This is a genomic window from Bacillus sp. 2CMS4F, from assembly GCF_023161785.1.
Classification (GTDB): Bacteria; Bacillota; Bacilli; order Bacillales; family Bacillaceae; genus Bacillus; species Bacillus halotolerans.
On sequence record NZ_JALNTO010000022.1, the window covers coordinates 1 to 49,546 of the forward strand.

A 49,546-nucleotide genomic window follows, 5' to 3' on the forward strand; every position below is an offset into this window, starting at 1 on the left:
CTGTATCTAAAATACAATAAGCATCTAAAGAAACAAAAAAAGCTTGTAGAAAAAACATCGTTTTCTCTACAAGCTGAAGACCTTTGTCCTGTACAAAGGTCTTTTTTGTTACAGATTTATAGTACTTTTATTTCAATTTCGTAAAATGTAACAAAATTACTTGACGTAAACAAGTTATGTATATATACTAGCTTACATTAAGTAAGTGATAACATTTATCAAGGAGGATAAAAATGAATAAATCATTTGAAATTGGCACATTACTTTTAAGAGTCATCACAGGTATTATCTTTTTTGTTCACGGTTTATCAAAGTTTCAGGCAATGGAGGGCACGATCCAATTTTTCGGCAGCATAGGCCTTCCAAGCTTTATGGCGTATGTCATCGCAGCGATTGAACTCGTTGGCGGAGTGCTCGTCTTTTTCGGATTGGCTACACGTATTGTAGGTGTTCTGTTTGCTCTTACGCTGATCGGCGCCATCATCACAGTGAAGCTGAAAGCGCCATTCATGGGCAATGCAGAATTTGATTACCTTCTGCTTTTGACATCCATTCACCTGGCGCTTACTGGAAGCAGATTCCTGGCACTGGACCCATTTGTGTTTAAAGCAAAAAAGAACGAAAACGTATCAGCATAAGAAAAGAGGCATACAGCATGACCAGCATTCATGAGGATACAACCATTGGCTATGTCAAACTCACAATCCGCAGTCTGGAGCGTTCCCTTCAGTTCTACTGCAACGTGATCGGCTTTCAAGTCTTGAATAAGACGGACCGCCAAGCTGAATTAACGGCTGACGGAAAACGCCCCCTGCTTATTCTGGAAGAAAATCCAAGCGCTGTCGTCTTGCCTGAACGCACGGTAACGGGCCTCTATCACTTTGCGATTCTGCTTCCCAACAGAAAGGAACTTGGTATCGCGCTCGCCCGCTTGATTGAAAACGGGATTGCCCTAGGACAGGGAGACCACGCTGTCAGCGAGGCGCTCTATCTCTCTGATCCTGACGGAAACGGAATTGAAATGTACGCTGACCGCCCCCGCAGCACTTGGCAGCGGGATCGTGAAGGAAACTACGTCATGACAACAACAGCTGTCGACATCGAGGGCCTTTTGGAAGAGGCCGGAGAAGAGCGGAAAACAACACTTCCAAACGGTACGGTCATCGGGCACATTCATCTGCATGTCAGCGATCTGAAAGAAGCAAAAGCGTTTTACACAGATGTGCTGGGCTTTGACCTTGTCGGAGACTATGCGGGCATGTCTGCTCTCTTCGTTTCAGCCGGAGGCTACCACCACCATATCGGCTTAAACATCTGGGCTGGGAAACATGCGCCGCCTAAGCCGGCAAATGCGAGCGGGCTCGACTATTACACCGTTGTCCTGCCTCATCAGGAGGAACTCAAACGTGTGGCGGACCGAGTCAAAAACGCTGGATATTCGCTTGAAGAAACGGAAAACCATTTTCTTGTGAAAGATCCTGTCTCCGGAGCACATATCAAATTTGTGATTTAACTGTCATCCCTTTGCCGTAAAAAATGGCAGGGGGTTTTTTTATTTCTGTCCGCCTTGTTATGATGGGAGAACCAACTTGTTAGGAGGCGTTTACATGGAACTCAACCACCTTGTGACGGGCAAAATAGCATTAAATCAATATGTGCATCGCTTAGAGCAAAAGGATGTTTCATTTTACGTCCACTATTGGGGAGCGATGACGAACCACTATAACACACTGCTTCATAAGCATTCCTTTTATGAAATTTGTTACGTCGTAAGAGGTGAAGGATATTACCTTGAAGGCGATCGTACATATCCGCTTCGTGAACAGACGATTTTTTTGTCAAAGCCGGAGCATTTGCACCAAATCAAAAGTGAAACAGGGCTGTTCCTTTTTTACGTCGCTTTCGAGCTGAGCGAGGATCAGTCAAGCGCCGAGTGGATCAAAGTGATGGAAGAAGTGAAACAAAGCCCCTTTATCACAATGCAATTGAAAGATGGCGAACCGCCGGGCCTGCTTTGGAAAACGTTAATGCTGCAAGCAGCGCAGCCTGTCAATGCTTTTGACAAAGAGATCCTATCTCATTTGTCGCATGCATTGATCCTGTCATTAATCCAAACCTTTCTCCCGTCCGCCCATCGCCCGAAACAAAAGCAGCCCATTCACACATCTTCTGCTTTGCTGACAGAGGTGAAACTGCACATAAAAGACAATCTGTCACAGCCGTTAAAGCTGACGGATGTCGCCAGCCACTTTCATATCTCAGGGAGGCACTTATCACGTTTATTTGCAGCAGAACTGGGCGTCAGCTACTCAGAATTTGTCCAAAATGAAAAAATAAACAAAGCTGCCGAGCTGCTGAAATCAACGAATCTATCGATTAAAGAAGTAGCGGAAGAAATCGGTTTCTCAGTACATTATTTCACTCGCATATTTTCCGCCAAAATCGGCAGCTCACCAGGGCTTTTCCGCTCCCTTTATAAAGATTCAAAAATGACCGCATTTCAAATCAATAAACCTTTTCAAAAAATCGTACAGGCCAAGCCGCACGAATAAGATGTCCTGAAATGACAAAACAATGTCTTCATATGATAAAGACGCGAGAAATCTCGTTGTCTTATAATCATTTTAGAAAGCGGTTACAACAATGGGTGTTGCTGAAGGAGGGATGCATTGGCTTATGCTTGGTGTCGGGTGCTCTGCCATTCTTGAAAGAAGGGGAAGAAAGCCGTGAGTACAAAAAAGAAAGAGGCTGTAAAAGCAAAAGAAAGCTTAGCTCATAAAGGGCTTTTACGAACGATTACATTGGTATCTACATTCGACGGCCTGTTGTTCGGTTATGATACGGGTGTCATTAATGGGGCACTTCCTTTTATGGCAACTGCAGGTCAACTCAATCTTACACCTGTTACAGAAGGACTGGTTGCGAGTTCCCTGCTTCTCGGGGCAGCCTTCGGGGCGATGTTTGGAGGACGTCTGTCCGATCGGCACGGCCGCCGAAAAACGATCCTTTATTTAGTCTTACTCTAGCGATTCTATTTGTGAAAAAATATGTGCCTAGACAAAAGGGCGGTCACTTGAACAGCTTGAGCATTCCTTTCGCCAGTATGGCCGCCGCGCTGATCAGGAAATCCAAAATCAAACGACTCACTTATCGTAATCTGCAGATATGAGGAGGAATCTATCAATGAAACTATCTTATGTAACAGACAGCTTAGGACATTTGCCTTTTGAAGAAATGCTCGATTTTGCCGCGGAGCTTGGCATTGATACGCTTGAAATGACAACCGGAGGCTGGTCGCCTGCGCCTCACTTGAATCTTGATGAACTGCTGCAAAGCAGCCACAAAAGAGAAGAGTTTTCAGCAGCGCTGGAAAAGCGGAATATGGCACTTTGCGCTTTAAACTGCTCGGGGAATCCTTTGGATCCAGGCGAACTGGGCAAATTGCACAGAGAAGTAACGGACAAAACGCTGGAGCTGGCTGGATTATTAGGCGTCAAAAAAGTGATCATGATGAGCGGCCTGCCAGCCGGCGGCCCGGACGACAAAGTGCCGAACTGGATCACATACACAGTGAGCTGGCCTCCCGTTTTAAAAGATATCCTCAACTATCAATGGGAGGAGGTTGCGATTCCTTATTGGAAGGAGCTTGTCCAAAAAGCGGAAGCCTGCGGTGTTGAAAAAATCGCGCTTGAAAATTTCAGCTCTCAATTAGTCTATAATCCTGAGACTCTCTTTCGGCTCAGAAATGCAGTCGGCCCGATGGTCGGTTTGAATCTTGATCCGAGCCATTTATTATGGATGGGCGCAGACCCGATCATCGCAGCAAGGGAGCTCGGAGAAGCCATTCACCATGTTCATGGGAAAGATGTCAGAATTGAAAGACATTTAGCTGCGGTTAACGGGCTGTTAGAAACAAAAGAAGTGACAGATCCTGCAAACCGGGCATGGAATTATGTAGCTGTCGGCTGCGGACAGGATTTACAGTGGTGGAAGGAATTTTTTTCAGTCATAAAAATGATGGGGTATGACGGTGAGGTTTCCTTAGAAATGGAGGACTTAACGATGTCACCGGAAGCGGGCATCCGCACATCGATAGAAGCTTTAAAACAAACCATCAGCCAATAGGAGGTTTTCATAATGCTAAATGGAGAAAGAATCATTTCAAAACCGCTGCGCTGGGCAATGGTAGGCGGCGGGCGGCTCAGCCAGGTTGGATATAAACATCGTATTGGAGCGCTGAGAGACAATACTGCCTTTCAATTAACCGCAGGCGCCTTTGATATCAATGCCGAAAGAGGAAAAGACTTCGGGGTGAACCTCGGAGTGGATGCGGAACGCTGTTATCCTGACTATCAAACAATGTTTGCGGAGGAAGCGAAAAGAGAGGATGGCATAGAGGTTGTATCGATTGCTACGCCGAACGGCACTCATTATGAGATCTGTAAGGCGGCGCTTGAAGCAGATCTGCATGTCATTTGTGAAAAACCGCTGTTCTTCACTTCAGAAGAGGGCTATGAAATCAAAGCGCTCGCAGAGAAAAAAGGGAGAATTGTCGGCGTGACATACGGTTTTTCCGGCAATCAAATGCTCCTTCAAATGCGTGCGATGATTGAGCAGGGCAAGATCGGCGATATTCGTGTGGTTGACTTGCAGTACACACACGGTTTTTGTGCGGCAGATGAAGGCGAAAACATAAGCGCTGCACAGAAATGGCGTGTCGACCCTGCGATCGCCGGGCCAAGCTTTGTGCTGGGCGATTTATCTACCCACACGTATTATATGTCGCAGCTCATTATGCCGCAGATGAAAATCAAAGAACTGCTGTGTGACCGCCAAAGCTTCGTCGGCAGCCGAGCGCCGCTGGAGGACAACGCACATGTGCTCATGCATTATGAAAACGGAGCGGTCGGAACGATGTGGACATCATCAATCAATGCCGGGTGTATGGATGGCCATAGAATCCGGATTGTCGGCTCAAAAGCAAGCATCGAATGGTGGGACAGCAAGCCAAACGAACTAACGTATGAAGTGCAGGGAGAGCCGATTCAGACACTCGTTCGCGGCATGCCGTATTTGGACGGTGCGTGCAGTGCTGATGAACGTCTGGGCGCCTTGCACAGCGAAGGGCTGTCAGACGCGTGGGCCAATATTTATCTTAAGTTTGCCGTTGCGATTGAAGCGAAAAACCGCGAAGATCAAGAAACCTTGAACAACTTGGTGTATCCTGACATTGATGCAGGAATCGAGGGCATCCGCTGGATTGAGAATTGCGTGCGTTCAGCAGACCAAGGATCAGTCTGGGTTGAATTTAAATAAATAAACGAAAGCGCCGCATATGACATTAAGTTCATATGCGGTTTTTATTTTCCAGAAACTCCTGTCAAAAATGACCTGAGGCAGGTATGATAAGAAAGGAATTGGGTAACGGGAGTGATGAGCGTGAAGGCTCTTATATTTACTAGGATTTTCACCTTAATGGTAAGTTGTTCGGTTTACTTTTTTCTTGTAAAAGATGACCGCTGGTTTGAGTATTTGTTCATAGCTGCGGGTGCGGGTGTTTTCTTAGCAAATCATCTTATATTAAGAGTAGAGAAATATGGCATCTTGTTTTGCCTGATTGATATTGCAGTTGGCTTTTCGTTCGGTTTCATGTTTCCGGGTACAGGTTTATATATCACATTGCTCAGCCCGGTTGCTGTTACCTTTTTTTTGAAAGGGTTTGACCGGAAAACAGTATGGTCTGTCCTTTGTTTTTGTTTTATCATGTGGCTGATTGTGCTCATTCGTACATATCGTATGTTCGGCGATGAATATGTGATGGATCATTGTATCAGCATGACATTCGTTGTCTTTTGCGGAGTTGTCGGTAAATTAATCCGCAAGCTGTTGGATACGCAGGAAACGGCAAAACAGCAGTTTCAGGAACTGACGGAGTCACACTTGGCGCTGTCTGCTGCGCACCAGGAGCTGCATTTATATGCGAAGCAGGTTGAAGAACTGACTGCCATTCATGAGCGGAACAGAATGGCAAGGGACATCCATGATACAGTCGGGCATAAAATGACGGCGCTCCTCGTCCAGCTGCAGCTTCTGCGTGAATGGCAAAAAAGAGACAGCCAAAAAGCGGAGGAGACAGTCGGCGTCTGTGAAACGCTCGCCCGTGAAGCGCTTGATGATGTCCGCTTATCAGTGCGCACCCTGCAAACGGAAAACGATCCTTCATTAATCGAAACGCTGAAACAGCTGACAGAAGACTTTTACAAGAATGCGGGAATCACAACCGATTTTGCGGTCAGCGGTGATCCGGCGATGATCCCGCTGTCTCTTCATCCGACTCTGGTCAGAACAGTGCAGGAAGCGCTGACCAATGCTAAACGGCACGGCGGCGCCACAGCCTGTTCGATACAGCTTGCCTGCACAACGGACAGCATCAGCCTTGTCATTAAGGATGACGGCAAAGGAAATCCCGACGCGGCACTTGGTTTTGGTCTCTTGAATATGAAAAAGCGGGCGGCCGAACATGGCGGGATGATCCGTTTTGAAAGCGAGCGGGATCAAGGATTTACCGTGATTGCCGAATTTTCTTTGGCCAATAAAAAATGGAGCTTCGGACCCGCGCAGCAAAAGGAGAGTTTATCATGATTAAAATCATCATTACCGACGATCAGGATATCGTCAGAGAAGGGCTGGCGTCTCTGCTTCAGCTCCGGGAAGAGCTCGATGTCATCGCCACGGCGCGAAACGGACAGGAAGCCTTTGAAAAGGCGAAAGAGCTGGAGCCGGATATCGTATTGATGGACATCCGCATGCCGGTGTCCAACGGGGTGGAGGGAACAAAATTGATCACCAGCTCGCTGCCGGGCGTAAAGGTGCTGATGCTGACGACCTTTAAAGATTCAGAGCTGATTGCCGAAGCGCTTGAAGAAGGGGCAAGCGGGTACCTGTTAAAGGACATGTCAGCCGATACGATTGTGAAAGCGGTGATGACTGTTCAATCAGGAGGAATGGTGCTGCCGCCGGAACTCACAGCCCAAATGCTGAATGAATGGAAACGGGAAAAACAGCTGAAAGGAACGGAAGAGAAAGAACAACCGAAGGAGCTGCTCGACCTGACTGAGCGTGAGATGGAAGTGCTGGCTGAGCTCGGGTACGGGCTGAACAATAAAGAAATTGCCGAAAAGCTGTACATTACAGAAGGCACAGTGAAAAATCACGTGTCAAACATTATCAGCAAACTGTCAGTCAGAGACAGAACCCAAGCCGCCATTTATTCCGTCAGACATGGCGTATCTGTCTTTTGATAGATGACGTTTGGCATATGCGTTGCCCTGAAAAGGCCTGTCACAGGCCTTTTTTTTATGCCCGATGTTCTATCCGGCGCCACATGTTTCACGCCTCAATCTCTTCTACAATGGCAATGGGATAAAAAAAGGAGTGAAACGGCGTGCTTCAAGCAGAAAATATCAAAAAGGCATACGGAAAAAAAACAATTGTCAAAGGAATCTCTTTTTCCTTGAGAAAGGGTGAGTCGTTCGGACTTCTCGGACCGAACGGAGCGGGGAAGTCCACAACCATTTCTATGATTTCCGGACTTGTGCCGCTTGACGGAGGGGAGATTACAGTCGGCGGGTATGTCATCGGCAAAGACACGAACAAAGCCAAACAAAAAATCGGCATCGTCCCGCAGGAAATCGCCCTGTACCCGACACTGACGGCTCAAGAAAATCTCGTATTCTGGGGGAAAATGTATGGACTCACGCATGGAGAGGCCAAAAAAAGATCAGCAGAAGTCCTTGAATATGTAGGGCTTACTGAGCGGGCTAAAGATAAAATCGAAACATTCTCCGGCGGAATGAAACGGAGAATTAACATCGGCGCCGCCCTTATGCATAAGCCTGAGCTGCTTATCATGGATGAACCGACCGTCGGCATCGACCCTCAATCGAGAAATCATATTTTAGAAACGGTCAAACAGCTCAACGAAACAGGCATGACCGTGATCTATACGAGTCACTACATGGAAGAGGTCGAGTATTTATGTGACCGGATCGGCATTATTGATCAGGGAGAAATGATTGCGATCGGCACAAAAAACGACTTGTGCAGCCGTCTTGGAGGAGACACGATCATCCAGATGACTGTCAGCGGGGCAGATGAAGGATTTCTTTCAGCTGTCCGCTCGCTTGCCTATGTGAATGATGTAACAGTGAATGAATCAGAGCTCAAAATTGAGGTTGCTGCGGCGCACCATGAGAAAGTAGTCACCGGCCTGCTCACGGAAGCCCCTGCCCATCAAACGAATCTCCTGTCTCTTCAGGTTCAGGAACCAAATCTGGAACGGCTGTTTCTGAATCTGACAGGCCGCACATTGCGGGATTAGGAGGGGCGACGATGAAAAAAGCAATATGGATTGCATGGAAAGATGTCAAAATCAGAATCACGGACAAAAAAGGGTTTATGATGCTTATCCTAATGCCGCTGATCTTAACAGCCATATTAGGGACCGCTCTTGGATCAATCCTTGGCGGAGGCAGCGAGATTGATGAAATCAAAGTCGGCTATGTCCAGTCTGATCAGTCAGGCGCGTCGAAGATGTTTAAAACAGATGTACTTGAAAAAATGAAGATGATCAAGGTCACAGAAGCCGGCAGTAAAAAGGAAATGAAAAAGCTGCTGGCGGAAAAGAAAATGGATGTCGGAATTGCCGTCCCGGCACATTGGGGATCCGGCAAGAAACCGGCCGCTGTTTATGCTGTCACTGATCAGGAATTAAAAAGCTCTATCATAGAAACGGCTGCAGTGTCTTTTATAGACCAATACAAGGCGGTACGAGAAGCGGCATCCGCCTCGATGGAATATGTCACCAAGACGGAAGCTGTAAAACAAGGAAAGCTCAATCCTTCCCTCATAGCAGAAAATCTTGCTAAGACGCTTGAAAAAGAAGCGGGTGCCAGGCTTGCTGTTACTGAGAAATCAGTCGGCGTAAAAGAAGTTACCAGTTTTCAATACTATTCGGCGGCAATGCTTTGCATGTTTATGCTGTTTCATATGACGGTCGGCGCGAAATCATTTTTGCTGGAAAAGGAAACAGAAACCCTTGCCAGACTGCTAATGACGCCTGCACAAAAATACGCCATTCTCTTCGGGAAGTGGCTCGGAACCTATTTGTTTGCCATTATACAATTTTTCATTTTTCTTATTGTGACCATCAATATATTTGATGTGGACTGGGGAGACAATCTCTTGTTTGTGTGCGTGCTGGGGCTTTCCTTCGCAGCAGCTGTATCCGGCATTTCAATGCTTCTTGCTTCGTGCATCAGCGATATAAAGTCAGCAGATGTTTTAGGAGGTTTTGGAATTCAGGTGCTTGCTGTTCTCGGCGGTTCTATGCTTCCGTTTTATCAATTTCCGAATTTTCTGCAATCTGTTTCAAAGGCGGTGCCAAATCGATGGGCGCTCGAGGGCTTTCTTTCCTTAATGGAGGGGGGAGGCTGGGCTGAACTTCAAACGCCGGTCCTTCTTTTTGCGGCAATCAGTCTTTGTTCACTGGCTGTTGGCATCAGAAGGCTTCACACAAGATAAGGAGGTAAAACACGGTGAAAAAAATCATAGCCATTTGCGGCGTTGAGCTTTCTCTCATTTTTAAGAAGCCGCAGAACTATTTAATGATGTTCGCTGCCCCGCTGCTGCTGACCTTTGTATTCGGCGGTCTGCTCGGCGGAAATGATGATAAGGTGCGGCTTGCGATCGTCGATCAGGATGACACGCTTCTTTCACAGCATTATATCCGGGAGCTCAAGCAACATGATGATATGTATACATTTCAAACGATGACTAAAAGCAAAGCTTCAGAAAAACTGAAACAAAAGAAAATTGCCGGAGTCATCACCCTTTCCCGCTCTTTCCAAGAGAAGCTGGAAAAAGGAGAGAAGCCGGAGCTGGTCTTCAGCCACGGTCCAGAGCTGACAGAAGCGCCAGTCGCTAAACAGTATGCCGAAAGCAAGCTGGCAAAGCTCAACATTCAGGTAACCGCGGCAAAAACAGCTGCCGAGGCGGCGGGGGAAAGCTGGAAATCGGCTTATAAAACGGTAATCGCCAAAGACTATGAAGATAGCGCCCCAGCTGTAGAACGGGAATCTCTCAATGATAAAAAAGAAGGCAAGGGCGTAAGTGACACAGCTTCGCGAGCTGCAGGCTTTTCCATTCTGTTTGTGATGCTGACAATGATGGGGGCAGCGGGCACGATATTAGAAGCGCGAAAAAGCGGCGTCTGGCCGAGACTGCTCACCGCGTCTGTCAGCCGCGCGGAAATCGGAGCGGGGTATGTGCTGTCGTTCTTTGTGATAGGCTGGATTCAATTTGGAATGCTGCTTCTCGCATCCCATTGGCTGTTCGGAATCAGCTGGGGCAATCCGGCTGCACTGATCGTGTTAGTATCCTTTTTTCTGTTAGCAGTCGTGGGCATCGGGCTGATGATTGCTGCCAATGTCAGAACACCAGAACAGCAGCTTGCTTTCGGCAACTTGTTCGTTATTGCGACGTGTATGGTGAGCGGAATGTATTGGCCGATAGAAATTGAGCCGAAGCTGATGCAGTCCATTGCTGACTTTCTCCCGCAAAAGTGGGCGATGAGCGGACTGACTGTAATTATCGCTAACGGGGCAACCATTACGGATATACTCGGCATTTGCGGCATCTTGCTTGCTTTTGCCGCCGTCACCTTCACAGCGGGGCTGAAAGCGCTCCGAACGTAAAAGCATCTGCCTTCAGGCAGATGCTTTTTATTATTATAATATCGTGTGTTCTGTCAGGTTCAGTCTATGTTCCAATTGTTGTTTGGCGGACGGCCGATAATGCTGTAACAGCCTTAAGGCCGCTCCTGGGTATCCTCTTGTATCATGGCTAAAATATGCTCCAGCCAGGATACGTAATTCTTTTCCCGTTCCAGCGCTTTTGTCAGTACCAGATAGTGGCCGAAATCCGGTGAAGAAAACGACATCGGCTCCGCTGAGGCCATTAGCTTTTCATAACTTCCTTGCAGATCAGCGAGCTTCTCCTTGCGCTTCAGCAGCTGGTCTGTAAACAAGTCGGCTGCCTCCTGGCGTGACAGAGAAGAAATGAAATAAGCCTTCAGCATAAATTCATCCTTCACTGTTTCCGGAATAGGGTGGTGGCGGGTCAGCCACACGTGAAGCTCCTGTTTTCCGCTGTCTGTTAGGGTATACATTTTTTTCTCAAGTTTTGTGCCCTGAATCGTTGTCCGGAATGTGATAAAACCTTCATCTGTCAGCTTTTTGAGCTCCGGATAAATCTGGCTGTGCTTGGCGCTCCAAAACTGGCCGAGCTCCGCTTTGAAATAACTTGTAATATCATATCCGCTCAATTCGCCTTTTCGTAAAAGCCCTAATATGGCATATTTTAATACTCTCATGCTGTCCTCCGTGTCTATGGCTGTTTTTGCAAAAAAGAAACTTTTTAAATTTCCTGCCGCCGCAAAATCGTATCGTTCTTTTCTCTTATACCGGCAAAACAAATGTGAATTCTTGTATAAAATAGTGAATGCCATCTATTCTCATGCCTAGCTTTCATCTGTTCCCTATATTATAGGAAAGGGAGACTGGGAACACAACCGTATGTCTCCTTACGCTTATAGTCCTTTCAAGTTTCTTTCGAGTGTATGGAAGACAACTGCCAATAGACAAATTTATGCTTTCATCAAAATAATAATGAAATTGAATATTCTGATAAGTTTATATTTACCAAGTTTAAATTTAACTGTATAATCATTTTGGTAAATACATGATTGAGGAGAAACGGAAAATGAAAAGATTACTTATTGCATCATCTATTTGTCTATCAATGATTTTGTCTATTCTAGCAGCTCCGCCTTCAAGTGCAAAGGCGGAAACAGCACATAACCCTGTTGTTCTTGTTCATGGGATTAGCGGTGCATCATACAATTTTTTTGCTATTAAACATTACTTAATCTCTCAGGGCTGGCAAAGCAATAAACTGTATGCAATTGATTTTTATGATAAAACAGGGAATAACCTAAATAACGGGCCGCAGCTTGCAGCATATATTGATCGCGTGTTAAAAGAAACAGGAGCTAAAAAAGTAGATATCGTGGCTCATAGTATGGGAGGAGCCAATACGCTGTATGCTATAAAATATTTAGGCGGGGGCAATAAGATTCAAAATGTTGTCACGCTCGGAGGGGCTAATGGTTTAGTGTCATCTGTTGCGCTGCCGGGTACAGATCCTAATCAAAAGATCCTCTATACATCGATCTACAGTCTGAATGATGAAATTGTAATCAATAGCTTGTCTCGATTACAAGGAGCCAGAAACATCCAGCTGTATGGCATTGGACATATTGGATTGCTTTCTAATAGCCAAGTCAACGCCTATATCAAAGAAGGATTGAATGGCGGGGGACTAAATACGAACTGATGCTTCAAGATATGCGGCTATGTTAAAACCTGCTGTTCAGTTACAGCAGGTTTTTTGTATTCTGACAGGTTGAAAAGAGCAGAAAGTCAGAATGAAAACTGACCTTTTTGTAAGTTCTAATCCAGTTATTCAGCACTTCCCGAATGAATACTTCATATAACGGATAATCCTGCTCAAACACTTCTGCTGAAGCTTTTCGCAAATGCGGGAGCCGCCACCTTCATGACAAATGGTCCCTTCCGCAACGCCGGCTTTTTTTGGTAATTTCACTCGTGGATGCCGACAAATCGCGGATTGGATTACTATCAAAAAAGTGAACAGGACACTGTTCCCGCGCCTCAAGCATAGCAGACCGGCTGTACGGGACAAAGGGCTGATGGCGGTATGCCAAAAAGTTATGGGTCTTTATGGGTCTTAGTCGTTCATGCATACTGAAAGATAAGAAATCAGGCACTTTTTTCAATTGAAGCAGGTGTGTTAAGGTACAACCATCGATTTCTAAAAATTTGAAATAAAGGAGCGCTGTTATGCAAATCAAAGAAATTTTTGTGATCCGCTGCATTTCGTGCTTAAGTGTCGTTCTGCTCCATATCATTTCAATGGTCCTGATGCTTCAGGCGGAAGCACTTGCTGATATTTCTCACACGGTTGATTCTTTGCGCACACTCCTGATGTTCAGCACGCCTGCTTTCATTTTCATCTCTGAGTTTTTGCTGGCGCGTTCTTATCCTGACGGGGTGCCGGAGGGGTTTTTGAAGAAGAGAGGAAAAGTGATTTTTATTCCCTTTTTGTTTATCGCAGCCATTGATGCCTTGCTGATGGCCAGTGCAATGGGGGGAAAGCTGACTTTTCTGGCGTTTGTGCAGAAATATCTGGAAAACGTATTTTTAGGAAACTTTATCGGATATTTCATTCTTGTCATCTTCCAATTTTATATCCTGCACATGCTCTTTCATGAGTATTTGAAAAAAGCATCGCCAAAATGGGTGCTGTCTGTTTCGTTTGTGGTGACAGCCGCTTATTTGGGCTATTTCTCAGCAGTCAGTCCGGCACCCGCTTCTGAACAAGGCGGTTCATTTCCGTTCTTCTGGGTTCCGTTTGCAGGCTGGCTTTTCTACTTTTGTCTCGCTTATTACTGCGGAAAAGAGTACAAGCGGTTTTTAGCGCTGCTGAATCAATACCGCTGGGTGGTATACGGCGCTGCGGTCGGGTCCGCCGCGTTGGTTGTGGCTGTTTCTTATTTCGGAGAGGTCGGCATGATCAGCTCAAAGCGGCCTGACATCATGCTTTATTCAACAAGTATGATTTTCCTGTGCTTTCACCTGTTTTCTAACATAAAGCAGGTGCCGAAAATCATTATGTTTATCAGTAACTATTCCTTTTCGATTTATCTGCTGCACGCTTATTTTATGATCATTGGCTATGTTTTGCTGTTAAATATGCCAGACATTCCCGCCGTGCCGGCCGTTTTCTTGCTGTTTGCCGTCTGCACAGCGGGCCCGATCCTGACATCCTGGGCACTGAACAAGTTTAAATATGGATATTTGTTTGTAGGGAAAATCTATCAGCCGAAGAGGCGAAAAGTAAAAATGGAAGTGCGAGACCACGCAGGCTGAAAAATCACGGCAGGAGAAACGTTCCTGCCGTGATTTTTATGTTTCATTCACTTGCAATACTGTTTTTAAATACAGTTTAGCTGCTTCTGCCATTCCTGATACATCAGCTTTATCTTCATTGAAATAAAGCGCGTTCTGGATTATGCCATCGTTCACATTAAGAAAAAACTTAGTAATCGTCGCCAGAGGCTGCAGCGGCTGAAATTCCCCTTGATCGATTCCTTTTTGCAAAAGCTTCGAAAACCTTGTCACAAAAAGATCATAACGCTTCTCCAAATACTCGCGCCGTTCTTCATTGCGCCAAGCCGTCACCAAATATTCAAATTGTACCGGCGCCAATGTATCCGCCGCTTCACGCAGGCCTTCAGTCAGTCCATCGAGGTAGCTGGTAATAGTCTCCCAGACACTTCGGTTTTCAGCTGATTCATCCAGCTTTCGGAGCCCTTCATCGAGGTTGGCCTCAATGATGCGGCGAAACATCTCTTCTGTACTGGAAAAATAAAGATAGACGCCGCCTCTGCTGAAGCCCGATTCTTCCACAACGTCCTTCATTGTCGTTAATTCAAATCCTTTTCGTTTAAAAACGGTTTTGGCGGCTTCTAAAATCTCCGCTTGCCGTTTATCTTTGTGCTCCTTTGTTACTTTCGGTGACAAAATATCGCCTGCTTTCTGCCATTTTCTTACCTATAAGTGTAGTCAACCCGGCCGCAATCAGCAAGCAGCCACAGATCAGAAAAGCAAGAGATACGCCGATCAATTCGGCCAGCACGCCCCCGCCCGCTATGCCGAGAATGGAGGCGAGAGTCGTCATGCTCTGAATAGCGCCAAACACTCTGCCGCTATAATCAACAGGCACGGACGTCTGAACAAGAATTTGAAACGGGATATGAACGAGCCCGAAAGCTGCTCCCATGATGAAAAAAGCGAAGATAAAAAGTGCTGTGCCAACAATTCCGAGGCCTCCCAGAAATGGCACACATCCAGTTGCTATTCCAAGCAGACATGCCCCCAGTGTGAAATAAAGCAGATAAGAGGAAATTCGCCTTTTCCCTACAATGGCCGCCGTCAGCAACATGCCGGCCCCGCTTACGGCCATGCACCATCCTGCAAGTTCGGGCGGCGCACCGGGAAAAGAGCGGATGAGAATAATAGCCTGTGAATCGCCTATCTGCAATATGAAGAGAACAAAGCAAGCCGTGAACAAGCCCGTCAATAGAAGAGGTGTCTGTTTCATAAATAGAAAACCTTCTTTTATAGAAGCAAGTGCTGATGTTTTGTCTTGAGGTGTATTGGATGTTTGCTGAAATGCATCTCTCGGAAGCAAAAACAAAATGACAGCAGATAGAAGAAAAGCGCCCGCGTTGATGAAGAAAACGGAATGAATGGAGACTGCGGCGACCATTATGCCGCCAAGCGCGGGACCGAAAATTTTTGCAGTGTTATCGATGATGCTGCTGATAGAAACGGCCTGCTGAAGGAAAGCTTCTGATGTCAATTCCTTAAGCTTACCGTTTTTAGAAGGTGAAAACAATGAAGAAAAACAGCTCTGAAGGCTGAGCAATACGTAAAGCTGCCAAAGCTCACTGACATAAACACAGCTGATAACGGTGAGGGTGCGGCCGATTTCAGACAGAAACATGATCATTTTTCTGTCAAATCGATCTGCAAGCACACCCGATACGGGGCCGAGAACAATGACAGGCAGTGCAAATGACATCATTAAAAAAGACATATCCAGTGAAGAAGCATCCAGCTGAAAGGCGGCTAATGTTAAGACGGCCAAAATGTGCAGCCAGTCGCCAAGGGAAGAAATCGTTTGCGAGGCTAACAGCGTCATCAGCCCTTTATTTCTCCAAAACAATGATTGACCCATAGTTTTCTCCTCCTGTTCATAAAAGTGACACTAGTGTCGTTTTTTATTGTATGGGAAAATAACACAATAAACAATCGTTTTCTTGTAAAATAATAAAGATTGAATAAAGCATTCAGGAGGGAGATGCGCATGTCAACAGCCAATTTAAGCTATCCAATAGGAGAGTACAAACCTAGTAAATTCATATCAAACGAGCAGAAAGAAGAATGGATTCAAGTGCTGGAGGAAGTGCCGGCTAAGCTGAAGCAAGCCGTTGAGGGAATGACGGACAGCCAGCTTGATACACCGTACCGAGACGGCGGATGGACCGTCCGGCAAGTTGTTCATCATCTGGCTGACAGTCATATGAATAGCTATATCCGTTTTAAATTAAGTTTGACAGATGAGACGCCGGCCATCCGTCCGTATGATGAAAAAGCATGGTCGGAGCTTGAAGACTCCAAAACAGCGGAGCCGAGCGGTTCACTCGCGCTTTTGCAGGAGCTTCACGGAAGATGGACGGCTCTTCTCCGCACTCTGACGGATCAGCAATTTCAGCGCGGATTTTACCATCCCGATACAAAAGAGATCATTACCCTAGAGAACGCGCTTGGGCTGTATGTCTGGCACTCACATCACCATATCGCTCATATTACGGAGCTTTCCAAACGGATGGGGTGGTCTTAACGCTTTTGCCGGCGGAAAGCCGGGAGACTGATTGCTGCAATCACCAGCAGAGAAATCACAGCCGCCGCCGCATATAAATGATCATAGCCGCTGGCAACACTGGCATGAATGGCATCGCTTATCGCAGTTTTGACTTCAGGCACAGGAATGCGTTCGATTTGTTCTTGTAAAGAAGAAACATCTGAACTGTCGATCTCGGGAATCATTTGCATAGCCTTCCCTGACTGTCCGCTGTCCGATAAGCGGCTGCTGATTTCATCGCCGATTTGGTCAAACCCTGCTGTGATAAAACCTGCATAAAGAGTAGGCGCCAATGTCAGTCCGATTTGCCTTACTAATGAAAGCGTGCCGAGCGCCGTGCCCTTATTCGCTTTAGCTGCTTCTGATACAAGAACATTCAGCGGAGCGCCTAGCAGAAAGCCAAAACCTATGCCGGCCGCCACGCTTGCAATGACAAACTCCCATTTTTCCGTCACCCAAAGCGGAAATAAAGCAAATCCCGCACATGAAATAATTCCTGAAAGCACAACAGTTTTCACCGGCCCTTTTTTGTCGGTGAGCGCTCCGCCAAGCCAAGCGCCGATTCCGGAAGCTAAGGCAAGAGGTGTCATCCAATAGCCCGCTTTTGCGGCAGGAACGCCTAAATATTGCTCAACATATGACGGAATAAAAATAACCGCCGCCAAGAGGCCCCCGGATAATAAACCGATGATAAGCGTTCGCTGAAACATGTGATTCCGAAGTAAAGAATACGCCAGAATGGGATCGCCCCCGCGCATTTCCATCCGCTTCTCAAACCATACGAGCGCCGCAAAACAAAAAATACCGAAAACAATACATCCATAAACCTCAGGGTCTCCCAGGCTTTTTAAGAGATTTGCCCCGTCCAGGTTCGTCATGCCGTACATGACAGCCAAAATTGACAAGGACAGAAGAAAAATTCCGGCCGTGTCGAGACGTTTGGCCTCCGGCGCTTTGGTTTCCACAATAAAAAATGCACCGAAAACAACCAGCAGCACTGCAATCGGCAGGTTAATCAAAAACAGCCAATGCCATGACCCGGTCCAATCAAGCAGAAAGCTTCCGATATTGGGTCCGAGCACAGCAGCCATCCCGTTCATCGCCCCTAGCAAACCAAGGGCCTTCCCTTGCTTTTCCTTTGGAAGTGTAGCAAGGACATGAGAACTTCCGATGATGAAAATCCCGCCGCCTCCAAGCGCCTGAATCAGCCGTGAGATAAGAAAAAGCGGAAAGCTTTGGCTTAAAGCGACAAGCAAAGAACCAAGCCCGAAAAGGCCGACTTCAATAAGAAACAGCTTTTTTCTGCCGTAGCGGTCGGAAAGCTTTCCGACGATCGGCACACTGACGCTGAGACCGAGCGTATAAAGCGTAATGCCCCATGAACCCCAAGACGGAGAAACGGCAAACGATTCGTTTATCGTGGTCAGCGCAGCGGAGATGATCCCGTTATCCAGCGCAGCCATAAACACACCGATGGTAAACAGGCTGATCGCCCACTTTTGGCTTTTTTGATCTGCCAATGCCTTATGCATATTCATCAGCTCCTTTTACTTCACTCGGAATATATTATTCATTTAAAATGAACCAAATGTCAAATAAAAAAAAGTCTGCCTCCGCAGTTTGCGTGAGGACAGACTTCGCTGACATTATTCTTTTTTAGCTTGCTCCAGCGCTCTGGAAAGAATAGAAAGCCCTTTGGAAACAGCTTGCTTTTCATCAGGAGACAGCATTTCCAAGGAACGCTTCAATTTCATATGGCCCTTTTGATAAAGCCCGCGAAAAATATTTTTCGCATCCTCCGTTAAATGAACAACCACTGAACGGCGGTCCTCTTCAGAGTGTGAGCGTTTAACAAAGCCGGATTTCTCAAGGCGGTCAAGCAGCCCGGTTGTATTTGACAGGGAAGCCCCCATTTTCTCTGCAATTTCACTGACCTTCAGCGTTCCGTGATTGTTTAAAAGCATGAGCACTTTCATTTGCGGCATGCTCATATCCAGCTTCATCCACTCAGACACATCACCGAGCCCGGCAGATGTTAAGACTTTCATATAAAGCACCCAAATTTCACGTTCCTCAGATGAAAGAATATTTTCGTTTAATACTGTTGTATCATGTAAGTTATATTCCATTTGATCACTTCCTCGTCATTCGCTCCTCTTACCATATTACTCGATTTTAACCGCTGAAAGAAAGTCAGCATAAACCGCAGATGAGACTTTGTCCGAAAAATAGCGGTAGTGTATAATGAGTTGGAGATTATTGGGGAAAGAAATATCGAACTGTATATGATTGGAGAGACCATTGCTGATTAAAAAGAATGCTTTATCAATTTTAAAAATCGTTTTTCCTGTTGCTGTTTTACTATTTGTGTTTTATCAGTCGAAAAAAGAATTGACAAACCTGTCATTCAAACGAACGCTTATGGTTATCAACGGGCTGGAGCGGACCGACTTATTCATTCTTGTGCTCATCGGCCTGCTTGCTGTTGCGGCCATGTCACTATATGATTACGTTCTTAAATATTCGCTGCGCCTTTCGATCACAAACGGAAAGGTGTTCAGAGTATCCTGGATTGCCAATTCATTTAATAATGTCCTTGGCTTCGGAGGGTTAGCCGGAGTCGGGTTAAGAATGATGTTTTATAAGGAGCATACAAAAGACCATAAAGCGCTGGTGAAAGGAATTGCCTGGCTTACATCCTCTATGCTGCTCGGCCTTTCAGTTTTCAGCATTTTCGTTGTCGCAAGACTGCTGCCCGTGGATGAAGTCATCAATGAAAAACCATGGCTGTGGGCGGTTGTTATCGGCTTCGCGCTGATTGTGCCGGTCTCTTTGGCGGCGGCTAAACGAAAAGGCCGCAAAGCAGGGGATGAAGAGGGCGCAGACAAAGTGAAAAATCCGATTTTCGCTTATATGGGCGCTTCCGTTGCAGAATGGCTTATGGCTGGAATCGTAATCTATCTGTCTCTGTTCGCCATGGGAATTCATGCTGACATCAGGTATGTGTTCGGGGTATTCGTGATTGCGGCAATCGGGGGCATGATCAGTCTTGTTCCGGGCGGCTTCGGCTCGTTTGACCTTTTGTTTTTGCTCGGAATGGAGCAGCTTGGCTACCATCAGGAAGCCATTGTGACGTCGATTGTGCTGTACCGGCTCGTCTATTCATTTATCCCGTTCGTTTTGGGACTGTTCTTTGCTGCCGGCGACCTGACCGAAAGTACGATGAAACGGCTTGAAACGAACCCGCGAATTGCACCGGCTATCGAAACGACAAACGTGCTGCTTGTCGTACAGCGGGCCATGTTAGTGAGGATTTTGCAGGGATCGCTTTCACTCATTGTGTTCGTAGCCGGTCTCATTGTCCTTGCGTCGGTGTCACTGCCGATTGATAGGCTGACAGTCATTCCGCACATTCCCCGTCCGGTCCTTTTGCTGTTCAACGGGCTGTCCTTAAGCTCAGCGCTCATTTTGCTGATATTGCCGATCGAGCTTTATAAACGGACAAAACGGTCCTATACAATGGCAATTACAGCGCTTGTCGGCGGATTTGTTTTCAGCTTTTTAAAAGGGCTCAATATCAGTGCAATATTCATATTGCCGATTATCATCGTCTTGCTTGTGCTGCTGAAAAAACAATTTGTCAGAGAACAGGCTTCCTATACGCTAGGGCAAATGATTTTCGCTGCTGCCCTGTTTACTGTGGCGCTGTTTAACTATAACCTTATCGCAAGCTTCATCTGGGATCGGATGAAAAAGGTGCTGCGCCACGAATATTTCGTCCACAGCACTTCCCATATTACACATGCGACCATCATGGCAGTCATCGCCGTTCCGCTGTTCTTCTTTATTTTTACAGTGGTGTATCATAAGAAAACCAAACCAATTGGGGAAAAAGCTGATCCAGAACGTCTTGCTGAGTTTTTGAATGAAAAAGGCGGCAACGCGCTCAGCCATCTCGGCTTTCTGGGGGATAAGCGGTTTTATTTCTCAAGCGACGGCAATGCATTGCTTCTGTTTGGGAAAATCGCAAGACGGCTGGTCGTGCTCGGCGATCCGTCCGGCCAAAAGGAGTCGTTCCCGCTTGTGCTCGAAGAATTTCTTAACGAAGCACATCAAAAGGGATTCAGTGTTCTGTTCTATCAAATCGAACGAGAGGACATGGCGCTGTACCACGATTTTGGCTACAACTTTTTTAAACTTGGCGAGGAAGCCTATGTGGACTTAAACACGTTTACCATATCAGGGAAGAAAAAAGCCGGCCTGCGGGCAATCAATAACCGGTTTGAACGGGAGGAATATACTTTCCATGTAGATCATCCTCCATTTTCAGAAGCGTTTTTAGAAGAGCTCAAACAAATCTCCGATGATTGGCTCGGCTCGAAAAAGGAGAAGGGCTTTTCACTCGGGTTCTTTGATCCGTCATATTTACAGAGAGCGCCGATCGCCTATATGAAAAATGCCGAAGGGGACATTGTAGCTTTCGCCAATATCATGCCAATGTATCAGGAAGGCGAAATCTCGGTCGATCTGATGCGCTATCGCAGCGACGCCCCGAACGGTATTATGGATGCATTGTTCATCCGCATGTTTTTATGGGCGAAGGAGGAGGGGTGCACGTCATTTAACATGGGCATGGCGCCCTTGGCCAATGTCGGCACGGCCTTTACATCCTTCTGGTCAGAACGCTTCGCGGCTGTCATTTTTAATAATGTTCGGTACATGTACAGCTTCAGCGGGCTCCGAGCATTTAAAGAAAAATACAAACCCGAATGGCGCGGAAAATACTTGGCGTATCGGAAAAACAGATCTCTTTCTGTCACCATGTTCCTCGTCACGCGTCTGATCGGCAAAAGCAAAAAAGACTCCGTCTAAACAGACGGAGTTCTTTTTTTATTTAGACTTTAAGAAATACGTTTCAATATCGTCAAGCAGATAGTTTGCGGCTTTGATTCCGCCTGCGGTTGTCCACACGACGTCATCGACCTCATGGGCGTTCCCTGATTTCACAGCTTTGAGGTTTTTCCATAGTGAACTGCTCGTCCACTGATTGGCCCATTTTTCATTATCTTTTGCATTATCGGCTTTATAAGTGAAATAAAAAAGCACATCGCCATCCATATCAGGAATGGATTCTTTGCTGTCTGTTGAGAACGTGAATTGGTCCTTTTGTTTCTTGAATAGCTCCACTTGCTTTTCAGGACGTTTAAAACCAAGCTGGTCTAAAATAATGCCTGAGAATGAATCTTTATAATAGATTCTTGACTCGCCGGACAGAAAGCGTACAACAGACACAGTTTTGTTTGTCTGATCGCCAAGCTTATCTTTCATATCGGCAACGCGCTTATCAAAATCGGCAATGACTTCTTTGCCTTTGTCCGCCTTATTCACCGCGTCGGCATAAAGAGTCAGGTTATCCTTCCAGTTCCCGGCTAAAGATTCAGCAAAAACCGTAGGCGCAATCGCATTTAACTGATCATAAATCTTTTCTTGGCGCACTTTATTTCCAATAATCAAATCAGGCTTTAACTCCGCGATGGCTTCCACATTCGGTTCAGTTTCTAGCCCGACGTTTTTAACACCTTCCATATCGTCTTTCAGGTAGTCATACCACGGGTCGCCCTTCCATGACTTCACGGCCCCGACAGGTTTAATGCCAAGCGCTAAAAGCGCCTCTGTTCCTTCATTTGTTAAGACGACAATCCGTTTTGGGTGGGCTGGAATGTTGTCTGATGTCCCCATTGCATGTTTAACCGTTCTTGTTTTGCTGCTTGACCCCTCGCTGTTTCCGGAACTTTCTGAACTATTACAGGCAGAAAGCACCATAACGGCCATAAGTAATACAAATAGCATGCTGATATGCTTTTTCATCTTTTTCCTCCCAATATTGAAATTCATTATCATTTAGATCATAATAAGCAGTGGTGAGAGTGTCAATCATTAATTGAGGATGATTCTCAAAAACAATCAATTTACTGCAGTCATGATGAAGAATGTTACATAGTAAATCACTAGGAGAATTGGATGATGATCTTCAAAAAGGCTTATTCGAAATGGATTTTGTTATTATGTCTGCTTTTCATTTTGCTGGCGGCTGTCTGCGCAAGTGTCATATACGGCTATACCGGTACGTCATGGGGACAGGTCTATCAAGCGTTTACATCTTTTAACGGATCAAATGAGCAAGTCATCATTAAAGACGTCAGGCTCCCGCGCGCCTTGGTTGCCACGGTCGTCGGCGCTTCCCTTGCGGCTGCCGGCGCTCTGATGCAGGCGCTGACAAAAAACCCGCTAGCATCACCAGGGATTTTCGGAATCAACGCAGGGGCCGGCTTTTTTATTGTTGCCGGATCATTTTTTCTGCATATTCAATCACCCCAAGCGCTTGTATGGAGCTCGTTTCTCGGTGCTTCCTTTACCGCCGCGATTGTCTATGCCGCAGGTTCGCTTGGAAGGGAAGGGCTCACGCCGATCAAATTGACGCTGGCTGGAGCAGCCATGGCGGCAATGTTTTCTTCGCTGACACAAGGCATGCTTTCCGTCAATGAACTCGAGCTGGCTCAGGTGCTATTTTGGCTGACGGGCTCTGTGCAGGGCAGGAGTCTCGATTTGCTGATGACAATGCTTCCGTATGCCGCGGCGGCGCTTTTGATCAGCTGTTTCCTCGGCCGGAAAATTAATCTTCTTGTCATGGGAGAAGATGTTGCCAAAGGACTTGGTCAAAAAACGGGACTGCTGAAATTCGCTATGGCACTATGCATTGTCCTGCTTGCCGGTTCAGCTGTCGCCATTGCCGGGCCGATTTCCTTTATCGGCATCATCATCCCGCACTTTGCCCGCTTTATCATCGGCAATGATTATCGCTGGGTTCTGCCGTTTTCCGCTGTTTTGGGTGCGATTTTACTAGTTGCCGCGGACATCGGGGCCCGATATATCATTATGCCTCAGGAGGTTCCTGTGGGGGTTATGACGGCGATTATCGGCATGCCTGTGTTTGTTTACATCGCAAGAAGGGGGGCGAATCTATGAAACTTCGTTTTGGCTTTACAGCGGCTGAAAAGAAAGCATGGATTGTCTTTTTTGTTTTACTCGGTTTAACAGCGGCTGTGTTCATCATAAGCGCCGGTCTCGGACAGCGGTTCATTCCTCCTTGGGATGTGGCCAAAACATTTTTCGGTGCAGGTTCAAAGCTCGATGAAATGATGGTGATGTCGTTCCGCATGCCAAGAATTTTGACAGCTGTATGCGCCGGCGTTTGCTTGGCTGCAGCAGGCGCAATTTTGCAGGGGCTGGTCAGAAACCCTCTCGCATCCCCGGATATTATCGGAATCACGGGCGGAGCGGCTGTGGCTGTGGTGCTTGTCATGATGTTCTTCTCAGACCGAAGCGATTCACTGACGATCAGTCTGTCATGGCTTCCGGCTGCCGCATTTATCGGGGCATCAGTTGTTGGACTTATCGTTTATTTACTCGCATACAAAAATGGCGCCTCCACGTTTCGGCTGGTGCTGATCGGAATCGGATTTTCAATGTCTGCACAAGCGATGACCACATTGCTCATGATCAAAGGACCGATCTACAGGGCGTCCCAAGCCAATGTATACATAACAGGTTCGGTCTACGGATCTAACTGGCAGCATGTAAAAATAGCCGTGTTGCTGTCTGTCATTCTCTTATTCATTTGTTTTATCTGTCTTAAAAATATGAATATACAGATGCTCGGTGAAGATATTGCGGCAGGCGCGGGAAGCTCCGTGCAAAGAAACCGGTTCTTCCTCCTGCTGCTGAGTACGGCTCTTACGGGCTGTGCGGTTTCGGTTGCCGGAACGATTGGTTTTGTCGGTCTGATGGCGCCGCACATCGCAAGGCGTCTCGTCGGCTCGTCTTACGGTGCGCTGCTCCCGGCATCTGCACTGATCGGGGCTCTGCTCGTATTAGGAGCAGACATCATCGGCAGAACCTTATTTGCCCCGGTCGAAGTTCCGGCAGGCGTTTTTACAGCGGCGATCGGCGCCCCCTATTTTATTTATTTGCTCTATAAAACAAGAAATTCCTGATTGTAAGAACCCATTTTCTCTGCAAAGAAAATGGGTTCTTGGTATTGACTGAAAATTCCCTCTAATATTTTGTTATACTGACAGAGACATTGATGTAGAAAGGATGGCAGGCGAATGAAAGCAGAGGTATTAAAATATGAAGCATTTACGGAAAATCCCGGCAAAGGAAACCCCGCGGGAGTGGTATTGCACGGGGACCATTATACAGAAGAAGAAATGCAGAGAATAGCTGAAATCGCAGGATATTCAGAAACCTCCTTTATTCGGAACAGCGAGGCGGCTGATCTTGAACTCCGTTACTTCACTCCTGGACACGAAATGAATTTATGCGGGCATGCGACGGTCGCTTCCCTATACGCATTATGTGAAAAAGGAAGGCTGGAGATTGGTAAAACGTACAGCATCCAGACAAAAGCCGGTATCTTGCCAGCAAACATTTCTGAAAAAGAGGGGCGCATCCATATCACACTTGAACAGGCTGCTCCGAAATTCAAACCATTTACGGGCGACCGGGAAAAGCTCGCGGACGCATTGGGAATTACGGCCGAGGACTTTCATGAGGACCTTCCAATTGTTTTTGGCAGCACAGGCATATGGACTGCGATCGTTCCGCTCAAATCATTAGAAGCCTCTAAAAAAATGGTGCCGAATAACAAACAATTTCCGGATGTTCTAGTTGATCTGCCAAAAGCCTCAGTGCATCCATTTACCTTTGAAACGATTCACTCTGACAGCGACCTGCACGGGCGCCACTTTTCGTCGCCGTATTCAGGAACAATAGAAGATCCCGTGACTGGCACAGCATCCGGTGTGATGGGAGCTTACATGCAGCAATACGGCCGGTCCGGGCAGCGTACATTCATCATTGAACAAGGACAGGAGATGGGGAAAGACGGAAGAGTGGAAATTGAAATAAATGGAGAAAACGATCACATCAAAGTGAACATGACAGGGACTGCCGTTTACTCAGAAACTCGGATTCTTGAAATCTAATATGGCTGACGGTTTACAAAAAGCTGCACTTTCCGTTATGATTATGATTGATAATCATTTTCAATTGGACAGAAAGGGTGAAGCGGTATGCCTCAAGCCGAACAGATAAATCAAGATTCAGCACTGCGGGATATCATACGCAGCAGAAGATCAATCCGTAAATTTAAACAAGATCCCGTACCTCCGGCTGTCATCCTTGACATGCTAGAAACGGCAAAATATGCGCCAAATCACAGAGTGACGGAGCCTTGGAGATTTATTTACGTTTCCAGTGAAACTGGAAAAGCAAGCTTGATTAAAACCTTTGCTTCATTTTCTAAAAAATCAAAGCCGGACATGACGGAAGAAAAACTCCAAAACTTCAAAAAGACACTCAGCCGTGTGCCGGGATTTCTGCTCGTTGTATTTAAGGAAGATGAGAACGAAAGAGCAAGAGATGATGATTTTGCGGCAACCAGCTCATTGATTCAAAACCTCCAGCTTCTTGCCTGGGAAAAAGGAATCGGCATGGTTTGGAAAAGCGGAAAGATCCTCTATGATAAAGACGTGCATCAAGCCTTCGGTTTACAGGATAACGAGCGCTTCGCCGCGATCATACAAACAGGCTATCCTGATGAAATGCCGGAAGTGAAAAAACGCACACCGATAAAGGAACGGTTCACCGAGCTGTAAAAAACCCCCTGTCTCAAGCAGAGACAAGGGGTTTTTCATTAACGTTTTTTGCTTTTCGCTCTGCTGTCGGCCGCTTTTGCGCGCTCCTGCGCTTCGCGGTCATCCGCATCAGCGAGTTCGCTTGAATATTCCTCGTAAACGCCGTCAGTTTCTCGTTTTAACGCATCGGGAACCTGAGGAAGTTTTTGTTTGTTTTTATCACGGTTTTTGTGGATATGATTTCTGCCCATATCAAATTCCCCCTAAAAAGTGATATCAAACAAACATAGTATCTGCTTTCCGGCGCTATGTATCCCTACTTCCGCTTAGCAGCTTTTTCCGCCTTTTTAAATTCACTCGAATAAAGAACTTCCTGCATTTTCTTCAGGTTGGCTCCTTGCTGGTGCTTCTCCCTCTTCTTTTCCATAAAAGGACCTCCTTCAACCATGTTATTCTTAAGGTTGACGCTTCCTTCCGTTTTTATACAGCATTTCGGTCCGTCAGCAGCTGCGAGAGGGCGAATTCAAGGTCTGAATATGTAAAACGGAATCCGGACGTAATTGCTTTTTTAGGCAGAGCGCGCTGTCCTTTCACAATAAGCAGGCTCATTTCCCCCAATGCTTTTGATAAAAAGAATGCTGGAACGGGGAGCCAGTGGGGACGGTGTTTCACCCGTGCAATCGTTTTTCCGAACTGCTTCATTTCAACCGGATTAGGCGCTGTCACATTAACAGGACCTGAGATGCTGTCGTTTTCGATTGCATATACAATCAGCTGGGCGGCGTCATCCACGTGAATCCAGGACAGCCACTGATTGCCCGTCCCGATCGTTCCGCCGGCCAGCAGTTTATATGGCAGAACCATCAGCGGGAGAGCGCCTTTTTCTCCGAGCATCACGCCAAATCTCGCGTAAACCGTTCGAATGCCCATCACCTCTATATTTTGCCCTTCCCGTTCCCACATATGTGCAGTGTGGCTGAGAAAATCCTCGTCCGACGTGGGGGAGTCTTCTGTAAAGGTTTTTTCAAGGCTGGTGCCGTAAATGCCCACTGCACTGGCTTGAATAAGCGCCTTCGGTTTTTTCGCCTGTTTATGAATAAGCCGCCGTACTTCCCGGGTTGCATCGATCCGGCTGGAGAGAATTTGCTGCTTCGTTTTTTCGTTCCAGCGGCCAAAAATCGATTTTCCCGCAAGATTTACCCAAACATCAATATGGGGAAGTTCTTGTTCAGGCGCAGCTTCTTCAGTCAGCCATTGGACATAAGTGATATTTTTTTGTTCAGTTTTTGGCGCGTTTCTTGATAAAATATAAACATGATGTCCCTGGCGGGTGAGGACGCCAGTCAGATGCGTACCGAGAAAACCCGTTCCGCCCGTCATTGCAATATTCATAAACATCTCTCCTCATCGTTCTGATAACTATACTTTACCTCATTTTGATCATAGAAAACGCATTTGAGACCGGAGAAGGGAGATTAAGATGCCATTTATTACAAAGATTTCAGCGCAAAAGAAGAATACGGAACGCTTTAATATTTTTCTGGATGAAAAATATGCTTTCAGTGTTGACGCAGATGTGCTCGTGAAATTTGAGCTTACAAAGGGAAAAGAGCTTGATGACCTCGAGATCATTGAGATTCAATACGGCGATGAAGTAAAAAAAGGCTTCAACCGTGCGATTGATTTTTTATCCTATCGAATGCGGTCAACGAAAGAGGTAGAAGACCACTTAAAGAAAAAAGAAACCTCGGCGCCCGTCATTGCGGAAGTGATTCATAAGCTGAACGATTACAACTATTTAAATGACCAAGAGTTTGCGGCGGCCTACGTGAGCACTCACAAGAAAACAAACGGAAAAGGGCCTGACGTTTTGTTCAGAGAGCTGAAAGCGAAGGGGATCGATGACGACACCATCAAAGATACGCTGAGTTCTTTCTCCTTTGAAGAACAGACGGACAAAGCAGTTAAGCATATCGAAAAGCTTCTGAAGAAAGACAAGAAACTCTCTTCAAAAGAAATCAAACAGCGAGCACAGATGCAGCTGCAGCGCAAAGGCTTCTCATTTGATGTCATCTCTGCGGCGCTGGAGCAGATTGAATACGAAAATGATGAAGACACTGAAAAAGAAGCGCTGCGTCTTCATGCGGAAAAAGCGTTTAGAAAATACCGTTATGACGGCTCCTATGAAAGTGCCATGAAGGTCAAACAATTTTTATTCAGAAAAGGATTCTCACTCGATTTAATCGATCAATTTCTGCAGGAAGAGGAGTAGCTGAAAAATGGAGAAACGATACAGTCAAATGACAACGTACGAACTGAATACAGAAATCGCAGGACTCTCTGAAAAAGCAAGAAAAGCGGAACAGCTTGGAATCATAAATGAACTGGCAGTGCTCGAACGGAAAATTGCCATGGCAAAGGCATACTTGCTGAATCCGGAGGACTTCTCGCCGGGAGAAACGTATGTTGTGGACGGCTCTGAGGATGAGTTTCACATTAACTATTTAAATGGCGTTTTCGCTTGGGGATACAGAACATCGGCTCCCGATCAAGAAGAAGCGCTTCCAATCTCAGTATTACAGCAAAAGAAGCAGGGATAACCGAGAGGCTGAATATCAGCCTCTTTTTTATTTGAGCACACTCAAGGCGATTTTTAGAGAAAAAATGATTGAATTCACCCTGGATTTCTTTTAAGATGGAACTCGTTGTTTTTTCACATTAAAGGAGGCGATGACGTTGAGTATGAAAAATCCATCAGTAAAATTAATTATTTTTGTTCTAATGATCTGCACGTTTTCAATTGGATACACAGAATATGCGGTGATGGGTATTTTGACGTCGATTGCCGATGACTTTCATATACATGTTTCCTCTGCGGGACTCCTTGTCACCGCTTATGCGGCAAGCGTCTGTGTAACAGGCCCGCTCGTCACGATTGTTTCTGTCAAGCTCCCGAGAAAGCCGGTACTTCTTGGGTTGATGGGGATTTTCATCCTTTCCAACCTGATGAGCGCACTGGCACCGAATTTTGCGGTATTGGCGGTCTCAAGAATTTTATCTGCTTCCATTCACGGCGCTTTCTTTGCGATTGCGATGGTATTCGCTAGTGAAATGGTGCCGCCGGAAAAACGCGCCGCAGCCGCTGCGTCTATGAACGGCGGTTTAACAGTGGCTTTGATGCTGGGTGTTCCATTCGGTTCCTACTTGGGTGATGTCCTAAACTGGAGAGTCGTGTTTTCCATCATTACGGTGCTTGGAGTGATCGGATTTTTAGGCCTGATGGCTACCGTGCCGAACAGAAAACCAAAAGTCATCCCGATGCTCATGAATGAGTGGGGAGTATTTAAACACAAACAGGTGCTGTACTCCTTTGCGATTACAATTTTAGGCTATTCAGGCGTATTTATCGCGTATACGTTTATCGAGCCGATTTTAAGAAATTCAGCGGGTTTCAGCACAGTCGGCATTACAGGCGCCCTCTTCGCCTATGGTTTGGGAGGGGTTGCGGGAAACTTCTTTGCGGGAAAAGTGCCGCTTCCTCTGCTGACCCGGACCATGATTGGCGTCATGATCGGTTTGATCGGCGTACTTGCGGTATTCCCGTACATCGCCGTTTATCCGGCCGCAGCTATTGTCGCGACTTTCTTATTTGGAGCTTGCGCATTCGGCACACCGCCTCTTTTGCAAACAAAGGTGCTTTCTTCATCTGAGAACGGAACAACGATCGCCGCAGCTGTGAGCGTGTCTGCATTTAACCTGGCCAATGCGCTCGGCGCGTGGATCGGCGGCATCATTTTAAGCGGAACCGGCTCTTATTCCTGGCTGTTTGCGGGAGGAGCGCTGATGACCGCGTGCGGACTGGTGCTCTCAACATTTGCGCATCTGTCTGAAAAGAAAAGCGTCTATGAGTATCAAGTCAATAAAGGCTAAAAAACAGCTGCACATGTGCAGCTGTTCTTCTTTTATCGTTTGCCGGAGGCTCTCATTTTTTCCTGAGGATGCTGGTTGATTGACCCGTCAGGACGCTTTGAAGCATAGTCGTCCTTTGCTCTCGGTTCACCTTGAAACTTGTTTTCGTTTTCGTAAGGAAATCCTTTTTCTTTATTGCGGACCATGTCATATCCCCCTAGGTTCGAGATCAAAAAGTTGCGTCTTGCCAGATGAAGACGTAAGGTTAGTATATGGAGAACATGAAGTTTTAAAGCGTAATTTTTTTCCTGAAGGAAAGGAGACCACCAAATGAATACGTATATTGAGAAACTGACAAATCTGCTTCTGGAAAAAAACGATATGATCAGCTACATTCAGGCGAAAACATGGGTGGAATTGTTATGGAGCGACTTTGAAGCAACCTATGCAAAAGCCGGACACGCCTACCAAGGCGAAAAAATGACCGAAAAAATCGTCACACAGTGGATTGAGAACTATGGCGGCCAGCTCCACCTTTTCCAAAGCGGCCGTGAAGACGTGAATGATTACTTAAACCAAAGCAGAGGGCTTTTACATTAACACAGCCTGCCGGCAAAGTACGGCAGGCTGTTTTTTACACATTTGTATTAAGCATATCACTAATCACCATTCTAAGCATAAAACCAAGAAAAGCAGTATATGCAATCAGCTGCAGATAGGACAGAGGAAGCATGGATTGATGAATAAGAACAACACCTATAAGCAAAATAACAATCATCACCCAATGTGATATATAGCCCGCGAAATGAGCATTTGAGCGGGTGCGTTGGTCATTCTGAAAGTGTACGTTTCCCCAGAGTTTATTTCTATGAATATGTGCGGCAGAATAAAGAACTCGTGCAGTTCCGATGACTGCTAACAGAAGTGTTAAAGTTGAAGGTGAATGCCAATAAACGACATACAATAAAATGGGAAGCAAAGTTTGCAAAAACAATCCGGTACGATACGTCATGTTCATATTATTTGTCTCCTTCTATCCAGAATAATTGATCTAATGAGCACTCTAATACTGAAGATAATTTAATTGCAGTGCCTATCGAGGGTTCATATCTTTGTTTTTCAATTGCAATGACCGTCTGTCTTGTCACTTGAATGTTTTCTGCCAGCTGATCCTGTGTCCATCCTTTAGCTTTTCTGTATTCTTTTACATAATTACGAACCCCGTGCTTCATCTTATTTGATCCTCTCTCGTTATGTAACGTATACCTTACATAATGTATCATACAAAGATTAGAATGTAATGTACACCTTACAAACCTTAACATTTCCTTAACTGTTAGAAAAAATAAACAAAAAGTGTTTCATCCTCCAGGCAATCAGGGAATACCTCTTATATCTTGTCAAAATCCGAGGAGGAGCTATGTATGAAAAAGAAACAAGTATTGCTCGCTTTAACTGCCGCCGCAGGACTGAGTTTCACAGCATGTAGCACTGCTCCCGCGGCAAAAGCTGCAACCCTTCAGACCATAAATGTCACCATGCCATCATCAGATTCTTATATGATTAAAGCAGGAAAACTGAATGTCCGGGCTGAGCCAAAACAAAAAAGCGCGATTCTCGGCACAGTATCATCTGAACAGAAAGTCACTGTAAAGGGGTTTGCTAATGCTGATTGGGCTCAAATCGAATTCAAAGGAAAAAAAGCATATATTTCAACACACTTCTTAATGAAAACCGCAAGTCAAGCAAAAACAGCAAAACAGACTGCCTTCTATTCTCCAACACCGGAAAATGGAAAAGCCAAGCAGCTTTCCTCGGGGACAGAAGTCACTTTGCTCGGCTGGGGATTCAGTGAAAACGGAGGATTTGATTTCAGCTGGGCATTCGTTGATCACGGCGGGATAAAAGGCTATATTCCGACAAAGGATTTACAAATACGCTAAATAGACAGGCTCATGCTTGTCTTTTTGTCAGGATATTGAAACATTTCTTCTTTCTGAACGTAACAATGAGAGAGGAGATGATCATATGGCATGTTTAGTCGGCGGAGGGCTCATGATGATTGCAGGTCTTTTCATCAAATTGTTCCCTCCAAAATCCATTAACAGTGTATATGGATTCAGAACGAGACGCTCAATGTCAGATCAAAAGTTATGGAATGAAGCCAACCGTTACAGTGCGGCGCTCATGATCCTGTCAGGTTTGATTGTCCTGGGGGCCGGGGTGCTCCTGAGATCAAGCTTTATCATCCTTCAGCTGATCTTGCTTGTTGCTGCTTGTATCATCACTTTTATACTGACAGAGAAAAGGCTGAAACATATGACGCAAAGTCAAGGAGGAGATTTAAGTGGAAGGAGTTAACAGCCAGTTTGTCAAAACAAATGGAATTACACTCCACGTTGCTTCTGCAGGACCGGAGGACGGCCCGCTTATCGTCCTGCTCCATGGATTTCCTGAGTTTTGGTATGGCTGGAAAAACCAAATCAAACCGCTTGCGGACGCGGGGTACCGGGTGATTGTTCCTGATCAGCGAGGTTACAATCTCAGTGACAAACCGGAAGGAATTGAGGCATATCGGATTGATACATTAAGAGATGATATCATTGGGCTTATTTCACAATTTACTGATCAAAAAGCAATCGTGATCGGACATGACTGGGGAGGAGCAGTAGCCTGGCACTTGGCATCAACACGTCCGGAATATCTTGAAAAGCTTATCGCCATTAACATACCGCATCCGCACGTCATGAAAACCGTAACGCCAGTCTACCCTCCGCAATGGCTGAAAAGCTCATACATTGCCTTCTTCCAGCTGCCGGACAAACCGGAGGCCGCGTTAACAGAAAACGACTATGAGAAATTAGATAAAGCCATCGGGCTATCTGATCGGCCGGAGCTTTTTTCTTCTGAGGATATCAATAAGTACAAAGAAGCGTGGAAGCAGCCTGGCGCCCTGACATCAATGCTGAACTGGTACAGGGCACTCAGAAAAGGCAGCCTTGCAGAAAATTCCCGCGAATGCCATACAGCCCCTTATCGGATGATCTGGGGAATGGAAGACCGCTTTTTAAGCAGAAAGCTTGCAAAAGAAACAGCAAGACGCTGTCCAAACGGGCATTTAATATTTGTGGATGAAGCGTCCCATTGGATCAGCCACGAAAAGCCGGCCATCGTGAATCAGCTTATTTTAGAATATCTTGAAAAACAATAAGTCAGATTTTCTTTGCACCGTCTGTCGAAATGGCAGACTTTTTCTATGCTTTTTTTTCATACTCTATTTTAATCCTGACAAAATAACATTACATATACCGAAATGTCATACCAAAAATGTAACTAAAAACAGGTTTAAACGACTTTAAAAAAAGGAATAGCCTTACTGAAGATTTGTGTACAATTCCCCTAAGGCAATACTTAAAAAGAATAATAAAAAGAAGGTGCCTTAATGAAGCAAGGATTAATCTCGATTATTATCCCGTCTTACAATGAAGGTTATAATGTCAAACTCATTCATGAATCTTTAAAAAAGGAATTCAAAAACATTCATTATGATTATGAAATATTCTTCATTAACGACGGCAGTATTGATGACACGCTTCAGCAGATCAAAGACCTGGCATCCAAATGCAGCCGAGTGAAATACATTTCATTTTCGCGAAACTTTGGAAAAGAAGCCGCGATCTTGGCCGGATTTGAACATGTTCAAGGCGAGGCAGTTGTCGTGATGGACGCCGATTTGCAGCATCCGACCTATTTGCTGAAGGACTTTATTAAAGGCTACGAGGAGGGCTATGATCAAGTCATTGCCCAGAGGAACAGAAAAGGGGATAACCCCGTGCGTTCGCTTCTTTCGTCCCTTTACTACAAGTTCATTAATAAAGCGGTGGAAGTTGATTTGCGTGACGGTGTCGGAGACTTTCGGCTGTTAAGCCGCCAAGCTGTGGATGCACTTTTGAAATTGAGCGAAGGCAACCGCTTTTCAAAAGGCCTGTTTTGCTGGATCGGCTTCGAACAGAAAATTGTTTTTTACGAAAATGTCGAAAGAAAAAACGGCACATCAAAATGGTCATTCAGCAGCCTTTTTAATTACGGAATGGACGGCGTTGTCTCCTTTAACCATAAACCGCTGAGAATATGCTTTTACACCGGCATTTTTGTATTGCTGCTCTCTCTTATTTATATCATAGCCACGTTCGTCAAAATTCTTACAAACGGTATTTCTGTACCCGGATATTTCACAATTATATCTGCGGTCTTATTCCTTGGCGGGGTTCAGCTGTTAAGCCTTGGCATCATAGGAGAATACATCGGCAGAATCTATTACGAAACAAAAAAACGTCCGCATTATTTGATCAAAGAAGCAAATATCCCGAGCAAAGATCTGCCTGAAACGAACGAATTGAAAAACATGCGGCGCCTGACCAAACTGCACTGAAATGAATCAATTGCCATTGGCAGTGCTTTTTTGCATGCTTACAGTTAACGGCAAGACTGGAGAATCCTTATGAAAAAAAGAAAACATGTCATGATTTATGCGGCCAGTCTGTTCATAGCCGTTCTTGCCCACGCTTTTTTTGTGAAAGAATGGGCGGAAGGCAGATATATGACCGGTCCCGGTGACGGACTGGCGCAAATGATCGTATTTAAGAAATTATTATATGAACAATACACGCAAGGAAACTTTTTCTATCATTATTCATTCGGACTCGGCGGTGGCACATTCAGTCAGCTTGGCTATTATTTTTCTGCTTCTTTCCTTTTTCTTGCGACATCCGCCGCAGTATGGCTGCTGCAATCCGTTCATCTTATCGGTGAGGCGGACACGCTTTTTTGGGCACAGTCAGCCGTTTTTATCAGCATTTTTAAGCTGAGTCTGATTATTTTTACAGCAGCTTCTGTTTTCAGCTATTTGCTCAAACACAGAGCAGCGGCGTTTACGGGTGCTGTACTATACGGAGTATCGATCATTTACTTTCGCCACGAAGCGTATTGGGAATTTTTCACCGATACAATGATTTGGCTTCCGCTTCTCGTGCTCGGAGCGGAAAAAATCATCAGGGAGCGGCGTCCGGCATGGTTTATCATTGCTTGCTCACTGAGCTTAATCAACAATTTTTACTTTGCATACATAAATCTGATTTTTATTGGAATTTATATTTTGTTCAGATGGCTGATCAAGCTGGAAGATCATGAAGTGAAAAAATGGGTTCAATGCAGAATGTTTTTAGTCTCGGGACTCATTTCTTTCGGTATCAGTGCGGCGGTATTTGTGCCGGTGGTTTACGGGTATTTAAATAACCTGCGTCCTCCGTATAATGAAAAAATAGAGTGGCTGAATTTCGATGATAATATTTTATTTTCAAGCAGGATTATCGTGGTGCCAGCCATCTTTTTGCTGTTTTTGTTTGTCATTTCTTTTTATAAACACCGGGTGTTTCGCCTTTTTGCCGGATTGAGCCTTCTGTTTATCCTCTTTCATTTCAGTCCGTACGCGGCAAGCGCCTTTAATGGCTTTTCCGCACCGCAAAACCGGTTTGAATATATTTTGGCCTTTACAATCGCCGGAGCAGCCGCCGCAGGTTTATCACAGCTGCAGGAGCTGAGGCGGAAAGAACTGCTTCCTGCAGCAGCGATTGTTCTGCTTCTTTATTGGTATCATGTCCAAAGGTATGAGCTTGATATATGGAAGCCAGCGAATGAAAGCATCCTACTGCTTTTGTTCCTGACAATCGCTGCTTTGTTTGCCGCAGCTTTTGTGAAAAAACGGGCAAAGCTGGCTGTATACGGTGTGGTGGTTCTGTCTTCGCTGCTTGTCGCTAACACCTATCAGAAATATGCGCTCTCAGAAGGAGGCGGGCTGGACAGTGTCTCAAAATCCTATATTACAAGCGAGGAATACAAAGGAGACGAACAATCTCAGCTCATCAGACGTGTGCAAAAGGAAGACAATGACCCGCTCATGAGAATCGACTGGATGAATGGCGTCCGCAATAACACTCCGATTATTTACGGATTTAATGGATTCAGCGCCTACTCGAGCATTTTAAACAGCCACTTGCTCTCCTTCTATTGGAATGATCTTCGCATCGATATGGGAAGAGAAAGCGTCAGCCGCTACGCTTCATTGGGGGACAGAGCGAATTTGTACAGCCTGCTTTACGGCAGATACTATATGACGGAAAAAATAAACGAAGCGAATGTTCCATACGGCTTTACAAAACATATGGAATCAGAGCACTACACCGTTTATGAAAATCAATATATGCTTCCTTTCGTCAAATCAGCCGAAAGAGTTTACGCAGAAAGTGACCTGAAAAAGTTGCCGGCACTTGCAAAAGAGCAAGCGATGCTCAAAGGAATTGTATTAGCAGATCCAACTGAAAAAACAGAGCAGCCCCCTGATCTGACGAATCTGATTTTCAAATCGGACATCACTGCAAAACAAGCTCAATATCAAAACGGACTCCTGACTGTAACTGGAGAAAGCGGAGGAGAATTGATCATCACCCCGAAAAAGCCATCAGTCGGTCCGGGCGATTACTATGTCAGTTTTTATTTGAAAAGCAAAGCAAGAGACAAAGGATTTACGCTAAAGGTAAATGATTATGTCACAACAAGAAAATCAAATCAATCGATCTATAAAACGGGAGTAAACGATTTGACCATCAGAGTGCCTAAAGCAGATCATATCTCAATCAGGCTTCCGAAAGGAACGTACGAGCTTTCACATATCGCGCTTTATGAAGAAAATTATCAAACATTAAAAAACGCTGCGTCGCAAAACAAAACGGAGAAAACAGAAAGCCTGGAATGGAATAAAAACAAGCTGACATTCACATATCGCAATTCCAAACCCCAGTACATCATGCTCCCGATTCCGTATGAGAAAGGCTGGGAGCTGAAAATTAACGGAAAACAGCAGAAAATTGAAAAAGCCGATTACACTTTTATCGGTTTTAAGGCGCAAAAGGGAGACAATCAAATTGAACTCACCTACTATCCGCCATATTTTAAAATATCCGCAGTGATCTCTTTCATCAGCCTGCTCTTAGCTGTTTTTTATACAAGACGCAAAAAAGCCCGGCTCTAAATAGAGCCGAGCTTTAATTTTTTCTGAAGCTTTTCTTCGCTGAATATCCAGCCGGTATAAGATGAGCGTATCTCAAGATCATGGCTGATATGAACGATTGCCACAAACGGATAGTGCCCTTTACTCCGATAACGCAGGTCAATAAACCGTACCTCGTAATGATCCTTATACGTATCCACTTCCCACCTGTAAACCGGGGAGAACGACAAAAACGCCGCAATGTTATCATCCTGCTTCGCCGCTTGCATAACGTCGGTTTCAGGAACAGGCACCCGATTAAACGTATCAAGTATCACCACATGCCCGTCCATGCTCCTTCCTACATAAAAAGCATGCGCAGTCGTAACCGCAATCCGCCATTGCCTGAATTTCATCGTCGGTGAAATGATAATGCTTTCGATCTCTTCATGAATCATCTCACGGAGCTGCCGTTTGATTCGCAGCTGCATCATCAGGCGCAAGATATAATAGCCTGCCAGTATGACGTATAAGGTGAGAAATGTGATTCCGGGGCTGCCGCCGACATACCAAACCGCGATGGCCGCCAGATGGCTGATAAATATAAACGGATCAAATGTGTTAATCAGCCCGAGTGCCACCCATTTTTTCGAAAACGGCCGGATGGCTTGTGTACCGTACGCGTTGAAAATGTCAACAAATACATGCAGCACAACTGCCAGCAATGTCCACAGCCACAGATGCAGAAAATCAGCCTGCGGATAAAATAAATACAAAATCGCCGGAATGATGACAGACCAAAACAAAACGGCGGGAATAGAATGGGTAAAGCCTCTGTGATTTCTTATATAAACAGCATTGTTTTTAAGTTTTAACACAGTATCAATATCAGGAGCCTGTGAGCCCGCAAGCGTAGCGATCATGACTGCGTGTGCCATTGCCGGATCTGTTCCGACAACCGGATCCAGTGTCGCGATTCCGCCGAGGGCGATGCCCATGACAACATGTGTGCCCGTATCCATAGGTGACCTCCTTGCAGGTGTATCCTGCACATTCACTTTTGTAAGACATTACCTATTTTTATATACCCAATCTTTTAACCTGTTTAATCGTTCTCATATGTTTCCGCTTTTTCTTTACTTCTATTTAATGTAACATATTATCGTACTGTGCCCTTAGTGTACAACAAAAAACAGTCTAAAGAAAAGCGGGGCGCGAGAGACTGGGGAGAAACACATATGAACGTACTTGAAGATAAGATAAAACAAAAAGATATACAGCAATTTCAAAATGATTTAATTAACTGGTTCGAAAGAGAACAGCGCATTCTGCCGTGGAGAGAGGACCAAGACCCATATAAGGTGTGGGTATCTGAAGTGATGCTCCAGCAAACGAGGGTAGAGACGGTCATTCCTTACTTTTTACGGTTTGTGGAGCAATTCCCGACAGTAGAAGCGCTCGCTGATGCCGATGAAGAAAAAGTGCTCAAAGCATGGGAAGGTCTCGGTTATTATTCGCGGGTCAGAAACCTGCAAAGCGCGGTACAAGAAGTGAAGCAGCAATACGGAGGAGTTGTTCCATCGGAAGAAAAAGAGTTTGGCGGCTTAAAAGGCGTAGGCCCTTACACAAAAGGAGCGGTGCTAAGCATCGCATACAATAAACCGATTCCCGCGGTTGACGGAAATGTGATGCGTGTCATGTCGAGAATTCTGTCCATCTGGGATGATATTGCCAAGCCAAAAACAAGAACGATTTTTGAAGAAGCAGTCCGTGCGTTTATTTCAAAAGAAAAACCCTCTGAATTCAATCAGGGTTTAATGGAGCTGGGAGCCATCATCTGTACGCCGAAATCACCTTCTTGCCTGCTTTGTCCTGTTCAGCAGCATTGCTCAGCGTTTGCAGAAGGCACTGAACGAGAACTCCCGGTGAAAAGCAAAAAGAAGAAACCGGGGATCAAAACAATGGCTGCAATTGTGCTTACAGATGATGACGGACAAGTCTATATTCATAAACGCCCGTCTAAGGGACTGCTTGCCAATCTGTGGGAATTCCCGAATCTTGAAACGCAAAAAGGAATCAAAACAGAGCGCGAGCAGCTCACTGCATTTTTAGAAAGTGATTTTGGCATAAAAGCTGAAATCAGTGACCTCCAAGGTGTAGTGGAACATGTTTTCACCCACCTGGTATGGAATATTTCTGTGTTTTTCGGTAAAGTAAAACAAGTGTCGGATACTGCAGACCTGAAAAAAGTAACGAAGGAAGAGCTTGAAGAATTCGCGTTTCCAGTGTCACACCAGAAAATTTGGAAGATGGCAGTGGAAGCAGCCGGGTCATTTAATTCGGCTGCTCGGTAAGAGTCCTTAATCATAACTGACGCGCGTGCCGTGGCTGTAGTCTGCTTCATTGCGCTTCATTCCGCCGCGCGCTTCAATCTCTTGCGTTAATTCACGGTATTTTGATTGGCCTTCTTCGTTCAAATAAGGCATAATTTGCTGAAAGGCATGATGAAAAAAGGCGAGTTCACTGTTTTTCCAGTCCTTTTTGGAAATCATGGTCAATTCGCTCATATCTCTTCCGACATACATAACAGAAGACCCCCTTTAAAGTTCTTGCCATTATTGTTTGTGGAATGAAGAGAACTATACGCTACAAGGAGCTGAGGAAAAAATGGAACAAAATAAATGCGCACTCGTAACAGGAAGCAGCCGCGGCGTCGGAAAAGCAGCGGCGCTCAGACTTGCGGAAAACGGCTATAATATTGTCATTAACTATGCACGCAGCAAAAAAGCCGCTCTGGAAACAGCGGAAGAAATCGAAAAACTTGGCGTGAAAGTGCTTACCGTAAAAGCAAACGTAGGACAGCCCGCAAAAATTAAAGAGATGTTTCAGCAAATTGATGAAACCTTTGGAAGACTGGATGTTTTTGTTAATAATGCTGCATCAGGCGTGCTGAGACCGGTTATGGAATTAGAGGAGACACATTGGGACTGGACGATGAACATCAATGCAAAAGCCTTGCTTTTCTGCGCTCAGGAAGCGGCAAAGCTGATGGAGAAAAACGGCGGCGGTCATATCGTCAGCATCAGCTCATTAGGTTCAATCCGCTACCTTGAAAACTATACGACAGTTGGTGTGTCAAAAGCTGCGTTAGAGGCTTTAACCCGTTATCTCGCAGTAGAGCTTTCACCAAAACAGATTATCGTAAATGCGGTATCAGGCGGAGCGATTGACACAGATGCGCTCAAACACTTCCCGAACAGAGACGACCTTTTGGAGGATGCGCGTCAAAATACCCCGGCGGGACGTATGGTCGAGATTAAAGATATGGTTGATACGGTTGAATTTTTAGTGTCATCAAAAGCTGACATGATCCGCGGCCAGACCATTATCGTTGACGGCGGGCGCTCACTGCTCGTTTAAAAAATTTTTTTGAAAAAAGGAATAGCCACTCGATTACCTGCACATTCTAATGACCGTGGAGGTGATAACAATGGCTAACTCAAATAACTTCAGCAAAACAAACGCTCAACAAGTCAGAAAACAAAACCAACAATCAGCTGCTGGTCAAGGTCAATTCGGCACTGAATTTGCTAGCGAAACAAACGCTCAGCAAGTCAGAAAACAAAACCAACAATCAGCTGCTGGCCAACAAGGTCAATTCGGCACTGAATTCGCAAGCGAAACTAACACACAGCAGGTAAGACAGCAAAACCAATCTGCTGAACAAAACAAACAACAAAACAGCTAATCACTGAAACAGAAAAAAGCACTTCATCTTCGGGTGGAAGTGCTTTTTTCTGTTTGAAAAACGACAAAACTTGTGAAAGCTCAACAGAATGAGTCAAAGGGTTTGCCAAATCAGAATCGAAATGATTAATGGTGGAAACGTTTAGACTTTGACCAGGCTGAAGGAGGAACCGATGACGGAATTTGAAAAGCTGGTAATAGAACAGATGAAAACGATGGACAAGCTTCTCGATCTCCAATCAGAGCTCGACCGCTGCAAAGAAATCGAAGCAGAACTCCGGCACTTGGAAAGGGACGCAAGGCTGCGCGGTATTCAGGATGAAATTGCGGTAAAACGAAAGCATCTTGCTGATATACAGGATACATTTCAAAAACAGACAGAGCAGGTGATTCGTTCATATCGCAGCTCAGAAAAGCCGTCTTCCTATGTGTAGAGCAGGAATGTGCCATTCCCAAGCCGGAATGGCTCTTTTATTTTCATTTTTCAATTTGTAACGTTATAATAGGTAAAAGACGTTGTCGGTAAGCAAATTTGGACATACTAACTGTAGGGCTTTATAGAAAGTAGGGGAGAAATATGGGTTATCCCAAGGAAGGAGAAACCATTCAAATTCACAGCTATAAGCATAATGGGCTGATTCATAGAATTTGGAATGAGACAACAATCTTAAAAAGTACAGAAATGTGTGTCATCGGAGCCAATGACCGGACGATGGTAACCGAATCAGACGGCCGGACATGGATAACCAGAGAGCCCGCAATCTGTTATTTTCACGCAAGACAATGGTTTAATGTCATCGGGATGCTGAGGGAAGACGGGGTTCATTATTATTGCAACATCAGTTCTCCGTTTGCCTATGATGGCGAAGCAATTAAATATATTGATTATGACTTAGATGTTAAGGTTTTTCCTGACATGACTTACAATATTCTCGATGAAGACGAATATGATGATCATCGAAAATCCATGAATTATCCAAAAGAAATTGACAGTATTTTAAGAGACTACTTAAACACGTTGCTCCATTGGATTCATCAGCGGCAGGGCCCGTTTGCACCCGAGTTTGTCGATATGTGGTATGAACGGTATTTGCGCTATACAAAATAATGGTTACGTAAAAACCTGTTGCGGGGTACAACAGGTTTTTCACATGGGCTCACACACATCATGATAAAGAGAGGGGGAATCAACGTGGGGGTTATGAAACGCTATATGCAATTCGTCAAACCTTATAAGAAGCAAATTTTCATAACAGTATTAATCGGGATCGTAAAATTCTCCATTCCGCTTGCTCTCCCATTGCTTCTGAAGTACGTAGTTGACGACATTATTCAAGGAGGCGGCACGGCCAGTGACAAAACAACGTCATTGTTCACCATTATGGCGATCATGTTCGCCTTATTTTTAATTTTGCGCCCGCCTGTTGAATATTATCGGCAATATTTTGCCCAGTGGACAGCCAGCAAGGTACTCTATGATATAAGAGCCAAGCTGTTTGATCATATACAGAAGCTGAGCCTTCGTTTCTATGCGAATACTAGAACAGGGGAAGTCATTTCCCGAGTCATCAATGACGTGGAACAAACAAAGGATTTTGTGATCACAGGTCTGATGAATATATGGCTCGATATGCTGACGATTTTGATCGTGATCTCTATCATGCTGACACTGGACGTTAAATTAACGCTTATTTCCATCATTTTGTTTCCGTTATACGGTATATCAGTGAAGTATTTTTACGGCCGTTTAAGAAAGCTGACAAGAGAGCGGTCACAGGCGCTTGCTCAGGTACAGGGGCATTTGCATGAACGGATTCAAGGCATGCCGGTGATCAGAAGCTTTGCGATAGAAGACCATGAGCAGGCCAACTTTAACGAAAAAAACAGCCATTTCTTAGATAAAGCAATCCGTCATACGAATTGGAATGCCAAAACCTTTGCGGTTGTCAACACTATTACAGATCTGGCACCGCTCATCGTGATTGCATTTGCCGGCTATTTTGTCATCAACGGACCGCTGACAGTCGGAACGATGGTTGCGTTTGTCGGGTATATCGACAGAATGTATAACCCTGTCAGAAGGCTGATTAATTCTTCTACTACCTTGACGCAGTCAATCGCTTCAATGGACAGGGTATTTGAATTTATTGACGAGCCGTATGAACTGACTGACAAACCAAATGCTATCAAAGCTGACGATATCCGCGGAGAAGTCGAATTTCGAAATGTGTCGTTTCAATATGAAAAGGGAAAAGAAAACATCCTTCACGATGTGTCTTTAAAAGTAACCAGAGGAGAAACCGTAGCCCTCGTTGGAATGAGCGGCGGAGGGAAATCCACGCTCGTCAGCCTGATTCCAAGGTTTTATGATGTATCAAGCGGCAAACTATTGATTGACGGGACAGATATTCGGGATTATGAAGCAAGAAGCCTGCGCAATCAGGTTGGCATGGTGCTTCAGGATACCTTTTTATTCAGTGAAACGATTAGAGAAAATATTGCGATCGGAAAACCTGATGCCACGCTTGAAGACATTATGGAAGCCGCAAAAGCAGCCAATGCACATGATTTTATTATGAGTTTTCCGGAAGGGTATGAGACCCGTGTGGGAGAAAGAGGCGTTAAGCTCTCGGGGGGACAAAAACAGCGGATTTCCATTGCGCGTGTATTTCTGAAAAATCCGCCGCTGCTGATCTTGGATGAAGCTACTTCAGCTTTGGATCTTGAAAGTGAGCACTACATTCAAGAAGCGATGGACAAGCTGGCGAAGGACAGAACAACTTTTGTTGTGGCCCACCGCTTATCAACCATCACACATGCGGATAAAATTGTTGTCATGGAAAACGGAACAATCATCGAAACCGGAACCCATGATGAACTGATGGATTATGACAGTCAATACAAGCACTTATTCACAATTCAAAACTTGAGCTAAACATCAATCTTATATCCTTTGATCAAGGATATAAGATTTTTTTGTATAAAAAAACCCGGTGATGTGAACCGGGCTACTCTTCTATTTCCAATTCGCAGTCTTTCGGATGGTACGTTTGAAAGCTTGTAATAAGTGTTTCTAAATGTTCAAGCTGCTCGCGGTATTCCACAGCGCTTGCCATAATATTAAGCATATTATAATCAAGAAGCTCATCATCTGAGTTGCGCTGGTTTCTAAGAAATGACTTTGTCAGCAGCTGTTTGTATTGGATGCCTTCTTCATCTGTATCATCATGCGGTTTAATTTTGCCGACAAACCTCATCAAAATCCGCTCGTGCCAATGAAGCAGGTAATCAAGTTCTTCAGTCAGCGTTTCCTGAAACTCTTCAGGCATATGATAAATCTCGTTTTCCAGGCGATGCAGCTTCTTCAGCGTGTCGAGCGCCCGGTTTGCGGTTATTATCGCCTGTCTGAACAGGACAAGTTTTCTTGATTTCACGTAAGTCGTTTTCTTAAAGTAGCTTCTTTCTTCTTTATATAGAAGATATGTCTGATCAAGCTTGATCATTTTTTCTTTCAGTTTTTCAATATCCTCTTTCAAAATCGAATGCTCTGTTGACTGGCGCATAATCAGCCTGATCCATTTCATAATTTCTTCAGTGTTTTCGACTGTGTTATGAATCAGCTTTGTCTCGTACTTAGGCGGCAGGAACACCAGGTTGACGATAAAGGAAGAAAGTACCCCTAAAATGACTGTGCTTGTTCTGATCAGCGCAAACATTAAGAAGTCGTCACCGGCAGATTCTAAAATCGCAATAACTGTAACAAGAGCAATCGAAATCGTATGTTCAATTTTAAGCTTCAGCATTATGGTAATAACAATAACTGCTGTCAATCCGATCATAATCGGACTGGGTCCGAAAATAAGACCGAACACTGTGGCAATAACAGCTCCGATAATATTTGCCTGAACCTGATCAATAATAATAAGAAAAGAGCGGTAAATTGACGGCTGGATCGCAAATATCGCTGCAATCCCAGCAAAAATCGGTGCGGGAAGTCCGATCCACGAAGCTAAATAAAGAGCCAGCGTAATCGCGATCCCTGTTTTGAAAATGCGGGCACCAAGTTTCATTGGTTTGTGCGTGCATTCCTTTCTATAATAAATTGTTTGACCTAGCAAATGGCTAATCCTTAAAATTCCCTGTGAGTTTATTTGCTAAACAATTAAGTAATATACAGGGATCAATACAATTATTCAAGCTATTTTTCAAGAAAATGACCAAAATCTTACACGCTTTTTAAAACTACAAAAAAACAGGAGCTGAAAGCTCCTGTCCGGGGATGTGCAATATTACTTTTTAAGATGTTTAAAAGCATCCTCAACAGCAGCAAGCGTATCTTTAATATCCTGCTCTGTATGCGCTGTTGTAATAAACCACGCTTCATATTTAGAAGGTGCGAGGTTAATGCCGCGCTCCAGCATCAGCTTGAAAAACGTAGCGAATGTTTCACCGTCACTGCGTTCTGCCTGATCGTAATTTTCTACTTTCTCATCAGAGAAGTATACCGTCAGCGCACCCTTTAACCGATTGACTGTTATTGTGATGCCGTGGGTTTCTGCGTGTGCCAAAATGCCTTCCTCAAGCATAGCGCCAAGATGGTCAAGCTTTTCATACACGCCTTCCTTTTTCAGCACTTCCAGGCAAGCAATGCCGGATAAAATAGAAGCGGGGTTTCCGGCCATTGTTCCTGCCTGATATGCAGGGCCGAGCGGTGCGACTTGCTCCATAATTTCTTGTTTGCCGCCATAGGCTCCAATTGGAAGTCCGCCGCCAATAATTTTTCCGAGTGCAGTTAAATCCGGTTTCACCTGTAAAAGATCCTGAGCACCGCCATACATAAACCGGAAAGCAGTAATGACTTCATCATAAATAACGAGGGCGCCCGCATTGTGTGTCAGTTCGTTTACTTGTTCTAAGAAACCTTCTTTTGGCTCAACGATACCGAAGTTGCCGACAATCGGTTCAACGAGAACCGCTGCGATTTCACTGCCCCATTTATCTAAGGCCGCTTTGTAGCTGTCAATATCATTAAATGGAACTGTAATAACCTCGTTTGCAATGCTTTTCGGTACACCGGCTGAGTCAGGCGTGCCCAGAGTAGACGGACCGGAGCCGGCCGCTACGAGCACAAGATCTGAATGGCCGTGATAACAGCCTGCAAATTTAATAATTTTGGTGCGGCCTGTGTAAGCGCGAGCCACACGGATGGTCGTCATCACAGCTTCTGTCCCTGAATTGACGAATCTTACTTTATCCATAGCAGGGATGGCTTCCTTCAGCATCTTTGCAAAAGTAACCTCATGTTTTGTCGGTGTTCCATATAATACACCGTTTTCCGCGGCTTTTTTAATCGCCTCTGTAATATGCGGGTGGGCATGTCCGGTGATGATCGGCCCGTAAGCCGCCAAATAATCAATGTATTTGTTTCCGTCGACGTCCCAAAAATAAGCGCCATTTGCTTTCTCCATTGCAACAGGAGAACCCCCGCCAACTGCTTTATATGATCTTGAAGGGCTGTTTACACCGCCGACAATATGCTCTAATGCTTCACGGTGAAGTTCAACTGATTTTGTATACAAAAATAATAACCTCCCATATCTCCTTGCGTCCCCTCTATTGTAGCATGCTTCCATACAAGAACAACGGATTCAGGCTCAGATACAGGGTCATAGTTGTAATCTGGACAAGAATTGGATACGCTTAATACAAAAACATCCGGAGGTAAAGAAATGACTATTGAAATCGGACAAAAAGCGCCTGATATTGAGTTGAAAGGCGATCATGGGGAGATAGTAAAATTATCGGATTATGAAGGGAAGTATATCGTCCTTTACTTTTATCCAAAAGACATGACACCGGGATGCACAACTGAAGCATGCGATTTTCGTGACAGCCACGAAAACTTCGCTGAGCTGGATGCTGTGATTATCGGCGTCAGCCCGGACAGCGAGGAAAAACACGGGAAATTTAAAGAGAAGCATAATCTGCCGTTTTTGCTGCTTGTCGATGACGAGCACAAGCTGGCGGAGGCGTTTGATGTATGGAAACTGAAGAAAAACTTCGGAAAAGAATATATGGGGATTGAACGCTCCACTTTTTTAATTGACAAAGAAGGCCGGCTCATTAAAGAATGGAGAAAGGTAAAAGTGAAAGACCATGTAGCCGAAGCGCTCCAGACGCTGAAAGATATGTCGGGAAAGTAAAATCGTCAATCAGCCTCAATAGCATATACTGCAACTTTTACCCTAATATCAATTGACAAATTATCGTAAAAAGAGTTACACTAATTATAAACATTATAATGTAAGAATCTTTTTTAGAAGAGAGGTGCATGACGGATGGCTGCACATGAACTAAAAGAAGCCTTAGAAACGTTGAAGGAAACCGGAGTTCGCATTACTCCTCAACGTCATGCGATTCTGGAATATCTCGTTAACTCTATGGCTCATCCAACAGCGGACGATATATATAAAGCTCTGGAAGGGAAATTTCCTAACATGAGCGTAGCGACGGTATATAACAACTTGCGTGTGTTCCGGGAATCCGGCCTGGTAAAAGAGCTCACATATGGTGATGCTTCCAGCAGATTTGATTTTGTTACATCCGATCACTATCACGCTATTTGTGAAAGCTGCGGTAAAATTGTGGACTTCCACTATCCCGGCCTTGATGAAGTGGAGCAGCTCGCTGCACATGTGACCGGCTTTAAAGTAAGCCACCACCGTTTAGAAATTTACGGCGTCTGCCAAGAATGTTCAAAAAAAGAAAACCATTAAAATAAGCTGACCGCGAAACGGTCAGCTTATTTATTTCGACATTTTCTTCTTATTATAAGACTCATCAAATTCTTTTCCTTCTAAGCTTTGATCTAAAGTCAGCGGCTCTCTGCAATGCATACACATATCTACTCTGCCTAAAACCTTGGTCTCTTTTTCACAGCCTGGACAAATGACCCGAACCGCTTTGGTCGAGAGCATGCCGATCCAAAAATAAACAACCGTGCTGAGTCCGATAGATAAAAGCCCAAGTATCATAAACAAACTCGAAAGCAAAACGGATTCCTTAAAAAAGATCCCGATGTACATAATGATAAACCCAACGAAAACCAAACTTAACGCAAACGTTCTGATTTTATTAATTTTGCTGGAGTATTTCGCCATGTCCATCCCCCTCTGAATTAAATATAGCACAAACCTGATGGTATTTTCTTCATGTTTTCGTTTGAAATGGAATTTAAATATGGAGACTTGCTTTGAAATTGTTTATAATAGTTCAATGTGTTTAGAAAAAAGGAATTTCGATTTAACCATAGAATTGAATCAAATAGAGAATAAAAAAATTGAACAATTGCATTGGAGGAATAGTGATGGAAAATCTTCTCCGTCCAATTTACCAAGAAAGAGCAAGTCATCCCAATACATTGGCTGTTATTATGATTGAGAGAAGAAACAAAACGTCTTCCATAACAGATAACTTTGATGCCGCTTTGCTTGTCATTGTAAAGCAGTCTGATAAGCCTGTTTTTATAAAGCATTATGAATTTGATCACAAAACAGCCTCTTTGCATGTGATAACTGACGCTCAGGTTCAAGAATGGATTTTGCTCGGCACAAATAGAAGAATCATAGATTGGATTGTAAACGGAAGAGTCATGTTTGACCGCAATGAGTATATTGCTGAGCTTATCGACAGGCTTAATACTTTTCCGTTTGCAGAACGCAAACTGAAGATCGGTCTTGAATACGGCAAGTTAATTAGAAGGTACGTTGAAGGAAAAGCTTTCTTTGAAGCTAATCAATTTTTAGATGCCTACAATGCGGTAGTTCATGCGTTGCATCATCTAGCACGTATTGAAGTAATCGACAGAGGATTCCACCCGGAAACCACTGTGTGGAGTCAAGTGCGTCAGATGGAGCCTCAAGTGTACAAATTATATTCCGAGCTGATTGAAAGCCACGAAAGCTTGGAAAAAAGGCTTGAATTATTATTCTTAGCAAATGATTTTCTGATTCATTCTAAAGCTGAGATTGGTTCAGCACATCTTTTCGAAGTGATGAAAGAAAAGGACATCTGGCAATTTAGCGAGCTTCTTCAGCATCCTGACTTAAAACATTTCACTCAAGACCTTGGCGTCATGCTTGATTACCTGACGGAAAAAGGTCTTATCAGCGTGTGCCGAATTGAAACCAAAGGACAGGCTGTCTTTCATCGAGGATATTCTTTTAAAAAAGATGTTGACTCTGATTCCTGAGCATGGTATATTATTAAACGTCGCTGATGCGCTTCTGAAAAATAAGTTCACAGCGGCGGAGAAATAAAATAAAAAACATTTGACAAAACAAAGTCGAAATGTTATACTAATAAAGTCGCTTCTTAAAGAAGTGGCGGATGATCTTTGAAAACTAAACAAGACAAAACGTACCTGTTAATTTAATTTTTAATATAAATCGCACAGCGATGTGCGTAGTCAGTCAAACTGAGGTCTGCACGATGCAGATCACGCAGATGTTACCACAGG

At 44.9% G+C, this 49,546-nt stretch carries 53 protein-coding genes and 1 pseudogene; 37 read left to right on the forward strand and 17 right to left on the reverse strand.

All coding sequences use genetic code 11. The features are described from left to right. The first annotated feature begins 233 nt into the window (after positions 1-233). From catD to lnrN, 11 genes and pseudogenes are all read left to right on the forward strand, one after another. Entirely contained in the window at positions 234-638 is a 405-nt protein-coding gene (gene catD, locus MTN95_RS20540) for a DoxX family oxidoreductase CatD (protein WP_024120620.1), read from the forward strand. Positions 639-655: 17 nt separating this feature from the next. Continuing rightward, positions 656-1,513, forward strand: coding sequence for a catechol 2,3-dioxygenase (catE, locus tag MTN95_RS20545; RefSeq protein ID WP_248339826.1), 858 nt, complete (start codon positions 656-658; stop codon positions 1,511-1,513). Between the two features lie 94 nt (positions 1,514-1,607). Further along, positions 1,608-2,552: an AraC family transcriptional regulator gene (locus MTN95_RS20550; protein ID WP_248339832.1), complete on the forward strand. Its 945-nt coding sequence runs from the start codon at positions 1,608-1,610 to the stop codon at positions 2,550-2,552. A gap of 174 nt (positions 2,553-2,726) precedes the next feature. Beyond that, positions 2,727-3,023: pseudogene (locus tag MTN95_RS20555) on the forward strand (MFS transporter); the annotation flags it as partial. A gap of 160 nt (positions 3,024-3,183) precedes the next feature. Continuing rightward, positions 3,184-4,125: a sugar phosphate isomerase/epimerase family protein gene (locus tag MTN95_RS20560; protein WP_105954846.1), complete on the forward strand. Its 942-nt coding sequence runs from the start codon at positions 3,184-3,186 to the stop codon at positions 4,123-4,125. 9 nt (positions 4,126-4,134) lie between these two features. Next, positions 4,135-5,316 (forward strand): Gfo/Idh/MocA family protein, encoded by a 1,182-nt coding sequence (locus MTN95_RS20565; protein WP_105954847.1) that lies wholly within the window; start codon positions 4,135-4,137, stop codon positions 5,314-5,316. A 123-nt stretch (positions 5,317-5,439) separates the two neighbouring features. Next, positions 5,440-6,642 carry a sensor histidine kinase gene (locus MTN95_RS20570; protein ID WP_105954848.1) on the forward strand — a complete coding sequence of 401 codons (1,203 nt, stop codon included), beginning with the start codon at positions 5,440-5,442 and terminating at the stop codon, positions 6,640-6,642. Further along, positions 6,639-7,301 (forward strand): response regulator transcription factor, encoded by a 663-nt coding sequence (lnrK, locus tag MTN95_RS20575; protein ID WP_248339841.1) that lies wholly within the window; start codon positions 6,639-6,641, stop codon positions 7,299-7,301. Before MTN95_RS20570 ends, lnrK begins: the two co-directional genes overlap by 4 nt. A 143-nt stretch (positions 7,302-7,444) precedes the next feature. Beyond that, positions 7,445-8,380 (forward strand): ABC transporter ATP-binding protein, encoded by a 936-nt coding sequence (locus tag MTN95_RS20580; protein ID WP_248339843.1) that lies wholly within the window; start codon positions 7,445-7,447, stop codon positions 8,378-8,380. An 11-nt stretch (positions 8,381-8,391) separates the two neighbouring features. Beyond that, positions 8,392-9,582 carry an ABC transporter permease gene (locus MTN95_RS20585; protein WP_248339846.1) on the forward strand — a complete coding sequence of 397 codons (1,191 nt, stop codon included), beginning with the start codon at positions 8,392-8,394 and terminating at the stop codon, positions 9,580-9,582. 14 nt (positions 9,583-9,596) lie between these two features. Beyond that, on the forward strand, positions 9,597-10,754 hold the full coding sequence (gene lnrN, locus MTN95_RS20590; protein WP_248339852.1) for a linearmycin resistance permease LnrN: 1,158 nt from the start codon (positions 9,597-9,599) through the stop codon (positions 10,752-10,754). Between the two features lie 113 nt (positions 10,755-10,867). On the opposite strand, the gene MTN95_RS20595 is transcribed toward lnrN, so the two are convergent. Then, entirely contained in the window at positions 10,868-11,431 is a 564-nt protein-coding gene (locus tag MTN95_RS20595; protein WP_248339856.1) for a PadR family transcriptional regulator, read from the reverse strand. A 389-nt stretch (positions 11,432-11,820) separates the two neighbouring features. Here MTN95_RS20595 and estB point away from each other — a divergent pair, with 389 nt between their 5' ends. Together estB and MTN95_RS20605 are read left to right on the forward strand one after the other, a co-directional pair. Next, positions 11,821-12,453, forward strand: coding sequence for an esterase EstB (gene estB, locus MTN95_RS20600; RefSeq protein ID WP_202853465.1), 633 nt, complete (start codon positions 11,821-11,823; stop codon positions 12,451-12,453). A gap of 527 nt (positions 12,454-12,980) precedes the next feature. Further along, a complete protein-coding gene (locus tag MTN95_RS20605; RefSeq protein WP_227599236.1) occupies positions 12,981-14,069 on the forward strand; it encodes an acyltransferase family protein in 1,089 nt (362 codons plus the stop codon). A gap of 36 nt (positions 14,070-14,105) precedes the next feature. Here MTN95_RS20605 and MTN95_RS20610 read toward each other — a convergent pair whose 3' ends face one another. Together MTN95_RS20610 and MTN95_RS20615 are read right to left on the reverse strand one after the other, a co-directional pair. Then, positions 14,106-14,723 (reverse strand): TetR/AcrR family transcriptional regulator, encoded by a 618-nt coding sequence (locus MTN95_RS20610; RefSeq protein WP_227599235.1) that lies wholly within the window; start codon positions 14,721-14,723, stop codon positions 14,106-14,108. Then, the gene (locus MTN95_RS20615) at positions 14,689-15,942 is read right to left on the reverse strand and encodes an MFS transporter (protein ID WP_248339862.1); all 1,254 of its coding nucleotides are present in this window, start codon (positions 15,940-15,942) and stop codon (positions 14,689-14,691) included. The genes MTN95_RS20610 and MTN95_RS20615 overlap by 35 nt, the downstream gene beginning before the upstream one ends. Positions 15,943-16,071: 129 nt before the next feature. Here MTN95_RS20615 and bstA point away from each other — a divergent pair, with 129 nt between their 5' ends. Beyond that, positions 16,072-16,608 (forward strand): YfiT family bacillithiol transferase, encoded by a 537-nt coding sequence (bstA, locus tag MTN95_RS20620; protein WP_248339864.1) that lies wholly within the window; start codon positions 16,072-16,074, stop codon positions 16,606-16,608. On the opposite strand, the gene MTN95_RS20625 is transcribed toward bstA, so the two are convergent. After that, a complete protein-coding gene (locus tag MTN95_RS20625; RefSeq protein ID WP_106021594.1) occupies positions 16,605-18,161 on the reverse strand; it encodes an MFS transporter in 1,557 nt (518 codons plus the stop codon). The two genes, bstA and MTN95_RS20625, sit on opposite strands and share 4 nt — an antisense overlap. 114 nt (positions 18,162-18,275) lie before the next feature. Continuing rightward, a complete protein-coding gene (locus MTN95_RS20630) occupies positions 18,276-18,758 on the reverse strand; it encodes a MarR family transcriptional regulator (protein WP_105954856.1) in 483 nt (160 codons plus the stop codon). Between the two features lie 172 nt (positions 18,759-18,930). On the opposite strand from MTN95_RS20630, the gene mprF reads away from it, so the two are divergent. Continuing rightward, positions 18,931-21,501 carry a bifunctional lysylphosphatidylglycerol flippase/synthetase MprF gene (gene mprF, locus MTN95_RS20635; RefSeq protein ID WP_202853470.1) on the forward strand — a complete coding sequence of 857 codons (2,571 nt, stop codon included), beginning with the start codon at positions 18,931-18,933 and terminating at the stop codon, positions 21,499-21,501. An 18-nt stretch (positions 21,502-21,519) separates the two neighbouring features. Here mprF and MTN95_RS20640 read toward each other — a convergent pair whose 3' ends face one another. Next, complete coding sequence (locus MTN95_RS20640; protein WP_105991393.1) at positions 21,520-22,497, reverse strand: ABC transporter substrate-binding protein; 978 nt, start codon at positions 22,495-22,497, stop codon at positions 21,520-21,522. Positions 22,498-22,653: 156 nt separating this feature from the next. On the opposite strand from MTN95_RS20640, the gene MTN95_RS20645 reads away from it, so the two are divergent. The 4 genes from MTN95_RS20645 to MTN95_RS20660 all read left to right on the forward strand — a co-directional run bounded on the left by MTN95_RS20645 (position 22,654) and on the right by MTN95_RS20660 (position 26,348). Next, on the forward strand, positions 22,654-23,655 hold the full coding sequence (locus MTN95_RS20645) for a FecCD family ABC transporter permease (RefSeq protein WP_105954859.1): 1,002 nt from the start codon (positions 22,654-22,656) through the stop codon (positions 23,653-23,655). Then, the gene (locus MTN95_RS20650; RefSeq protein ID WP_101863577.1) at positions 23,652-24,683 is read left to right on the forward strand and encodes a FecCD family ABC transporter permease; all 1,032 of its coding nucleotides are present in this window, start codon (positions 23,652-23,654) and stop codon (positions 24,681-24,683) included. The genes MTN95_RS20645 and MTN95_RS20650 overlap by 4 nt, the downstream gene beginning before the upstream one ends. 114 nt (positions 24,684-24,797) lie before the next feature. Next, complete coding sequence (locus MTN95_RS20655; RefSeq protein WP_105991394.1) at positions 24,798-25,676, forward strand: PhzF family phenazine biosynthesis isomerase; 879 nt, start codon at positions 24,798-24,800, stop codon at positions 25,674-25,676. Positions 25,677-25,763: 87 nt separating this feature from the next. Beyond that, the gene (locus tag MTN95_RS20660; protein ID WP_106021589.1) at positions 25,764-26,348 is read left to right on the forward strand and encodes a nitroreductase family protein; all 585 of its coding nucleotides are present in this window, start codon (positions 25,764-25,766) and stop codon (positions 26,346-26,348) included. A 38-nt stretch (positions 26,349-26,386) separates the two neighbouring features. On the opposite strand, the gene MTN95_RS20665 is transcribed toward MTN95_RS20660, so the two are convergent. The 3 genes from MTN95_RS20665 to MTN95_RS20675 form a co-directional block, all read right to left on the reverse strand. Then, on the reverse strand, positions 26,387-26,578 hold the full coding sequence (locus MTN95_RS20665) for a YfhD family protein (protein ID WP_044163723.1): 192 nt from the start codon (positions 26,576-26,578) through the stop codon (positions 26,387-26,389). Between the two features lie 65 nt (positions 26,579-26,643). Further along, positions 26,644-26,754 carry a YfhE family protein gene (locus tag MTN95_RS20670; protein ID WP_010333447.1) on the reverse strand — a complete coding sequence of 37 codons (111 nt, stop codon included), beginning with the start codon at positions 26,752-26,754 and terminating at the stop codon, positions 26,644-26,646. 53 nt (positions 26,755-26,807) lie between these two features. Continuing rightward, positions 26,808-27,719: a TIGR01777 family oxidoreductase gene (locus tag MTN95_RS20675; RefSeq protein ID WP_248339867.1), complete on the reverse strand. Its 912-nt coding sequence runs from the start codon at positions 27,717-27,719 to the stop codon at positions 26,808-26,810. A gap of 88 nt (positions 27,720-27,807) precedes the next feature. Between MTN95_RS20675 and recX the strand changes: the two genes are divergently transcribed. The 3 genes from recX to MTN95_RS20690 all read left to right on the forward strand — a co-directional run bounded on the left by recX (position 27,808) and on the right by MTN95_RS20690 (position 30,257). Beyond that, on the forward strand, positions 27,808-28,599 hold the full coding sequence (gene recX / locus MTN95_RS20680; RefSeq protein ID WP_105954864.1) for a recombination regulator RecX: 792 nt from the start codon (positions 27,808-27,810) through the stop codon (positions 28,597-28,599). A 7-nt stretch (positions 28,600-28,606) separates the two neighbouring features. After that, positions 28,607-28,927, forward strand: a complete 321-nt coding sequence (locus MTN95_RS20685; RefSeq protein WP_248339869.1) for a YfhH family protein — start codon at positions 28,607-28,609, stop codon at positions 28,925-28,927. 136 nt (positions 28,928-29,063) lie between these two features. Next, on the forward strand, positions 29,064-30,257 hold the full coding sequence (locus MTN95_RS20690; protein WP_083244566.1) for an MFS transporter: 1,194 nt from the start codon (positions 29,064-29,066) through the stop codon (positions 30,255-30,257). 32 nt (positions 30,258-30,289) lie between these two features. Here the strand turns inward: MTN95_RS20690 and MTN95_RS20695 are convergent, their stop codons facing one another. Next, entirely contained in the window at positions 30,290-30,442 is a 153-nt protein-coding gene (locus tag MTN95_RS20695) for a small, acid-soluble spore protein K (RefSeq protein WP_010333452.1), read from the reverse strand. 124 nt (positions 30,443-30,566) lie between these two features. Between MTN95_RS20695 and MTN95_RS20700 the strand changes: the two genes are divergently transcribed. Further along, entirely contained in the window at positions 30,567-30,836 is a 270-nt protein-coding gene (locus tag MTN95_RS20700) for a YfhJ family protein (protein WP_024120650.1), read from the forward strand. Positions 30,837-30,870: 34 nt separating this feature from the next. Here the strand turns inward: MTN95_RS20700 and MTN95_RS20705 are convergent, their stop codons facing one another. Together MTN95_RS20705 and MTN95_RS20710 are read right to left on the reverse strand one after the other, a co-directional pair. Further along, positions 30,871-31,254, reverse strand: a complete 384-nt coding sequence (locus MTN95_RS20705) for a hypothetical protein (protein WP_248339871.1) — start codon at positions 31,252-31,254, stop codon at positions 30,871-30,873. Position 31,255: 1 nt separating this feature from the next. Then, entirely contained in the window at positions 31,256-31,468 is a 213-nt protein-coding gene (locus MTN95_RS20710) for a helix-turn-helix transcriptional regulator (protein ID WP_248339872.1), read from the reverse strand. Between the two features lie 192 nt (positions 31,469-31,660). Here MTN95_RS20710 and MTN95_RS20715 point away from each other — a divergent pair, with 192 nt between their 5' ends. The 5 genes from MTN95_RS20715 (at position 31,661) to MTN95_RS20735 (ending at position 37,323) form a co-directional block, all read left to right on the forward strand. Continuing rightward, positions 31,661-32,179, forward strand: coding sequence for an SH3 domain-containing protein (locus MTN95_RS20715; protein ID WP_202853730.1), 519 nt, complete (start codon positions 31,661-31,663; stop codon positions 32,177-32,179). A gap of 85 nt (positions 32,180-32,264) precedes the next feature. Next, entirely contained in the window at positions 32,265-32,597 is a 333-nt protein-coding gene (locus MTN95_RS20720; protein ID WP_095714800.1) for an SdpI family protein, read from the forward strand. Beyond that, positions 32,584-33,447 (forward strand): alpha/beta fold hydrolase, encoded by an 864-nt coding sequence (locus MTN95_RS20725; RefSeq protein ID WP_248339874.1) that lies wholly within the window; start codon positions 32,584-32,586, stop codon positions 33,445-33,447. Before MTN95_RS20720 ends, MTN95_RS20725 begins: the two co-directional genes overlap by 14 nt. A 231-nt stretch (positions 33,448-33,678) precedes the next feature. Then, positions 33,679-34,668: a glycosyltransferase family 2 protein gene (locus MTN95_RS20730; protein ID WP_010333459.1), complete on the forward strand. Its 990-nt coding sequence runs from the start codon at positions 33,679-33,681 to the stop codon at positions 34,666-34,668. A 69-nt stretch (positions 34,669-34,737) separates the two neighbouring features. Beyond that, on the forward strand, positions 34,738-37,323 hold the full coding sequence (locus MTN95_RS20735; RefSeq protein WP_248339876.1) for a YfhO family protein: 2,586 nt from the start codon (positions 34,738-34,740) through the stop codon (positions 37,321-37,323). Here the strand turns inward: MTN95_RS20735 and MTN95_RS20740 are convergent. Further along, entirely contained in the window at positions 37,320-38,303 is a 984-nt protein-coding gene (locus tag MTN95_RS20740) for a metal-dependent hydrolase (RefSeq protein ID WP_024120657.1), read from the reverse strand. The genes MTN95_RS20735 and MTN95_RS20740 overlap by 4 nt on opposite strands. Positions 38,304-38,519: 216 nt before the next feature. Between MTN95_RS20740 and mutY the strand changes: the two genes are divergently transcribed. Continuing rightward, the gene (mutY, locus tag MTN95_RS20745; RefSeq protein WP_105954869.1) at positions 38,520-39,635 is read left to right on the forward strand and encodes an A/G-specific adenine glycosylase; all 1,116 of its coding nucleotides are present in this window, start codon (positions 38,520-38,522) and stop codon (positions 39,633-39,635) included. Between the two features lie 6 nt (positions 39,636-39,641). On the opposite strand, the gene MTN95_RS20750 is transcribed toward mutY, so the two are convergent. After that, on the reverse strand, positions 39,642-39,866 hold the full coding sequence (locus MTN95_RS20750; RefSeq protein ID WP_024120659.1) for a hypothetical protein: 225 nt from the start codon (positions 39,864-39,866) through the stop codon (positions 39,642-39,644). Positions 39,867-39,948: 82 nt separating this feature from the next. On the opposite strand from MTN95_RS20750, the gene fabL reads away from it, so the two are divergent. The 5 genes from fabL to MTN95_RS20775 all read left to right on the forward strand — a co-directional run bounded on the left by fabL (position 39,949) and on the right by MTN95_RS20775 (position 43,963). Then, positions 39,949-40,701, forward strand: a complete 753-nt coding sequence (fabL, locus tag MTN95_RS20755; RefSeq protein ID WP_248339878.1) for an enoyl-[acyl-carrier-protein] reductase FabL — start codon at positions 39,949-39,951, stop codon at positions 40,699-40,701. A 70-nt stretch (positions 40,702-40,771) separates the two neighbouring features. After that, positions 40,772-41,029, forward strand: a complete 258-nt coding sequence (gene sspE, locus MTN95_RS20760; RefSeq protein ID WP_024120660.1) for a gamma type acid-soluble spore protein SspE — start codon at positions 40,772-40,774, stop codon at positions 41,027-41,029. Positions 41,030-41,201: 172 nt separating this feature from the next. Then, positions 41,202-41,462, forward strand: a complete 261-nt coding sequence (locus MTN95_RS20765; RefSeq protein ID WP_024120661.1) for a YgaB family protein — start codon at positions 41,202-41,204, stop codon at positions 41,460-41,462. 143 nt (positions 41,463-41,605) lie between these two features. Then, positions 41,606-42,136: a nucleoside tri-diphosphate phosphatase gene (ntdP, locus tag MTN95_RS20770; protein WP_003239685.1), complete on the forward strand. Its 531-nt coding sequence runs from the start codon at positions 41,606-41,608 to the stop codon at positions 42,134-42,136. 84 nt (positions 42,137-42,220) lie between these two features. After that, the gene (locus MTN95_RS20775; protein WP_248339880.1) at positions 42,221-43,963 is read left to right on the forward strand and encodes an ABC transporter ATP-binding protein; all 1,743 of its coding nucleotides are present in this window, start codon (positions 42,221-42,223) and stop codon (positions 43,961-43,963) included. 73 nt (positions 43,964-44,036) lie between these two features. Here MTN95_RS20775 and MTN95_RS20780 read toward each other — a convergent pair whose 3' ends face one another. Both MTN95_RS20780 and MTN95_RS20785 read right to left on the reverse strand, forming a co-directional pair. Beyond that, complete coding sequence (locus MTN95_RS20780) at positions 44,037-45,098, reverse strand: aromatic acid exporter family protein (protein WP_101860259.1); 1,062 nt, start codon at positions 45,096-45,098, stop codon at positions 44,037-44,039. Between the two features lie 219 nt (positions 45,099-45,317). Next, a complete protein-coding gene (locus MTN95_RS20785; RefSeq protein ID WP_248339882.1) occupies positions 45,318-46,607 on the reverse strand; it encodes a glutamate-1-semialdehyde 2,1-aminomutase in 1,290 nt (429 codons plus the stop codon). A gap of 150 nt (positions 46,608-46,757) precedes the next feature. Here MTN95_RS20785 and bcp point away from each other — a divergent pair, with 150 nt between their 5' ends. Next, positions 46,758-47,231 carry a thioredoxin-dependent thiol peroxidase gene (bcp, locus tag MTN95_RS20790; protein ID WP_024120665.1) on the forward strand — a complete coding sequence of 158 codons (474 nt, stop codon included), beginning with the start codon at positions 46,758-46,760 and terminating at the stop codon, positions 47,229-47,231. A gap of 135 nt (positions 47,232-47,366) precedes the next feature. Continuing rightward, entirely contained in the window at positions 47,367-47,804 is a 438-nt protein-coding gene (perR, locus tag MTN95_RS20795; RefSeq protein WP_010333472.1) for a peroxide-responsive transcriptional repressor PerR, read from the forward strand. Positions 47,805-47,834: 30 nt separating this feature from the next. Here perR and MTN95_RS20800 read toward each other — a convergent pair whose 3' ends face one another. Then, positions 47,835-48,188 (reverse strand): YgzB family protein, encoded by a 354-nt coding sequence (locus MTN95_RS20800; RefSeq protein ID WP_010333473.1) that lies wholly within the window; start codon positions 48,186-48,188, stop codon positions 47,835-47,837. A 206-nt stretch (positions 48,189-48,394) separates the two neighbouring features. Here MTN95_RS20800 and MTN95_RS20805 point away from each other — a divergent pair, with 206 nt between their 5' ends. Beyond that, the gene (locus tag MTN95_RS20805) at positions 48,395-49,279 is read left to right on the forward strand and encodes a nucleotidyltransferase-like protein (RefSeq protein ID WP_024120667.1); all 885 of its coding nucleotides are present in this window, start codon (positions 48,395-48,397) and stop codon (positions 49,277-49,279) included. Positions 49,280-49,546: the final 267 nt, after the last annotated feature.

What these genes read in the sequence shown, in the direction of transcription:
- MTN95_RS20650 (WP_101863577.1), top strand. Translation starts at nt 23,652, where the DNA reads ATGAAACTTCGTTTTGGCTTTACAGCGGCTGAAAAGAAAGCATGGATT.
- estB (WP_202853465.1), top strand. Translation starts at nt 11,821, where the DNA reads ATGAAAAGATTACTTATTGCATCATCTATTTGTCTATCAATGATTTTG.
- MTN95_RS20655 (WP_105991394.1), top strand. Translation starts at nt 24,798, where the DNA reads ATGAAAGCAGAGGTATTAAAATATGAAGCATTTACGGAAAATCCCGGC.
- MTN95_RS20675 (WP_248339867.1), bottom strand. Translation starts at nt 27,719, where the DNA reads ATGAATATTGCAATGACGGGCGGAACGGGTTTTCTCGGTACGCATCTG.
- MTN95_RS20700 (WP_024120650.1), top strand. Translation starts at nt 30,567, where the DNA reads ATGAATACGTATATTGAGAAACTGACAAATCTGCTTCTGGAAAAAAAC.
- MTN95_RS20805 (WP_024120667.1), top strand. Translation starts at nt 48,395, where the DNA reads ATGGAAAATCTTCTCCGTCCAATTTACCAAGAAAGAGCAAGTCATCCC.
- MTN95_RS20685 (WP_248339869.1), top strand. Translation starts at nt 28,607, where the DNA reads ATGGAGAAACGATACAGTCAAATGACAACGTACGAACTGAATACAGAA.
- MTN95_RS20695 (WP_010333452.1), bottom strand. Translation starts at nt 30,442, where the DNA reads ATGGTCCGCAATAAAGAAAAAGGATTTCCTTACGAAAACGAAAACAAG.
- MTN95_RS20670 (WP_010333447.1), bottom strand. Translation starts at nt 26,754, where the DNA reads ATGGAAAAGAAGAGGGAGAAGCACCAGCAAGGAGCCAACCTGAAGAAA.
- MTN95_RS20765 (WP_024120661.1), top strand. Translation starts at nt 41,202, where the DNA reads ATGACGGAATTTGAAAAGCTGGTAATAGAACAGATGAAAACGATGGAC.
- recX (WP_105954864.1), top strand. Translation starts at nt 27,808, where the DNA reads ATGCCATTTATTACAAAGATTTCAGCGCAAAAGAAGAATACGGAACGC.
- mutY (WP_105954869.1), top strand. Translation starts at nt 38,520, where the DNA reads ATGAACGTACTTGAAGATAAGATAAAACAAAAAGATATACAGCAATTT.
- MTN95_RS20605 (WP_227599236.1), top strand. Translation starts at nt 12,981, where the DNA reads ATGCAAATCAAAGAAATTTTTGTGATCCGCTGCATTTCGTGCTTAAGT.
- MTN95_RS20665 (WP_044163723.1), bottom strand. Translation starts at nt 26,578, where the DNA reads ATGGGCAGAAATCATATCCACAAAAACCGTGATAAAAACAAACAAAAA.
- MTN95_RS20730 (WP_010333459.1), top strand. Translation starts at nt 33,679, where the DNA reads ATGAAGCAAGGATTAATCTCGATTATTATCCCGTCTTACAATGAAGGT.
- MTN95_RS20595 (WP_248339856.1), bottom strand. Translation starts at nt 11,431, where the DNA reads ATGAGAGTATTAAAATATGCCATATTAGGGCTTTTACGAAAAGGCGAA.
- bcp (WP_024120665.1), top strand. Translation starts at nt 46,758, where the DNA reads ATGACTATTGAAATCGGACAAAAAGCGCCTGATATTGAGTTGAAAGGC.
- MTN95_RS20800 (WP_010333473.1), bottom strand. Translation starts at nt 48,188, where the DNA reads ATGGCGAAATACTCCAGCAAAATTAATAAAATCAGAACGTTTGCGTTA.
- MTN95_RS20720 (WP_095714800.1), top strand. Translation starts at nt 32,265, where the DNA reads ATGGCATGTTTAGTCGGCGGAGGGCTCATGATGATTGCAGGTCTTTTC.
- MTN95_RS20750 (WP_024120659.1), bottom strand. Translation starts at nt 39,866, where the DNA reads ATGTATGTCGGAAGAGATATGAGCGAATTGACCATGATTTCCAAAAAG.
- MTN95_RS20715 (WP_202853730.1), top strand. Translation starts at nt 31,661, where the DNA reads ATGAAAAAGAAACAAGTATTGCTCGCTTTAACTGCCGCCGCAGGACTG.
- catE (WP_248339826.1), top strand. Translation starts at nt 656, where the DNA reads ATGACCAGCATTCATGAGGATACAACCATTGGCTATGTCAAACTCACA.
- ntdP (WP_003239685.1), top strand. Translation starts at nt 41,606, where the DNA reads ATGGGTTATCCCAAGGAAGGAGAAACCATTCAAATTCACAGCTATAAG.
- MTN95_RS20560 (WP_105954846.1), top strand. Translation starts at nt 3,184, where the DNA reads ATGAAACTATCTTATGTAACAGACAGCTTAGGACATTTGCCTTTTGAA.
- MTN95_RS20735 (WP_248339876.1), top strand. Translation starts at nt 34,738, where the DNA reads ATGAAAAAAAGAAAACATGTCATGATTTATGCGGCCAGTCTGTTCATA.
- MTN95_RS20615 (WP_248339862.1), bottom strand. Translation starts at nt 15,942, where the DNA reads ATGGGTCAATCATTGTTTTGGAGAAATAAAGGGCTGATGACGCTGTTA.
- MTN95_RS20550 (WP_248339832.1), top strand. Translation starts at nt 1,608, where the DNA reads ATGGAACTCAACCACCTTGTGACGGGCAAAATAGCATTAAATCAATAT.
- MTN95_RS20585 (WP_248339846.1), top strand. Translation starts at nt 8,392, where the DNA reads ATGAAAAAAGCAATATGGATTGCATGGAAAGATGTCAAAATCAGAATC.
- sspE (WP_024120660.1), top strand. Translation starts at nt 40,772, where the DNA reads ATGGCTAACTCAAATAACTTCAGCAAAACAAACGCTCAACAAGTCAGA.
- MTN95_RS20705 (WP_248339871.1), bottom strand. Translation starts at nt 31,254, where the DNA reads ATGAACATGACGTATCGTACCGGATTGTTTTTGCAAACTTTGCTTCCC.
- MTN95_RS20710 (WP_248339872.1), bottom strand. Translation starts at nt 31,468, where the DNA reads ATGAAGCACGGGGTTCGTAATTATGTAAAAGAATACAGAAAAGCTAAA.
- MTN95_RS20625 (WP_106021594.1), bottom strand. Translation starts at nt 18,161, where the DNA reads ATGCATAAGGCATTGGCAGATCAAAAAAGCCAAAAGTGGGCGATCAGC.
- MTN95_RS20645 (WP_105954859.1), top strand. Translation starts at nt 22,654, where the DNA reads ATGATCTTCAAAAAGGCTTATTCGAAATGGATTTTGTTATTATGTCTG.
- MTN95_RS20780 (WP_101860259.1), bottom strand. Translation starts at nt 45,098, where the DNA reads ATGAAACTTGGTGCCCGCATTTTCAAAACAGGGATCGCGATTACGCTG.
- bstA (WP_248339864.1), top strand. Translation starts at nt 16,072, where the DNA reads ATGTCAACAGCCAATTTAAGCTATCCAATAGGAGAGTACAAACCTAGT.
- fabL (WP_248339878.1), top strand. Translation starts at nt 39,949, where the DNA reads ATGGAACAAAATAAATGCGCACTCGTAACAGGAAGCAGCCGCGGCGTC.
- MTN95_RS20740 (WP_024120657.1), bottom strand. Translation starts at nt 38,303, where the DNA reads ATGGATACGGGCACACATGTTGTCATGGGCATCGCCCTCGGCGGAATC.
- lnrK (WP_248339841.1), top strand. Translation starts at nt 6,639, where the DNA reads ATGATTAAAATCATCATTACCGACGATCAGGATATCGTCAGAGAAGGG.
- catD (WP_024120620.1), top strand. Translation starts at nt 234, where the DNA reads ATGAATAAATCATTTGAAATTGGCACATTACTTTTAAGAGTCATCACA.
- MTN95_RS20640 (WP_105991393.1), bottom strand. Translation starts at nt 22,497, where the DNA reads ATGAAAAAGCATATCAGCATGCTATTTGTATTACTTATGGCCGTTATG.
- MTN95_RS20630 (WP_105954856.1), bottom strand. Translation starts at nt 18,758, where the DNA reads ATGGAATATAACTTACATGATACAACAGTATTAAACGAAAATATTCTT.
- MTN95_RS20660 (WP_106021589.1), top strand. Translation starts at nt 25,764, where the DNA reads ATGCCTCAAGCCGAACAGATAAATCAAGATTCAGCACTGCGGGATATC.
- perR (WP_010333472.1), top strand. Translation starts at nt 47,367, where the DNA reads ATGGCTGCACATGAACTAAAAGAAGCCTTAGAAACGTTGAAGGAAACC.